This window comes from Ruegeria sp. B10 (assembly GCF_056539825.1).
The window spans coordinates 221470-277815 of sequence record NZ_JBQFVP010000001.1 but is presented as its reverse complement, the minus strand read 5'-3'; the positions used below and the strand labels follow the sequence as shown (position 1 = coordinate 277815).

Annotated in this window: 58 protein-coding genes, 1 tRNA gene and 1 other RNA gene (2 of these 60 cut by a window edge); 37 read left to right on the top strand and 23 right to left on the bottom strand. The window is 58.3% G+C overall.

All coding sequences use genetic code 11. The features are described from left to right. The 4 genes from ACR0J4_RS01445 to fabI form a co-directional block, all read right to left on the bottom strand. Positions 1-905: the beginning of a SurA N-terminal domain-containing protein gene (locus tag ACR0J4_RS01445; protein WP_170641774.1), read on the bottom strand. The gene continues 937 nt to the left of window position 1, outside the view; the window shows 905 of its 1842 coding nt (coding positions 1-905); it begins with the start codon at positions 903-905; its stop codon lies off the left edge, out of view. Between the two features lie 68 nt (positions 906-973). Then, positions 974-2149, bottom strand: a complete 1176-nt coding sequence (locus ACR0J4_RS01440; protein ID WP_170641772.1) for an aminotransferase — start codon at positions 2147-2149, stop codon at positions 974-976. 57 nt (positions 2150-2206) lie between these two features. Next, on the bottom strand, positions 2207-2716 hold the full coding sequence (gene gpt, locus ACR0J4_RS01435) for a xanthine phosphoribosyltransferase (RefSeq protein ID WP_170373804.1): 510 nt from the start codon (positions 2714-2716) through the stop codon (positions 2207-2209). Between the two features lie 6 nt (positions 2717-2722). After that, on the bottom strand, positions 2723-3529 hold the full coding sequence (gene fabI, locus ACR0J4_RS01430) for an enoyl-ACP reductase FabI (RefSeq protein WP_170373803.1): 807 nt from the start codon (positions 3527-3529) through the stop codon (positions 2723-2725). A gap of 136 nt (positions 3530-3665) precedes the next feature. Between fabI and pdxH the strand changes: the two genes are divergently transcribed. From pdxH to ACR0J4_RS01410, 4 genes are all read left to right on the top strand, one after another. Further along, on the top strand, positions 3666-4271 hold the full coding sequence (pdxH, locus tag ACR0J4_RS01425; protein ID WP_170373802.1) for a pyridoxamine 5'-phosphate oxidase: 606 nt from the start codon (positions 3666-3668) through the stop codon (positions 4269-4271). A 121-nt stretch (positions 4272-4392) separates the two neighbouring features. Beyond that, complete coding sequence (locus ACR0J4_RS01420; RefSeq protein ID WP_170638641.1) at positions 4393-4920, top strand: cold shock domain-containing protein; 528 nt, start codon at positions 4393-4395, stop codon at positions 4918-4920. A 4-nt stretch (positions 4921-4924) separates the two neighbouring features. After that, entirely contained in the window at positions 4925-5392 is a 468-nt protein-coding gene (locus tag ACR0J4_RS01415) for a DUF192 domain-containing protein (RefSeq protein WP_170641770.1), read from the top strand. 44 nt (positions 5393-5436) lie between these two features. Continuing rightward, a tRNA-Pro gene (locus ACR0J4_RS01410) sits at positions 5437-5513 on the top strand. A gap of 9 nt (positions 5514-5522) precedes the next feature. Here ACR0J4_RS01410 and ACR0J4_RS01405 read toward each other — a convergent pair. Next, positions 5523-5957 carry a hypothetical protein gene (locus tag ACR0J4_RS01405; RefSeq protein ID WP_170641715.1) on the bottom strand — a complete coding sequence of 145 codons (435 nt, stop codon included), beginning with the start codon at positions 5955-5957 and terminating at the stop codon, positions 5523-5525. Between the two features lie 507 nt (positions 5958-6464). Here ACR0J4_RS01405 and ACR0J4_RS01400 point away from each other — a divergent pair. Together ACR0J4_RS01400 and ACR0J4_RS01395 are read left to right on the top strand one after the other, a co-directional pair. Continuing rightward, positions 6465-10079 carry a vitamin B12-dependent ribonucleotide reductase gene (locus ACR0J4_RS01400; protein ID WP_170641713.1) on the top strand — a complete coding sequence of 1205 codons (3615 nt, stop codon included), beginning with the start codon at positions 6465-6467 and terminating at the stop codon, positions 10077-10079. A 536-nt stretch (positions 10080-10615) separates the two neighbouring features. Next, complete coding sequence (locus ACR0J4_RS01395; RefSeq protein WP_170548525.1) at positions 10616-10861, top strand: EF-hand domain-containing protein; 246 nt, start codon at positions 10616-10618, stop codon at positions 10859-10861. A 51-nt stretch (positions 10862-10912) separates the two neighbouring features. Here the strand turns inward: ACR0J4_RS01395 and ACR0J4_RS01390 are convergent, their stop codons facing one another. Beyond that, entirely contained in the window at positions 10913-12457 is a 1545-nt protein-coding gene (locus ACR0J4_RS01390; RefSeq protein ID WP_170641711.1) for a trimethylamine methyltransferase family protein, read from the bottom strand. Between the two features lie 645 nt (positions 12458-13102). On the opposite strand from ACR0J4_RS01390, the gene ACR0J4_RS01385 reads away from it, so the two are divergent. Continuing rightward, a complete protein-coding gene (locus ACR0J4_RS01385) occupies positions 13103-15952 on the top strand; it encodes a ribonuclease E/G (RefSeq protein ID WP_170641709.1) in 2850 nt (949 codons plus the stop codon). Positions 15953-16055: 103 nt separating this feature from the next. On the opposite strand, the gene ACR0J4_RS01380 is transcribed toward ACR0J4_RS01385, so the two are convergent. After that, the gene (locus tag ACR0J4_RS01380) at positions 16056-16289 is read right to left on the bottom strand and encodes a sulfurtransferase TusA family protein (RefSeq protein WP_170373795.1); all 234 of its coding nucleotides are present in this window, start codon (positions 16287-16289) and stop codon (positions 16056-16058) included. 105 nt (positions 16290-16394) lie between these two features. Between ACR0J4_RS01380 and ACR0J4_RS01375 the strand changes: the two genes are divergently transcribed. The 4 genes from ACR0J4_RS01375 to ACR0J4_RS01360 all read left to right on the top strand — a co-directional run bounded on the left by ACR0J4_RS01375 (position 16395) and on the right by ACR0J4_RS01360 (position 20700). Beyond that, a complete protein-coding gene (locus ACR0J4_RS01375) occupies positions 16395-17147 on the top strand; it encodes a cytochrome c biogenesis protein CcdA (RefSeq protein WP_170458345.1) in 753 nt (250 codons plus the stop codon). Between the two features lie 55 nt (positions 17148-17202). Next, positions 17203-18399, top strand: a complete 1197-nt coding sequence (locus tag ACR0J4_RS01370) for an OTU family ubiquitin thioesterase (protein WP_170641707.1) — start codon at positions 17203-17205, stop codon at positions 18397-18399. Continuing rightward, a complete protein-coding gene (locus ACR0J4_RS01365) occupies positions 18396-19745 on the top strand; it encodes a cytochrome P450 (RefSeq protein ID WP_170641705.1) in 1350 nt (449 codons plus the stop codon). The genes ACR0J4_RS01370 and ACR0J4_RS01365 overlap by 4 nt, the downstream gene beginning before the upstream one ends. Positions 19746-19818: 73 nt before the next feature. After that, entirely contained in the window at positions 19819-20700 is an 882-nt protein-coding gene (locus ACR0J4_RS01360; protein WP_170641703.1) for a fructose bisphosphate aldolase, read from the top strand. A gap of 3 nt (positions 20701-20703) precedes the next feature. Here ACR0J4_RS01360 and ACR0J4_RS01355 read toward each other — a convergent pair whose 3' ends face one another. Genes ACR0J4_RS01355 through fumC form a run of 4 tightly spaced genes read right to left on the bottom strand, consistent with a single transcriptional unit; the run spans position 20704 to position 23153 of the window. Then, complete coding sequence (locus tag ACR0J4_RS01355; RefSeq protein ID WP_170641701.1) at positions 20704-21306, bottom strand: DNA-3-methyladenine glycosylase I; 603 nt, start codon at positions 21304-21306, stop codon at positions 20704-20706. Between the two features lie 58 nt (positions 21307-21364). Continuing rightward, complete coding sequence (locus ACR0J4_RS01350; protein ID WP_170641699.1) at positions 21365-21586, bottom strand: ribbon-helix-helix domain-containing protein; 222 nt, start codon at positions 21584-21586, stop codon at positions 21365-21367. Next, positions 21583-21759, bottom strand: a complete 177-nt coding sequence (locus ACR0J4_RS01345; RefSeq protein WP_170641697.1) for a DUF4169 family protein — start codon at positions 21757-21759, stop codon at positions 21583-21585. Before ACR0J4_RS01345 ends, ACR0J4_RS01350 begins: the two co-directional genes overlap by 4 nt. Then, positions 21759-23153 (bottom strand): class II fumarate hydratase, encoded by a 1395-nt coding sequence (gene fumC / locus ACR0J4_RS01340; protein WP_170548552.1) that lies wholly within the window; start codon positions 23151-23153, stop codon positions 21759-21761. The genes ACR0J4_RS01345 and fumC overlap by 1 nt, the downstream gene beginning before the upstream one ends. A 205-nt stretch (positions 23154-23358) precedes the next feature. On the opposite strand from fumC, the gene ACR0J4_RS01335 reads away from it, so the two are divergent. Then, the gene (locus tag ACR0J4_RS01335) at positions 23359-23910 is read left to right on the top strand and encodes a hypothetical protein (protein ID WP_170641695.1); all 552 of its coding nucleotides are present in this window, start codon (positions 23359-23361) and stop codon (positions 23908-23910) included. A 29-nt stretch (positions 23911-23939) separates the two neighbouring features. Here the strand turns inward: ACR0J4_RS01335 and ACR0J4_RS01330 are convergent, their stop codons facing one another. The 9 genes from ACR0J4_RS01330 to ACR0J4_RS01290 all read right to left on the bottom strand — a co-directional run bounded on the left by ACR0J4_RS01330 (position 23940) and on the right by ACR0J4_RS01290 (position 30817). Then, the gene (locus ACR0J4_RS01330) at positions 23940-24398 is read right to left on the bottom strand and encodes a ClpXP protease specificity-enhancing factor SspB (protein ID WP_170641693.1); all 459 of its coding nucleotides are present in this window, start codon (positions 24396-24398) and stop codon (positions 23940-23942) included. A gap of 76 nt (positions 24399-24474) precedes the next feature. Then, complete coding sequence (gene chrA / locus ACR0J4_RS01325) at positions 24475-25728, bottom strand: chromate efflux transporter (protein WP_170641691.1); 1254 nt, start codon at positions 25726-25728, stop codon at positions 24475-24477. Positions 25729-25887: 159 nt separating this feature from the next. Continuing rightward, complete coding sequence (locus ACR0J4_RS01320) at positions 25888-26319, bottom strand: ester cyclase (protein WP_170641689.1); 432 nt, start codon at positions 26317-26319, stop codon at positions 25888-25890. Positions 26320-26413: 94 nt separating this feature from the next. Further along, positions 26414-26761: a transfer-messenger RNA gene (ssrA, locus tag ACR0J4_RS01315) on the bottom strand. A 25-nt stretch (positions 26762-26786) separates the two neighbouring features. Further along, the gene (locus tag ACR0J4_RS01310) at positions 26787-27149 is read right to left on the bottom strand and encodes a DUF4345 family protein (RefSeq protein ID WP_170458314.1); all 363 of its coding nucleotides are present in this window, start codon (positions 27147-27149) and stop codon (positions 26787-26789) included. Between the two features lie 18 nt (positions 27150-27167). Continuing rightward, complete coding sequence (locus tag ACR0J4_RS01305) at positions 27168-27836, bottom strand: TenA family protein (RefSeq protein ID WP_170641687.1); 669 nt, start codon at positions 27834-27836, stop codon at positions 27168-27170. A 57-nt stretch (positions 27837-27893) separates the two neighbouring features. Beyond that, positions 27894-28544: a hypothetical protein gene (locus ACR0J4_RS01300; protein ID WP_170373782.1), complete on the bottom strand. Its 651-nt coding sequence runs from the start codon at positions 28542-28544 to the stop codon at positions 27894-27896. Positions 28545-28557: 13 nt separating this feature from the next. Then, positions 28558-29958 (bottom strand): selenium-binding protein SBP56-related protein, encoded by a 1401-nt coding sequence (locus ACR0J4_RS01295; protein WP_170548566.1) that lies wholly within the window; start codon positions 29956-29958, stop codon positions 28558-28560. Positions 29959-30085: 127 nt separating this feature from the next. After that, positions 30086-30817 (bottom strand): GntR family transcriptional regulator, encoded by a 732-nt coding sequence (locus tag ACR0J4_RS01290; RefSeq protein ID WP_170641685.1) that lies wholly within the window; start codon positions 30815-30817, stop codon positions 30086-30088. An 83-nt stretch (positions 30818-30900) separates the two neighbouring features. On the opposite strand from ACR0J4_RS01290, the gene ACR0J4_RS01285 reads away from it, so the two are divergent. From ACR0J4_RS01285 to ACR0J4_RS01195, 19 genes are all read left to right on the top strand, one after another. Continuing rightward, complete coding sequence (locus ACR0J4_RS01285; RefSeq protein ID WP_170641683.1) at positions 30901-31692, top strand: DUF2182 domain-containing protein; 792 nt, start codon at positions 30901-30903, stop codon at positions 31690-31692. Positions 31693-31696: 4 nt separating this feature from the next. Beyond that, complete coding sequence (locus tag ACR0J4_RS01280) at positions 31697-32401, top strand: DUF1326 domain-containing protein (protein WP_170641681.1); 705 nt, start codon at positions 31697-31699, stop codon at positions 32399-32401. Further along, on the top strand, positions 32401-32928 hold the full coding sequence (locus ACR0J4_RS01275) for a DinB family protein (RefSeq protein ID WP_170638657.1): 528 nt from the start codon (positions 32401-32403) through the stop codon (positions 32926-32928). Before ACR0J4_RS01280 ends, ACR0J4_RS01275 begins: the two co-directional genes overlap by 1 nt. Then, positions 32929-34032: a dimethylsulfoniopropionate demethylase gene (locus ACR0J4_RS01270; RefSeq protein ID WP_170641679.1), complete on the top strand. Its 1104-nt coding sequence runs from the start codon at positions 32929-32931 to the stop codon at positions 34030-34032. It begins immediately after the preceding gene. A gap of 101 nt (positions 34033-34133) precedes the next feature. Further along, positions 34134-35129, top strand: coding sequence for an acryloyl-CoA reductase (acuI, locus tag ACR0J4_RS01265; RefSeq protein ID WP_170548586.1), 996 nt, complete (start codon positions 34134-34136; stop codon positions 35127-35129). A gap of 168 nt (positions 35130-35297) precedes the next feature. Continuing rightward, a complete protein-coding gene (frr, locus tag ACR0J4_RS01260) occupies positions 35298-35861 on the top strand; it encodes a ribosome recycling factor (protein WP_170373774.1) in 564 nt (187 codons plus the stop codon). Positions 35862-35871: 10 nt separating this feature from the next. Continuing rightward, complete coding sequence (locus ACR0J4_RS01255) at positions 35872-36603, top strand: isoprenyl transferase (RefSeq protein WP_170458293.1); 732 nt, start codon at positions 35872-35874, stop codon at positions 36601-36603. Continuing rightward, the gene (locus tag ACR0J4_RS01250) at positions 36600-37382 is read left to right on the top strand and encodes a phosphatidate cytidylyltransferase (RefSeq protein ID WP_170641677.1); all 783 of its coding nucleotides are present in this window, start codon (positions 36600-36602) and stop codon (positions 37380-37382) included. The genes ACR0J4_RS01255 and ACR0J4_RS01250 overlap by 4 nt, the downstream gene beginning before the upstream one ends. After that, positions 37382-38554 carry a 1-deoxy-D-xylulose-5-phosphate reductoisomerase gene (dxr, locus tag ACR0J4_RS01245; protein ID WP_170747367.1) on the top strand — a complete coding sequence of 391 codons (1173 nt, stop codon included), beginning with the start codon at positions 37382-37384 and terminating at the stop codon, positions 38552-38554. The genes ACR0J4_RS01250 and dxr overlap by 1 nt, the downstream gene beginning before the upstream one ends. A gap of 4 nt (positions 38555-38558) precedes the next feature. Next, complete coding sequence (gene rseP / locus ACR0J4_RS01240) at positions 38559-39911, top strand: RIP metalloprotease RseP (protein WP_170641673.1); 1353 nt, start codon at positions 38559-38561, stop codon at positions 39909-39911. 80 nt (positions 39912-39991) lie between these two features. Continuing rightward, positions 39992-40120, top strand: a complete 129-nt coding sequence (locus ACR0J4_RS01235; protein ID WP_419737989.1) for a hypothetical protein — start codon at positions 39992-39994, stop codon at positions 40118-40120. Positions 40121-40247: 127 nt separating this feature from the next. Continuing rightward, positions 40248-42608, top strand: a complete 2361-nt coding sequence (bamA, locus tag ACR0J4_RS01230; protein WP_170641671.1) for an outer membrane protein assembly factor BamA — start codon at positions 40248-40250, stop codon at positions 42606-42608. 72 nt (positions 42609-42680) lie between these two features. After that, positions 42681-43199, top strand: coding sequence for an OmpH/Skp family outer membrane protein (locus ACR0J4_RS01225; RefSeq protein WP_480668272.1), 519 nt, complete (start codon positions 42681-42683; stop codon positions 43197-43199). Positions 43200-43274: 75 nt separating this feature from the next. After that, positions 43275-43748: a 3-hydroxyacyl-ACP dehydratase FabZ gene (gene fabZ, locus ACR0J4_RS01220; RefSeq protein ID WP_170458279.1), complete on the top strand. Its 474-nt coding sequence runs from the start codon at positions 43275-43277 to the stop codon at positions 43746-43748. Next, entirely contained in the window at positions 43745-44530 is a 786-nt protein-coding gene (gene lpxA / locus ACR0J4_RS01215) for an acyl-ACP--UDP-N-acetylglucosamine O-acyltransferase (RefSeq protein ID WP_170641667.1), read from the top strand. The genes fabZ and lpxA overlap by 4 nt, the downstream gene beginning before the upstream one ends. A gap of 4 nt (positions 44531-44534) precedes the next feature. Continuing rightward, positions 44535-45329: a UDP-2,3-diacylglucosamine diphosphatase LpxI domain-containing protein gene (locus ACR0J4_RS01210; RefSeq protein ID WP_170641665.1), complete on the top strand. Its 795-nt coding sequence runs from the start codon at positions 44535-44537 to the stop codon at positions 45327-45329. After that, the gene (gene lpxB / locus ACR0J4_RS01205; RefSeq protein WP_170641663.1) at positions 45329-46495 is read left to right on the top strand and encodes a lipid-A-disaccharide synthase; all 1167 of its coding nucleotides are present in this window, start codon (positions 45329-45331) and stop codon (positions 46493-46495) included. Before ACR0J4_RS01210 ends, lpxB begins: the two co-directional genes overlap by 1 nt. Next, a complete protein-coding gene (locus ACR0J4_RS01200; RefSeq protein ID WP_170641661.1) occupies positions 46488-47063 on the top strand; it encodes a hypothetical protein in 576 nt (191 codons plus the stop codon). The genes lpxB and ACR0J4_RS01200 overlap by 8 nt, the downstream gene beginning before the upstream one ends. 80 nt (positions 47064-47143) lie before the next feature. Next, positions 47144-47689 carry a carboxymuconolactone decarboxylase family protein gene (locus tag ACR0J4_RS01195; protein ID WP_170641659.1) on the top strand — a complete coding sequence of 182 codons (546 nt, stop codon included), beginning with the start codon at positions 47144-47146 and terminating at the stop codon, positions 47687-47689. Here ACR0J4_RS01195 and mnmA read toward each other — a convergent pair. Continuing rightward, positions 47686-48831 carry a tRNA 2-thiouridine(34) synthase MnmA gene (gene mnmA, locus ACR0J4_RS01190; protein ID WP_170641657.1) on the bottom strand — a complete coding sequence of 382 codons (1146 nt, stop codon included), beginning with the start codon at positions 48829-48831 and terminating at the stop codon, positions 47686-47688. The two genes, ACR0J4_RS01195 and mnmA, sit on opposite strands and share 4 nt — an antisense overlap. Before the next feature lie 129 nt (positions 48832-48960). Between mnmA and sciP the strand changes: the two genes are divergently transcribed. The 5 genes from sciP to ACR0J4_RS01165 all read left to right on the top strand — a co-directional run bounded on the left by sciP (position 48961) and on the right by ACR0J4_RS01165 (position 54756). Beyond that, entirely contained in the window at positions 48961-49254 is a 294-nt protein-coding gene (sciP, locus tag ACR0J4_RS01185; protein ID WP_170641655.1) for a CtrA inhibitor SciP, read from the top strand. Positions 49255-49338: 84 nt separating this feature from the next. Then, positions 49339-50055 carry a response regulator transcription factor CtrA gene (ctrA, locus tag ACR0J4_RS01180; protein WP_170466869.1) on the top strand — a complete coding sequence of 239 codons (717 nt, stop codon included), beginning with the start codon at positions 49339-49341 and terminating at the stop codon, positions 50053-50055. A gap of 125 nt (positions 50056-50180) precedes the next feature. Continuing rightward, positions 50181-52433, top strand: a complete 2253-nt coding sequence (gene ligA / locus ACR0J4_RS01175) for an NAD-dependent DNA ligase LigA (RefSeq protein ID WP_170641652.1) — start codon at positions 50181-50183, stop codon at positions 52431-52433. After that, entirely contained in the window at positions 52430-54520 is a 2091-nt protein-coding gene (recG, locus tag ACR0J4_RS01170; protein WP_170641651.1) for an ATP-dependent DNA helicase RecG, read from the top strand. The genes ligA and recG overlap by 4 nt, the downstream gene beginning before the upstream one ends. A gap of 113 nt (positions 54521-54633) precedes the next feature. Then, positions 54634-54756, top strand: a complete 123-nt coding sequence (locus ACR0J4_RS01165) for a hypothetical protein (protein WP_419737977.1) — start codon at positions 54634-54636, stop codon at positions 54754-54756. Positions 54757-54942: 186 nt separating this feature from the next. Here the strand turns inward: ACR0J4_RS01165 and ACR0J4_RS01160 are convergent, their stop codons facing one another. Both ACR0J4_RS01160 and ACR0J4_RS01155 read right to left on the bottom strand, forming a co-directional pair. Then, positions 54943-55581, bottom strand: coding sequence for a MarC family protein (locus ACR0J4_RS01160; RefSeq protein WP_170458257.1), 639 nt, complete (start codon positions 55579-55581; stop codon positions 54943-54945). A 59-nt stretch (positions 55582-55640) separates the two neighbouring features. After that, positions 55641-56093: an iron-sulfur cluster assembly scaffold protein gene (locus ACR0J4_RS01155; protein ID WP_170641649.1), complete on the bottom strand. Its 453-nt coding sequence runs from the start codon at positions 56091-56093 to the stop codon at positions 55641-55643. Between the two features lie 48 nt (positions 56094-56141). Here ACR0J4_RS01155 and hisI point away from each other — a divergent pair, with 48 nt between their 5' ends. Continuing rightward, positions 56142-56346, top strand: partial view of a phosphoribosyl-AMP cyclohydrolase gene (gene hisI, locus ACR0J4_RS01150; RefSeq protein WP_170641647.1) — the 5' portion only. It continues 185 nt past the right edge of the window; 205 of the gene's 390 nt are visible here — the first part of the coding sequence; its start codon is at positions 56142-56144; its stop codon lies beyond the right edge, outside the window.

Here is a 56346-nt window from a genome sequence, read left to right as displayed (position 1 = left end):
TCGCGTTCGCGCACGAGTTGCTCGAACGTTGTACCGCCGACCTCAAGTTGGGCTTTGGCGTTGTTCGCGGAGTCCTCATCCGGGAAGTTCAGGCGTTCGACCAAGCGGCGCTCGGGCTGCTGGTATTCATCGGCGCGCTCATCATAGAGGCGGCGCAGCGTGTCCTCATCTACCTCGACCGTATCCAGCAGCATTTCTGGCGACAGGATCGCATAGGTCAGACGCTTGGTGCGGGGCAGGGTGAATTGGTCAGTGTTCTCATCATAATAAGCATGGATCTCCGCATCGGTCGGATCGCCGACTGGTGTTTCCAGCGCATCCGTGCCCAAAGTCGCCACGGTAAAGCTACGGCGCGCGCCGATGTAATTTGTCAGAGTGTCGGTTAGCGTCGCAGGCATTTCGACGCCCCCGATGATCGCGCCCTGTACGATAGTGCGCGAGGATTCCTTTCGCAGGTCCGATTCGAACTCGGTATCGGTCATCCCGATCTGTTCCAGTTGGAACCGATAAGCTTCGCGGTCGAACGTGCCGTTCACGCCTTGAAAGGCCGGGATCGAGACGATCTCGTCCTGCAGGTTCTCGTCACCGATAGACAGGCCCAGTTGACCAACCTCGTTATCAAGCGCGGCCAGAGCGGTCAGGCGGGACAGGGCGAGCTGTTCCAGACCCAGTTCGCGCGCCTGAGACATCTGCAGGGCTTGGCCGGTCTGCGCCTCAACCGCGCGGATTTCGCGTTGAAGCTCGCGGACATAGGCGTCGACCGAGATACTCTCATCCCCGACCTGCGCAACCGTGCGGATGGTGCCGGTTAGGCTGGTGGCGCCAAACCCTGCGAGGCCTACGAACAGAAGGCCCATCAGAATCCAGACAAAGGTTTTCGAGATGCTGTTTTTGCCTGCGGCCATGATGCCCTCTTACTGCTTGCCCTGTTGGTTGCGGCCCTGAATACGACGGGCACCGCCGGGGGGCAAGCTTAGAAGGACAGAGCCTGCAACCGGTCGAACAATTGGGCGATCCCGGCGCGGTCGAGATTGGCGAACGCGATGCGCACCTGACGTTTTCCAGCCAGGTCATGATCAGGCATGAACATGGTGCCGGGCAGCAGCAGGATACCGGCCTCGGGCACCAGTCTTTGCGCCAACTCGTCCGACGGGAGGTCGAACGGGTGTTCGAGATAGGCGAAATAGGCACCAAGACCCAGCAGGCGCCAACCTTTGGCCTCGAGCTGTGGCATGCCCTCAGCAATCGCTGCACGGCGGTCGAGGATTTCGTCCCGCTCTCCGGCAAGCCATTGCGTCAGGTTCTGCATACCCCAGAGAGCGGCAAATTGGCCGATCTGACCGGGGCAAATGGCGACGGTGTCGAGAAATTTCTCGGCCTCGGCCAGCAGGCTTGCGCTGGTTGCAACCGCGCCGACGCGATGTCCGGTCAGGCGGTAGGCTTTGGAGAAGGAATAGAGATGCACCAGCGTCTCATCCCAGCCGGGCTTTCGGAACAGGCCATGCGGAGGGCCACTGCGGCTGTCAAAATCGCGGTAGGTTTCATCGACCAGCAAGCGAATGCCTGCCTCGCGCGCGAGATTGTAGAAGGCGCTGACCAGTTCGGCCGGGTATTCTACGCCGCCCGGGTTGTTTGGTGTCACAAGAGAAATGGCGCGGGTTTTATCAGTGATCAACGCGCGCGCCGCGTCTGGGTCGGGGAGCAGATCGTCGCCCGTGGGCAGGTCAACGGCCCGCACTCCGGCCATGTCCAACCACATTTTATGGTTGAAATACCATGGGGTTGGGAGGATGACCTCATCCCCCTCGTCGGTGAGCGATGAAATCACAGCTGAAAATGCCTGATTGCAGCCCGACGTTATGGCGATCTGATCTGCTGAAACCTGCCCCGCATAGTGATTGCTGATTTGCGCGGCCAATTCGGCGCGCAGATCGTGATTGCCGAGCACAGGCCCATAAAGATGGGCGCTGTCTTCGGTCACCGCGAACTCTGCCATGGCCTGCCGCATGGACAGCGGCGGCGGGTCAACCGGCGCGGCCTGGCTAACATTGATCAGGGGCCGGTCATCAGGAAACACTACCCCGTCCAACCAACGCCGCGCCTCCATAACTGGAGGGGGGAAAGTGGACCGAGTGCGTGTTTGGGACATGGCAGCATCTTTGCGAGGCTCTGCCTCGCGCTCCGAGGTATTTTTGAACAGAAGAAGTTAGTCGGTGCCGCGATAAGGCTCGACATATTGCAGGGCCATATCCCAGGGGAAGAATATCCACGTGTCCTGGCTGACTTCGGTGATGAACGTGTCCACCATGGGGCGGCCTTTGGGCTTGGCATAGACGGTGGCGAAATGCGCCTTAGGGTACATCGCGCGCACCAGTTCCAGCGTTTTCCCGCTATCGACCAGATCGTCGATGATCAGAACGCCTTCACCATCGCCCATCAGATTTGCATCTGGTGCCTTCAAAACTTCGGCTTCGCCTTGTTCCTGATGGTGATACGAGCGGACGCTGATTGTGTCGACGGTGCGGATGTCCAACTCGCGGCTGACGATCATGGCAGGGGCCATGCCACCGCGGGTGATCGCAACAACGGCGCGCCATGCGCCATCATCCGGGCCTTGACCATCCAGCCGCCACGCCAAAGCGCGCGAGTCGCGGTGAATTTGGTCCCAGCTGATGTGGAAGCCTTTTTCGTGGGGCAGGCGGTCTTTGGCGCTCATTTTTTCTTAACCCTTTTCAACGTCCGGGGCATCGACGGCTTTCATACCAACGATGTGATAGCCCGAATCCACGTGCAGATTCTCTCCGGTGACGCCGCTGCTGAGGTCGGACAGCAGATACAGGGCCGAGTTGCCCACGTCGTCGATCGTCACGTTGCGGCGCAGGGGGGAGTTGTATTCGTTCCACTTCATGATGTAGCGGAAGTCTCCGATGCCGCTGGCGGCCAGTGTTTTGATCGGGCCGGCGGAAATCGAGTTAACGCGGATACCGTCCTTGCCCAGATCTTCGGCGAGATACTTGACCGACGCTTCGAGCGCGGCTTTAGCGACACCCATCACATTATAATGGGGCATTACCTGCTCGGCGCCGTAATACGTCAGAGTAATGGCGCTGCTGTCCTCGGACATCATCTTTTCGGCCCGCTGCATCACGGCGGTGAAGGAATAGACGGACACATCCATAGTCAGTTTGAAATTTGCTCGGCTGGTGTCGACATAGCGGCCGCGCAGCTCATTCTTGTCTGAGAAGCCGATGGCGTGGACAACGAAATCTAGTTTGCCCCATTTCTCTTCCAGTGAGGTGAACAGAGCGTCGATCGAGGCTTCGTCGCTGACATCACATGGCAGGACGATTTCACTGCCGAGTTGCGCTGCCAGAGGGTCGACACGTTTTTTCAGAGCATCGCCTTGATAAGAAAAAGCCAACTCGGCCCCGGCGTTGGACAAGGCGCGGGCGATTCCCCATGCGATTGATTTGTCATTGGCCAGTCCCATGATGAGGCCGCGTTTTCCGGCCATCAACTGATTTGACATGATTGGTTCTCCGCCTGTCGTCGCGTTATGTTGCGATGGGTTTATGCCATTGACTGCCCTGCTTCAAGGCCGTGTGGTCTTGCCCGCGGCGGGTAATCGCCCTAGGCTTCCGTCAAATACTTTCCAGGGGATGGAAATGACCGAGCGTGATGGCATTTTTGCTGGCTCCGATCCGTTTGAAATAGCGGCGCGGTGGTTGGGTGAGGCCGAACAGAATGAACCGAATGACCCGAACGCGATTGCGCTGGCGACCGTTGACAAAGACGGCATGCCGAACGCGCGCATGGTACTTTTGAAAGACATAGAGCCGGAGGCCTTTGTTTTCTATACCAACTATGAAAGCGCCAAGGCGGCTGAGTTGGATCAGGCTGAAAAAGCCGCTTTTGTCATGCATTGGAAATCTTTGCGGCGTCAGATTCGTGTTCGTGGTATAGTCAGTCGGGAAAGCGGGCCCAAGGCGGATGAATATTATGCGTCACGGTCGCTGAAAAGTCGGCTGGGTGCTTGGGCGTCTAAGCAGTCGCAACCCCTGAGCAGCCGAACGGCCCTGATGGCCGAGGTTGCCAAGGTGACGGCAAAACTTGGATCCAATCCGCCGCGCCCTCCATTTTGGGGAGGATACCGGTTGGTTCCGACTGAAATTGAATTCTGGGCCGACGGCGCATTTCGCCTGCATGATCGGTTCAGGTGGCGGAGGGCTGATCCGGGTTCCGCTTGGGATGTGCAGAGGTTAAATCCATGACGTTCACGTATCGCGAAATGCAACAGACCGAAATCAAAGGTTTTTTTCAGCTTGAATTTGCCTGCCATTGCCATAAAAACCGAAACCTTAACGCACTACTAAATCATTCGATGGGAACACCGTGCCTGAAGACCTGAACAACATGTACCGCGTTCGTGGACACGTAAAATGGTTCGATCCCGCAAAGGGATACGGGTTCGTTGTGTCTGATGAAGGCGGCCCGGATATTCTGTTGCATGTGAACGTGTTGCGGAATTTCGGGCAGAGCTCGGTCGCCGATGGGGCAGGCATCGAGATCATGACCCATCGTACGGATCGCGGTGTTCAGGCTGTCGAAGTTGTTGCCGTTGATCCCCCTGCGCGCGCCGACTCAATGATGTTGGCCGACTTTGCCGAGCTGGATCCGGCGGCGATTGCGGCGGCGCCTTTGGAAGCTGCGCGGGTGAAATGGTTCGACAAGGGCAAGGGATTCGGATTCGCCAATGTGTTCGGTCGGGACGAGGATGTGTTTTTGCATATCGAAGTTCTCCGCCGTTCTGGCCTTGCCGATCTGCAGCCGGGCGAAGCGCTTGCCATGCGGGTGATTGATGGTAAACGGGGCCGCATGGCGGCTCAGGTCTTGGCTTGGGAAGCGGCGCTGGATCACTAACACCATGATGCGGTTTTGGGCCTCTCTGGCAGTATGCGTGACATTTCTGGCAGAAAACGTGGCCGCAGAATGTCGTCCTGACCGGGTAGAGTTGCGCAACGATCAGACTCATGTCCGATTTGATGTTGAACTGGCCGTGACCGGTCCCGAGAAATCGCGCGGGCTGATGTTCCGCGAGCACTTGCCGAACCGGTCTGGCATGCTCTTCGTCTACGATCCACCGCAACAGGTGGCGTTCTGGATGAAGAACACACTGATTCCTCTGGATATGATTTTCGTGGACCAGGCAGGCGTCGTGACTCGCGTGCATGAAGGTGCGATTCCCGGTGATCTGACCCCGATTGAAGGGGGTGGCGACATCTTTGCAGTGCTTGAAATCAACGCCGGTTTGTCCGCGCGTTACGGCATTCAGCCCGGCACCCAGATGCGGCACGAAGTTTTTTCACAAGCGAGTGCGATTTGGCCCTGTTAGGGCTTTTCAAATCAGATCAGCATCGTTAGGAACGGCGCACGGTCCGGGGCGTGGCGCAGTCTGGTAGCGCACCTGTTTTGGGTACAGGGGGTCGTAGGTTCGAATCCTGCCGCCCCGACCACTTCTTCACTTATGTTGGTGAACCACCCATCGCTTGGTAGAGCGCGCTCAGCGCTTTATCCAGCGTTTTGCTTTCAACGGGAACTTCGACGGTCGCGCCGCTTTTCTGCGGCACTTGGAAGAACAGCCGCGCATCGACGCGGTACCCGCCAGAGGTTTTTGTTGAGGTCATGCGCATGATGCTCTGGGGCAGATCATCGGGTAAGCCATCATAGCTGAGAATCAAAAAGGCTGTGGTATCCGGTGGCAGAAACTCGCGACACTCATAAGAATTGGCGTCGATCTTCAGGAACGTCTCGCCGGGGCCTTCGCAACTGGTCTGGAAGGTTTCGAACAACCTGTCGGGGTAGTCGCTGAATTGAGCGCTACGCGACGCCGTTGGCAATTCTTGTGCTGTGCAGGCCGCGATCAGGGCGCCTATTGAGGCGAAGTGAAGCAACTTCATCGTTTTGCCTGCTCTTTGTTCAATGGGTTGACGCCAGGATATGGCCGAGAGGCCACAACGTGATTCCCTGCCAGCTTAGCCAGTACAGGAGTGGATGATCAAACCCGGATAAACATGCTGGTAAAAAAGGCAATTTCATCTGGCCGGTTCTGCGATCGGCGTCGTCTCTCCGTGGATCATTCTGTGGAGGAATCAGATCGCCGAGCACCCGACACACGGGTCAACACAAAAGATTTCAAAAATGACTTAAAAAGGTCGTTGACCTGATATGCAAAGATACGCCAGATTGTATGGGCCGAATATGACGCCACTACATCTGGTATGAAAGCCGGAGAGGGCGCAGGGCAGGGACGGAACGCACACGAGTACATTTGTGCAACCGCAGTGGCGGTATCGCGCTCATACGGGCAGCGGGCGGTCCTTTGCGTCTGTCAGGTTCGGCATCGCTGGTGGCTTTGCATTTCCCAAGCCGCGGCGAGGGTTGACGGACATTAAAAGGCGGCGGACATGAAGATTGAAAGAAAATTTACCAAATCAGGGCAGGATGCGTATGCGGACCTCGATTTCGTCTCGGCAACTTCCGAGATTCGAAACCCTGACGGCACAATTGTTTTTCGTCTGGACAAAATCCAGGTCCCCTCAAGCTGGAGCCAGGTGGCCAGTGATGTCATCGCACAGAAATACTTCCGTAAGGCGGGCGTTCCCAGCAAGCTGAAGAAGGTCAAAGAAAAGGACGTTCCTGAATTCCTGTGGCGCTCGGTCCCGACTGACGATGCCGAGTTCGAAGGTGAGACGTCTTCGAAACAGGTGTTTGACCGTTTGGCAGGCGCTTGGGCCTATTGGGGCTGGAAGGGTGGCTATTTCTCAACCGAGGAAGACGCGCGCGCCTATTTTGACGAAATGCGCTACATGCTGGCGACCCAGCGCGCCGCGCCGAATTCGCCGCAATGGTTCAACACTGGCCTGCATTGGGCGTATGGCATCGATGGTCCCGCGCAGGGGCACCACTATGTCGACTACAGAACCGGCAAACTTACCAAATCGAAATCCGCTTACGAGCATCCGCAACCGCATGCGTGCTTTATCCAGTCCGTCGATGATGATCTGGTGAACGAAGGCGGCATTATGGATCTGTGGGTGCGCGAGGCGCGCCTGTTCAAATACGGCTCGGGCACCGGCACCAACTTCAGCCATCTGCGTGCAGAAGGCGAAGCGCTGTCGGGTGGCGGCAAATCCTCAGGCCTCATGGGCTTTCTCAAGATCGGCGACCGCGCCGCTGGCGCGATCAAATCAGGCGGGACAACCCGTCGAGCAGCAAAGATGGTAATCGTCGATGCGGATCACCCGGACATCGAGCAATTCATCGAGTGGAAGGTGATCGAAGAGCAGAAGGTGGCCTCGATCGTTGCCGGATCGAAGATGCACGAGAAGATGCTGAACGGCATTTTCGAGGCCATCCGCAGCTGGGACGGCACGCAGGACGATGCGTATGATCCCAACAAGAATGACAGTCTGAAGAAAGCGGTGCGTGAGGCGAAAAAGGTCGCGATCCCCGAGACTTACATCAAGCGCGTGCTGGACTACGCGCGGCAGGGTCACGACAGTATCGAATTCCCCACCTATGATACGGACTGGGATTCGGAAGCCTATAGCTCGGTCTCGGGTCAGAACTCGAACAACTCGATCCGCGTAACCAATGCGTTCCTGACCGCTGTTGAGAAAGACGCCGATTGGGAGTTGATCAACCGCACCGACGGCAAGGTCGCCAAGACCGTCAAGGCGCGCGATCTGTGGGAAAAGGTCGGCCACGCAGCTTGGGCCTGCGCCGATCCGGGCATCCAGTTCCATGACACCGTTAACGAATGGCACACATGCCCCGAAGACGGTGAGATTCGCGGCTCGAACCCGTGCTCGGAATACATGTTCCTTGACGACACGGCGTGTAACCTCGCGTCGATGAACCTGCTGACATTCCTGCAGGATGGTGAGTTTCAGGCTGCCGACTACATGCATGCGGCGCGCCTGTGGACCCTGACGCTGGAAATCTCTGTGACCATGGCGCAGTTCCCGTCGAAGGAAATTGCGAAACTCTCCTATGATTTCCGTACCTTGGGTCTGGGTTATGCCAATATCGGCGGGCTGCTGATGAACATGGGCTACAGCTATGACTCTGACGAGGGCCGGGCCATCTGTGGCGCGCTGACCGCGATCATGACGGGCGTGGCCTATGCGACCTCGGCTGAGATCGCCGGAGAGCTTGGGCCGTTCAAGGGCTATGAGCGCAACGCGGACCACATGCTGCGCGTCATACGTAACCACCGCCGTGCTGCGCAGGGTGTGGCTAATGGATATGAGAAACTGGCCGTGAAGCCGGTACCTCTGGATCACGGTAACTGCCCGGACAAGCGTCTGGTCGATCTGGCCATGTCGGCTTGGGACGAGGCGCTGAGCCTCGGTGAACAGAACGGTTATCGCAATGCGCAGGCAACTGTGATCGCGCCCACCGGCACCATCGGTCTGGTGATGGATTGCGACACAACTGGGATCGAGCCGGACTTTGCTCTGGTCAAGTTCAAGAAGCTTGCGGGCGGCGGCTACTTCAAGATCATCAACCGCTCGGTGCCGTCGGCGCTAGAGAAGCTGGGCTATTCCTCGTCTCAGATTGAAGAGATCGTGGGTTATGCAGTTGGTCACGGCACGATCGGCAACGCGCCGGGCATCAACCATACCTCGCTGACCGGCCACGGCTTTGGCCCGAATGAGCTGGCTAAGGTGGATGCCGCACTGGAAAGCGCCTTCGACATCCGGTTTGTCTTCAACCAATGGACACTGGGTGAGGATTTCTGCACCGGCGTTTTGGGCATCCCGGCGACCAAGCTGAACGACCCGACCTTCGATCTGCTGCGCCATTTGGGCTTTACCAAGTCCGATATCGACGCAGCGAACGACCACGTCTGCGGAACCATGACGCTGGAAGGCGCGCCGCATCTGAAGAAAGAGCACTACTCGATCTTCGATTGCGCCAACCCGTGCGGCAAGAAAGGCAAGCGTTTCCTTGGGGTTGACAGCCATATCACTATGATGGCGGCGGCGCAGAGCTTCATCTCGGGCGCGATCTCGAAGACGATCAACATGCCGAATGACGCGACCATTGAGGATTGCCAGAAGGCATACGAACTCAGCTGGTCGCTGGGTGTGAAGGCGAACGCGCTCTATCGTGATGGCTCGAAACTGTCTCAGCCTCTGGCCGCAGCGCTGGTCGAGGATGACGACGAAGCGGCAGAAGTTTTGGAAAGCGGCTCGACGCAGGAAAAAGCCGTCGTTCTGGCCGAAAAGGTGATCGAGAAGGTTGTGGTCAAAGAAATGATCCGCAGCCATCGCGAGAAACTACCCCATCGCCGCAAGGGCTACACCCAGAAGGCGATCGTCGGTGGCCACAAGGTTTACCTGCGGACCGGCGAGTTCGAAGACGGCAAGCTGGGCGAGATCTTCATCGACATGCACAAGGAAGGCGCGGGCTTCCGGGCGATGATGAACAACTTTGCCATCGCGGTCTCGGTCGGCCTGCAATACGGCGTACCGCTCGAGGAATTCGTCGACGCCTTTACGTTCACCAAGTTCGAACCGGCTGGGATGGTACAGGGCAACGACTCGATCAAGAACGCGACGTCGATCCTGGACTACATCTTCCGTGAACTGGCCGTGTCTTATCTGGACCGCACTGATCTGGCCCATGTGAAACCCGAAGGCGCGAGCTTCGATGATCTGGGTCGTGGTGAGGAAGAAGGGGTTTCGAATGTCTCCGAGATCAGTGACGCTGCGGCGTCTAAGTCATTGGAAGTATTGAAGCAAATCAGCTCGACTGGGTATCTGCGGAAACGTCTGCCGCAGGATCTGGCGATGTTCAATCCGCAGGCGGAGCTCAGCGGTATGTCCGAACCGGCAACTGCGTTTGAAGCGTCGGCGGAAACCGCCGTGGCGACCGGCATGGACGCACGGACCAAAGCCAAAATGCAGGGCTATGAAGGGGACCCTTGCGGCGAATGCGGAAACTACACGCTGGTGCGCAACGGCACCTGCATGAAGTGCAACACCTGCGGCGCGACAAGCGGGTGTAGCTGAGTTTAGCGCCCCGGCAACCCGGGGTGCAGGGGTCGGTCGCTGCCTTATGTACCGGCCCCGACGAATACGGAGCATGGCGCTGAGACTTACCATCAAAGCCATGTTCCACTCGGTCGACATGCCCGTGTTGGCCGGGAACAGGGTGGGGCGGAATATTGCTCCCTCCCACTCTTTCACGGGGCGGGTGCGCTCGCCCCATGCGCAGTCCAGGCCGCAGGCAAAAAAATACCGGGCGGTCAACGAAATGAGCCTGGAAGGCGAAACTGACAGGGGGCTTCGGCCCCCTTTCTTTTTGTCCAACGATCGGCCGCTGAGCTGAGTTTTGCCGGATCACCCCAAAACCGTCGGGCAAGTTCTGCCGAGGAGCGATGGGGGATTTTTGCCCGGCAACAAGCCGCAGAGGCGACTCGGTCAAACACGCGGAGATTGGCGCGAAGTGGCCTCGATCTCGCTATACGGGTGACGTTGGCCCAATCCTGAGGTTTCTTGCGCTCGTCCGGACGCAAAATCCAAATATTCACTCAGGAGGCAAACTTATGACACCGAAATATCTGACCGCTCTGGCGGCTATAGCACTCGCACTGCCGACTCTAGCTACTGCCCAATCGGCTGCCGACGCAAATGGAGACGGCGTGCTGACCATTGAAGAGGTTCAAGCCGTCGTGCCCGAAGTTAACGCCGACACGTTCTCGGCCATGGATGCAAATGGGGATGGCGCATTGGATGCGGATGAAATCGCCATCGCGCAAGAAGCCGGTTTGCTGCCCCCAAGCAACGGCTGATTGCTGACATTTTATAGCGGCCCGAGTAAAATCGGGCCGCTTTTCAATTCCTTACAACGGCAAGTGAATGTTGAACTTGGCGCGAATTTCCGCGTCCAGCAGAGGGTCGAAATTCGCTGCAGACGGGCTGGAGAGTATTTCGTTTTTCCGCGCGATTGCCTTTTCGATCAGATCAGGCTTGCCCAATTCGGCCCATTCCTTGGGTGAGGTGCGGTCGCCGAACGTTGGGTACACATAATCCGCCTGCATCCGGCTGAGCGTCGCATCCGTACCGAGATAGTGGCCGGGGCCGCCCATACACACTTCAGCAATCTGATCCAGCGCCAGAGTTTCGTCTGAAACTTCGATCCCACGCACGCAGCGCTGCGCTTGTCCGATGAGGTCATCGCCCAGGATCAGGCTCTCAAGGCAGAACCCCAGAAGGGACGCATGCATGCCAGCGGCCTCGTAGATCATGTTGGCGCCAGACAGGCCGGTCATGACGTTCGAACACATCTGCTCCCACCCAGCCTGCATGTCGGGCAGTTTCGAATCCGACGCCCCGGCGGCGGTTCCGCCCGGAAGGTTGTAGAAGTTATGCATCTGAGCGCACCCCGCGCTCAGCAGCGCCTGTTCGCCAGATCCTACGGACATCGCTCCGGTGCGCAGGTCCAGACCGAAGGGCCATGTGCCAAAGACGGCGGGCGCGCCAGGCACCACGGCGTTTACGTAGACCAGACCGGCCAGACATTCCGCTGTGGCTTGAGTGATGGCCCCTGCGATTGTCGACGGTGCGGTCGCTCCGGCCATGCCAGCAGACAGCAACAGGACCGGCATCCCGGCTTTGATGACCGCTTCCATGACTTCGCAGCTTTCGGTTGCGAATTTCATGGGTGGCACAACAAAGCAGTTCGAGTTCGAGATGAAAGGACGTTCACGCCATTTTTCCTCACCGCCGGCGATCATGTGGATCATCTCCATCGCCGGGGCGACGTGGCTGGGTTCGGTAAAGGAGGTGCCGATATGTTTAAAGGTACCTGCGCATGCCGCGTAGATCGTGTTCAAGTCCATCTCGAGGTTGTCGGCGATGTCGCGGCACACCATGGGGCGCTGAACGAAGTGGATATTGTCCAGCTGCTCGCAGATGCGAGAGGCATCGTGCAGGTCCTGTACGGTCGAGTCGCGGTAGTTTTGCCCATCCACGTCGACCATGCTGACCGCGGCACCTGCCGTGCCGTAATGAACCTTCGTCCCACTCAGCTCCAGATCGGTCTTGCCGTTTCGACTATACAAAGTGACCGAGCGGTTTGCTTTGGCGATGGTGTCTTCGACCAATGCCCGAGGGAAACGAATGCGCCCGTCTTCACCAAGACTGCACCCAGCGCCCACCAGATAGTCGATCCCGCTTTGCGGAGCGTCCGCCAGCCCGATGGTTTCCAGAGCCTGAAGCGCCGCTTCGTGAATACGCTCCATCTGTGCTTGGGTCAGAGGCTTGTAGGTGCCGCCCTCCATCCCCGGGCGGACCGGGCGCAGGTGGTCGGGTAGGGCTGCGGCGCGGGCAGCGCGACGCGCTGCGCGTCCGCCAGTTCTTGCAGAGCTGCGAGTTTGTTCGTTCATTGTGGTTATCCGGTTATTCAGGTGATTGAGATTGCGATCAAAATCAGACCTGTACTGGACGTCCCCGTGCCGCACGCCCACGATCCGCGCCAATCGTGCGGCTGATCAGACGTATTTTCCAAACTTCGTTGTGCATTCAGTTCCTCGGACTTGCTGCACCATCCTGAGCAGCGGTAGATTTAAGTCTGTTCTGTTTGCGACCTCACTGTCAATTATGTTGCTTTCCCGGTCGCATGACGTTTGCCCATTGTCTTTTCCACAGGACTGCTTTTATTGTGTCCGAACGGGCATGGCGATTTTGACGCCCCTAAGTCCCGCTTTTTTGAGTTTCGCTGCTGCGCCGCATGTGATGATCTATCTTTCACGGCACGGCAGACCGATTGTGCCCCTGTCGGGGCAATGGAGTGCCTGAGCCCGGAAAATTCCGGGCGAAAGGAATAAATGGGCAGGCAGCGACCAAGATCGCGCCTGTCGGAGAAGAACCGCGATGACGCGCGCGCAACGTTTGAGAGACCGGGCAGGGGGCCACAGCGCCAGACCCTGCCGCGCGCCGTCCTATATCGCCCGTACAAGACACCTCCCCAAAAGTGCCTGTCCGCCTGGATGGGTCAGGACAACGCGTTTGGCGCGGTGCATCAAGGACACATGGCTAAGAAAATGCTTATCGATGCCACCCACGCCGAGGAAACTCGGGTTGTGGTGGTTGACGGAAACAAGGTCGAGGAGTTCGATTTTGAATCCGAAAACAAACGCCAGCTCGCTGGCAATATCTATCTAGCAAAAGTTACCCGCGTCGAACCGTCTCTGCAGGCGGCGTTCGTGGACTATGGCGGCAATCGCCATGGTTTCCTGGCGTTTTCTGAAATTCACCCCGACTATTATCAGATCCCCGTCGCCGACCGTGAGGCGCTGATGGAGGAAGAGCGCGCCTATGCCGAGGCGATGAAGGCGCGAGATGAGGCCGAGGAAGCCAAGCCCAAAAAACGCCGCTCGCGGTCGCGCAGCAAGGCAGCGGACGTCAAGTCGAACGACCCGGTCGAGACATTGGATATCTCGTCCGAGCCGACGGGTATGGAGACCATTGATCTCGACGACAGCGAAGAGAACGATGATCTGACAGTGCCCGAGGGGACCTCTCCGATGGAGACGGTCGCCGAGACGCCGGTGGAAGAAGCTTCTGAGGATGAAGCGTCTGAGAGCACTGACGCGCCGACCGCAGAAGAAGAGACTGCTGAAGTTGAGGCGGTTGAGGTCGAGACCGTTGAGGCGACCTCTGATGAGCAGGCTGAAACCGACGCGGAAGCGCAGCCCGAAGCTGTTGCTGAAGCGGAAGAATCCGGGGCTGACACCGAGGAAACAGCGCTGGCTGATCCTGAGGCGGAAACCTCTGAGGTAGAGCCTGCCGAAAGTGACGACTCAGACGACGAAGATAAAAAGTCTGATGCGACCGCCAAGGATGATTCGATTGAATCGGTCGCGGACGAAGACGACAGCGACGATATCCGTCCTCCGCGCAAGCCGCGCCCGCGCCGCTACAAGATCCAGGAAGTGATCAAAGTGCGCCAGGTTCTGCTGGTGCAAGTCGTCAAGGAAGAGCGGGGCAACAAGGGCGCCGCGCTGACCACCTATCTGTCGCTGGCCGGTCGGTACTGCGTCCTGATGCCCAACACCGCACGCGGCGGCGGCATCAGCCGCAAGATCACCAATGCGCCCGACCGCAAGAAGCTGAAGGAAATTGCAGCCGACATTGACGTGCCAACTGGCGCGGGCCTGATTATCCGGACCGCGGGTGCCAAACGCACGAAGTCCGAGATCAAGCGCGACTATGAATACCTGCAGCGCATGTGGGAGCAGATTCGCGAGCTGACGCTGAAATCCATCGCGCCCGCGAAGATCTACGAGGAAGGCGATCTGATCAAACGGTCGATCCGCGACCTCTACAACCGTGACATCGACGAGGTTCTGGTCGAGGGCGAAGGCGGCTATCGCATCGCCAAGGACTTCATGAAGATGATCATGCCGTCCCACGCCAAGAACGTGAAGCGGTATGAGGACGCGCTGCCTCTGTTCGCGCGCTATCAGGTGGAAAGCTATCTGGCCGGGATGTTCAACCCGACCGTGCAGCTGAAATCCGGTGGCTATATCGTGATCGGTGTGACCGAAGCGCTGGTGGCGATCGACGTGAACTCGGGTCGGGCGACCAAGGAAGGCTCGATCGAAGAAACAGCACTCAAGACCAACCTTGAGGCCGCCGAGGAAGTGGCACGTCAGTTGCGTCTGCGGGACCTTGCCGGTCTGATCGTCATCGATTTCATCGATATGGATGAGCGTAAGAACAATACTGCGGTCGAAAAACGCCTGAAGGACAAGCTGAAAACCGACCGCGCGCGCATTCAGGTGGGCCGCATCTCGGGCTTTGGCCTGTTGGAGATGAGCCGCCAGCGCCTGCGCCCCGGTATGCTTGAGGCGACGACTCAGCCATGCCCGGCCTGTCATGGCACTGGTCTGATCCGTTCGGACGACAACATGTCGCTGTCGATCCTGCGCCAGATCGAGGAAGAAGGCACCCGCCGCCGCTCACGCGAGGTTCTGGTGCGCTGCCCGGTCAGCATTGCCAACTTCCTGATGAACCAGAAGCGCGAACATATCGCCCAGATCGAGGCGCGCTACGGTCTGTCCGTGCGCGTCGAAGGCGACATGCATCTGGTCAGCCCTGATTTCTCGCTTGAGAAGTTCAAGACCGCCAGCCGGATCGTGCCCGAAGCGACCGCTCCGGTCGTGTCCGTCGATGCGTCACTGATGGATCTGGTTGACGCAACCGAAGAGGAAGAGGCCGAAGAAGAGGCGGTTCAGGCCGAAGAAGAATCCAAGCCCAAGCGCAAGCGTCGTCGTCGTCGCCGCAAGAAGGGCGGTAACGATCAGCAAGAGGCTGAGGCATCGGAAACGGCTGAGGACACGGCTGCCGACGCTCCCTCGGACGAAGCCCAGAAGGAAGACGTTCCTGAGGCATCGGACGAGGACGAAAAGCCGGCCAAGCCCAAGCGCCGCCGTGCGCCGCGTCGCAAGAAGAAAGATGTGGAAGCCGAAGCGCAGGATGCCTCCGAACAGGAGGCTGAGGCCAAGGAAGACGCCCCAGCGGAAGCATCCGATGTGGTTGCCGAGGCTGAGGCTTCTCCGGAACAGGCGGAAGAGGGTCCGGCGGACGTTGCTGAGGTTGCAGAAGCCACACCGGAACCGGCTCAAGACACCGAAGAACCTGCTGCTGAGGCCGTCGAAACGGCAGAACCTAGTGAGGCGGTGGAAGCAGAAGAACCGGTCGACGCTCAACCGGCTGAGGAGCCCGCTCCGGTCGAAGAGGTTGCCGAGGCTGAAGCCGCATCTGCGGTGGAAGAAGCCCCAGCCGAACCCGTTCTGGAAACGGTTTCGGATGAGCCGGAAAAACCGGCTGAGCCACCCAAGCCAAAACGGCGCGGCTGGTGGTCGCTCGGAAGCTAAAATGAGAAGCTAAAATGAGAAGCTAAAATGAGAAGCTAAAATGAGAAGCTAAAATGAAAAGGCGGGCTTGAGGCCCGCCTTTTTCGTTTTGACAGCTTAGGTCTTAACCCGCTTTCTGGATCAGATAGACCTGATGGCCGTTCTCTTCCCCTTGCGACAGCAGGGTGTGGCCGCTCTCCGAGCAGAAATGCGGTACATCAACAATCGCCGCAGGATCATCCGCCAGCACGCGCAACACGGCACCACCGGGCAAAGACTTCAACCTTTTGCGCGCTTTCAACACAGGCAAAGGGCACAACAGGCCGAGGGCATCGAGGGTTTCAGTAGGATTAGACATAAGGCTCAAATATTTCGCCCAAGGCGCAGTGTCCAGCGCGCAACCACGAGGATGTGACTTAATAGCCCCGTGACGAAGCCGTCTTCATACCATATGTGCTGAAACATGTTCGGAATAGATATCATCGACGCGGGTCTGCTGCCTGCTATGTTCATCGCCCTGATCGGCGGTTTGATCAGCTTTCTGTCGCCCTGTGTGCTGCCTATCGTGCCGCCGTACCTGGCGTATATGAGCGGTGTCAGCATCAACGAGATGCAGGATCAGGCCCGCGCTCGGCGCAAGGCGACTTTGACCGCCTTGTTCTTCGTTTTGGGTCTGTCGACCGTGTTCCTGCTGCTTGGCTTTACCGCCTCGGCCTTCGGGGCGTTTGTTCTGAAAAATCAGGTGCTTTTCGCCAAGCTCTCGGGTGCGGTGGTGATCGTCTTTGGTCTGCACTTTCTGAACGTCTTCCGTATCCCTCTGCTGGATCGCGAAGCGCGGGTTGAAACCGGAGACTCCGGCGGTACGGTTTTTGGCGCCTATATTCTGGGTCTCGCGTTTGCCTTTGGCTGGACGCCGTGTATTGGACCTCAGTTGGGAGCCATCCTGTCGCTGGCCGCGTCTGAGGCATCGGTCGCGCGGGGCACTTTGTTGCTCGGCGTCTATGCGGCGGGTCTAGGTATTCCGTTCCTGCTGGCTGCGATGTTCCTGAATCGCTCGATGGGCGTCATGAACCGGATCAAACCCTATATGGGCACGATCGAGAAGGTCATGGGCGGGCTGCTGCTGTTCGTGGGCATCATGCTGATCACCGGTCTGTTTACCGAATTCAGCTGGTGGCTGTTGGAAACCTTCCCGGCACTGGCGGTTCTGGGCTGATCCACCTTACCTTGGCCGCAATGCTGCGCTAACCTGCGCGGCAGAAGGTAAGGCCATGAGCAGTCAGACAAATCAGCCACAGCTGCGCAGGCGGCATGTGTTCTACATTCCCGGCTACGACCCGATCCCTGCGCGGCGCTACCGCGAGCTGTACCGGACCGAGTCGCAAGCGCAGGCTAAGATCTCGGGATATCAGGTTACGCTCGCGCCAAAGACGGGCGATGGCCCATTTGGCTGGCATGTTTCATCTGTTCAGGATGGGGTTGAGGTTCAATCAAATGTCGAGGTTCTGGTCTGGTCCGATATTGTGCAGGACAGCATGTCGGGCTCGATTCTGGCGACCTATCGGCAGCTTGGTCAGACGGCATGGACCTATATCTCAACGGGTACGTTAAGAAGGCTGCGGCAACTCAGGAAGGGCCCGGTGATTGCCGCGCTCTATCCGGTGGGGATGCTGCTGTTGCAACTTCTCGCCGCCGTATTCGTAGTGTTCTTTGCGGTCACTCTGGTCGGATGGTGGGGGCTGCTGCCGGGTTTGGCTTTGGCCTATGGCTTGCTGCGCTGGTTCCGCAAAATCGACAATCGGCTTTTCGCCTACTACCTGATGCATGACTACGCATACTCGGCGCAATTGCGGGGGGAGACGCCGGACAGGCTCCGGCACCGCCTCGAGGAGTTCGCGGATTTGATCGAGGTCGCGCTAAAGACGGATGTTGATGAGGTTCTGGTCGTCGGCCATAGCTCGGGCGCGCATCTTGGCGTTTCTGTTCTGGCGGATGTTTTGCGCAGACAGACCGCAGGGGGGCCAACACTGTCGTTTCTGACACTAGGGCAAGTGGTGCCAATGGTGTCGTTCCTGCCCAAGGCGCAGAAACTCCGGTCGGACCTTCAGCTCCTGTCCACGCAAGCGACTTTGACATGGGTGGATGTCTCAGCGCCCGGTGATGGCTGTTCTTTCGCCCTATGTGATCCGGTCGCCGTTAGCGGAGTCGCGGGTCTCGACAAAAAATGGCCTCTGGTCCTGTCCGCCGCCTTCACCCAGACGCTGTCGCCCGGGCGGTGGAAAACCCTGCGGTGGAGGTTCTTTCGGCTGCATTTTCAATACCTCTGCGCCTTTGATCGACCGGGAACCTATGATTATTTTCGCATCACTGCGGGACCTCTGACACTGGCGGAACGGTTCAAAGACCGCGCGCCGTCGAACAGCCGAATCGAGACGCCGGTTTCCAAATACACGGATACGAGCCGATGAAGCCGCCCAAGCCGCAGTCTCGCCCGGATCGTGTCTCTCTCTGGCGCCATCTGAAATTGTTCCGGCAGGACCTGTTGTCGGCGCAGCCTAAACGCCTCTATCGCGCGTGGATGGCCGAGTTTCGCACGCCGTTTTTCCGGTCCTACATGATCAATCAACCGGATTTGGTGGATGAGGTCCTCAAGAAACGCCCGGATGATTTTCCGAAATCCGATCGTATCAGCGAGGGGTTGCGGCCATTGCTGGGGGAGTCCGTGTTTCTGACCAACGGCGCGGTTTGGAAACGCCAGCGCCGTATCATTGACCCCGCTTTTGAGGGCGGACGTTTGAAGGATACGTTCCCCGCCATGCTCGCCGCCGCTGACGCTTGTGTGGATCGGCTGCGCCCTTTGACGGGAACGCAGGTCGAGTGCGAACAGATCACCAGCCATGCCGCCGCTGACGTGATTTTCCGAACCCTGTTTTCCGTGCCCATCGAACACGACATTGCCGCGCAGGTATTTGACAGGTTCCGAGTGTATCAGCGCGAGCAGCCCTTGTTGAACCTCGCCGCCTTTGTGCCGCTCCCGCGTTGGTTGCCCCGGTTTCATTCGCGAAAGACGCGTGGAACCGCGCGAGAGATCCGCGCCCTGATCGCCAAACTTACGAAAGATCGGGCTGCGGCGATTGCTGCGCATCGCGCGCCAGATGATCTGGCAACCAAGATCATGACGACACCGGACCCGGAAACCGGCAAGTGTTTTGAGCCGGAGGAGATGGTAGATCAGGTCGCAATCTTCTTTCTGGCCGGACACGAAACCAGCGCCTCGGCCCTTGCCTGGACGCTCTACCTGATGGCGCTCTATCCCGAGTGGCAGGAGAGGCTGGCGGAGGAAGCTGATGCGCTTGAGGATCGGTCTTTCGCAGTGATGTCCAAGCTGAAACTCAGCCGGGATGTGTTCCGCGAGGCCCTGAGGCTCTATCCGCCTGTGCCGATGATGGTCCGGCAGGCTAGCTGCCCTGAGAAGTTTCGCAACAGAGACATTCCAAAAGACTCACAGATCGTGATCAGCCCGTGGCATCTGCATAGGCAGGAGCGGCTGTGGGACAACCCGGATGGTTTCGATCCCAATCGTTGGGGCACGGAAAACGGCAAATCCTGTCAGCGCGAAGCCTACATTCCCTTCTCGACAGGCCCTCGCGTCTGTCCCGGGGCCGGGTTTGCGATGGTCGAGGGGCCCTTGATCCTGTCCACATTGCTGCGCCATTTCAGATTCGAAACAATCCCGGAAAAAATGCCTGTTCCGGTGGCTCATCTGACGGTCAGATCGCAGGATGGTATATGGTTGCGCGTGGTTGAGCGCTAACAAACTACCATCACCCATAACTGTGCTGTATGCGGTGAAGGAAATCGGAATCAGTCTTGAACGGGAAAATACTATGTCCAAAGCAGAACAGCGCGCGCAGATGTCAGATGGAGCAGGCTTTATTGCAGCACTGGATCAAAGCGGCGGATCAACCCCGAAGGCTCTGGCGCTCTATGGTGTGGACGCTGCGCAATACGCCTCAGAAGAGGAGATGTTCGGCGAAATCCAGAACATGCGCGCGCGGATCATCCTGGCGGATGACTTCACCAAGGACAAAGTGATCGGCGCGATCCTGTTCGAACGCACCCTTGGCGAAGAGATCGAAGGTCGCAAGGTCGCCGATTACCTATGGTCCGTCAAAGGGATCGTGCCGTTCCTGAAAATCGACAAGGGTCTGGAAGATACTGCAAACGGTGTGCAGATGATGAAGCCCATCCCGGGGCTGGCCGAGACATTGGCCCAAACGGAAGGCGTGTTTGGCACCAAGGAACGCTCGGTCATTCATGAAGCCAACGCCGAAGGTATCGCCGCCGTTGTTGCCCAGCAATTCGACGTGGCCCGCGTCGTGACCGAAGCTGGCATGGTGCCGATTGTCGAGCCCGAGGTGAACATTAACTCGGAAACCAAGGCCGAGGCCGAGGATATTCTAAAAACCGAAATCCTGAAAAACCTCGACCAACTGGCCGAAGGGCAGGAGGTCATGCTGAAGCTGACCATCCCAAACTCTGCGAACCTCTATGACGAAGTGGCCGATCACCCGCGCGTTCTGCGCGTAGTGGCCCTTTCGGGTGGTTACTCGACCGAGCAGGCCTGTGATCTGCTGGGGCAAAACGGCAAAATGATCGCGTCCTTCTCGCGCGCGCTGACCGAGGGGCTTTCGAAACAGCAATCGGATGCGGAATTCAACGCCGCCCTCGGCAGCAATATCGACAAGATTTTCAAAGCGTCGGCCTAACGCCTAAACCGGTTTGACGAAATCGCGGCGCATCTGTTCCGCTTTTTCTCGGCTGACGCAGCCTATCGCGTGATCATTGATCAGCCCCATCGCCTGCATGAAGGCAAAAACGGTGGTGGGGCCGACAAACTTCCATCCCCGCTTCTTCAGGTCCTTCGACATCGCCACTGACTCGGCTGAGGTGCTGGCGGTCTGTGGCTCTGGCGGTGAGGTCGGTTCATACCGCCAGACATACGCCGCGAGGGAACCCTCCTGCGCCACCAACTCCTGCGCGCGGCGGGCGTTGTTGATCACGGCTTCGATCTTGCCGCGATGGCGGATGATACCGGCATCTTGCAGAAGGCGTTCGGTATCTGCCTCAGAAAACGCGGCCATCTTGTTGAAGTCAAAGTTGCAAAAGGCCCGGCGAAAGTTCTCGCGCTTGTTCAGGATCGTTCGCCAGCTGAGGCCGGACTGAAAACTCTCAAGACACAGTTTTTCGAACAATCGTCGATCATCGGACACCGGGTAACCCCATTCCGTGTCATGATAGTCGAAGAACTCAGGCGCCGCTTGGCACCATGCGCATCGGGCGAGGCCATCAGGACCCAAAACGGTTTTGCTCATGAATGTACCTATTTTGTTCTCATTCAGCCTACACTCAAAGCTGAGGCTCTGACAAGCGTCAAAGCTTGTCGCGATACCAGTTCAGAACGAAAACACGTATGGCCGATGCCAGCCCTGTATCAGGGTCGCGTGCAACATCAATATCGGCAGCCAAAGCATTGATGGGCTGCTGTTTTTTTTCGGCAATATCGCGGAACGCACGCCAGAATTCATCCTCAAGCGAGACCGAAGTCCGGTGGCCCTTAAGCGTCAGAGAGCGTTTGATCGGAGGGCCGCTCATTCATCCAGCTCGTGATTGTCCAGATCGCGGTTCTGCTTGTCTTTTTGCAGCTTCACGACCTGTTTTTCGGTCTTGCTGCGCCCGAAGGCGACCGCATTTTGATCCGCGCGGGCCTTTTTTTCGGCCCGCGCTTTCTCTTTCCGATACCGGTTCAAGTTGACCGGCTTACCCATCAGTCTTTCGGGCCGATCATCTGTTCGGGGCGCACAACGGCGTCAAAGGTCTCTTCATCGACAAAGCCCAGCGCGATGGCCTCTTCCTTGAGGGTCGTGCCGTTCTTATGCGCCGTTTTGGCAACCGTGGTGGCGTTGTCATAGCCGATGGTTGGGGCCAGAGCGGTTACCAGCATCAGAGATTCCTTCATCAGCTTGTCGATGCGCGGCTCGTTGGCCTGAATGCCCGACAGCATCCGCTCAGTGAAACTGTCGGTGGCATCGCCCAGCAGTTGGATCGACTGCAGAAGATTGTAGGACATCATTGGGTTATAGACATTCAGCTGGAAATGACCCTGAGAGCCCGCAAACTTGATTGCAGCATCATTGCCCATGACATGGGCGGCCACCTGAGTGAGGGCTTCGGCCTGTGTCGGGTTCACTTTGCCAGGCATAATAGACGATCCTGGCTCGTTTTCCGGTAGAATCAGCTCTCCTAGACCCGAGCGGGGGCCTGAGCCTAGCAAGCGAATATCGTTGGCGATCTTGTAGCAAGACCCGGCGATGGTCGCCAATGCACCGGACAAGAAGACCATGGCGTCATGTGCGGCAAGCGCTTCAAATTTGTTCGGAGCGGTTACAAAGGGCAGGCCGGTGATCTCAGCCATGTTGGCGGCGACGGCTTCGTCCCATCCACCATGGGTGTTCAACCCGGTGCCAACGGCGGTGCCACCCTGCGCCAGCTCGTAGATCCCGGGCATTGCAGCCTCAACGCGGGTAATGCCCTGACGGATCTGATGGGCGTAGGCTCCGAATTCCTGTTCCAGCGTCAGCGGAGTCGCATCCTGCGTATGAGTGCGGCCGATCTTGATGATACCCGCGAATTCAGCCGCCTTTTTCTCAAGCGTTTCGGCAAATTTGGTAAGACCGGGCAGCAGCACGTCGCGCACGCTGACCGCAGTTGCGATATGCATGGCGGTCGGGAATGTGTCGTTCGACGATTGGCCCATGTTGCAGTGATCATTGGGGTGAACTGGGTCTTTCGAGCCGATGACACCGCCCAGAATCTCGATCGCACGGTTTGCGATCACTTCATTCGAGTTCATGTTGGACTGCGTGCCCGAGCCGGTCTGCCATACGACCAGAGGGAAGTTGTCGTCGAACTTGCCCTCAATCACCTCACCAGCGGCCTGAATGATCGCGTCGGCGATCTTAGCGTCCAGCTTGCCGGTCGCTTTGTTCTCCATCGCGCAGGCTTTTTTAATCACGCCCAGAGCGCGTACGATGGCCACGGGTTGCTTCTCCCAGCCGATGGGGAAGTTCATGATCGAGCGCTGCGTCTGCGCCCCCCAGTACTTGTCAGCGGGAACCTCGAGCGGGCCAAAGCTGTCGGATTCGGTGCGGGTCTGAGACATCGGGTACTCCGTCTGGTATGCAGTTGTATGCCGTTTAGCCAAGGCAGCGCCGCAACGCAATTGGCCAGTTGCGCGCAGCTTAAACTCAACAAAACCCAAGGTATAGGCGCAAGGCGGGTGAAATTGTTCCAATCGCGCGCGCAAGCCCCATTGTGCGCGCCTGCCGCTGAGCTACAATATATGTGTGGCCATCGTGGAGGATGAAATGCCAATCTCAGTTCGGATGATCCCGTTGAAAACCATGCTGTTGGTCATGGGACTGATCCTATTGAGCACGCTGGCGAACGCATCCAGTATCACGCCGTTCGTCGGGGATTACACCGGATCCGCCAATGTTGTCGACGTAGATGGCACTGCAACGCCTCGGGATATGAGCGTGTCGATCCATGAGACCCGCCACGGGTTCAATGTCAGCTGGACCACAACGACCTACAAGCTGGACGGGCGGGTTAAGCAACAGAAATTCTCGGTGGATTTTGTGCCCTCGGACCGACCCGATGTGTTTTCGGCTGCCATGCAACGGAATGTATTCGGCCATGAGGTGCCTCTGGATCCGATGAAAGGTGAGCCTTTTGTCTGGGGGCGGATTGAAGGGGACACGATGACCGTGTTTTCCCTGTTTATTGATGCGCAGGGCGGCTACGAACTGCAGCAATATGATCGCACCCTAGCCGAGGGCGGGCTGAACCTGTCTTTCTCGCGTTTTATCAACGGCAACAAATCCCGCGCGGTCGAGACCTTTTTGCAAAAGCAATAAGCCCCGCGTCGGGCGCGGGGCGTGATTGCCTATTTGCGGAAGCTGTCCAATGAGACGACGTCGGCGTCGTGATGAACCTCGGGTTCTTCGACCTCAATTGTCTCTTCTACGAAATCCTCTTCCGTGTCGTCATCCTCGGGACCTTCAAAGCGCAGGCCGAATTCGACGGACGGATCCACGAAGGTTTTAATAGCCGTGTAGGGGATGTATAGCGGTTCCGGCGCATCGCCGAAGTTCAACGTAATTGCAAAGCCGTTTTTGCCGACCTCAAGGTTTTCGAACCAGTGCTGCATCACAATCGTCATCTCTTCGGGATAGCGGTCACGCAGCCAGTCCGCGATGTCGACGCCGTCTTCTCTTGTATCAAACGTGATGAAGAAATGGTGCGCGCCGGGCAGGCCAGTTTCAGACACGCCGGTCAGAACGGTTTTGATCAGCCCGCGCATGGCGGTGTGCATCAGGTTTCCATAGTCGATGTCTTGCGACATGTGTCATCCTCGAAAGTGGTTGCATCCAGCATAGGCGTTTTAGCTGGAAACGAAAGGGCGGGTATCGCCGGATTGATCATAATTGCTGGATAGCGATGCCAGCGACGGACATCAGTGCCAGAACCGTTGCCATCCCTAATTTTGGCTGAAAAATCAATACCCCAGCGGCGATAGTGAGCGCAGCCGCAGTGAGGTTTAGCGATTCCCAAACAGGCAGAGGTATCGAGACAGGTCCCCAACTGTACTGCGGGACCACACCGAATAGAACGTTCAAGGCGAACCACACGGAGAGGTTGAGAATCACACCTACGACGGCTGCCGTGATGCCATGCAAAGCGGCAGAGAGCCGAGGGCGCGTCGCCAGTTTGTCCAAATATGGAGCGGCGAGAAAGATCCAAAGGAAACACGGTACGAACGTCGCCCATAGCGCAACCGCACCTGCGGCGAAGGCCAGTGAGATTCCTCCGTTGATTTGTCCGGTCAGCATCGCGACGAATTGCGTGACCAGAATCAACGGCCCGGGGGTGGTTTCCGCAAGGCCCAGCGCGTCAATCATCTGACCGGTGCTGATCCATTGATATTGATCGACCACTGTTTGTGTCATGTAGGCCAGAACCGCGTAGGCTCCGCCAAAGGTCACCACGGCCAGACGGGCGAAGAACCACCCCAGGTCGCTGAGTAATTGATGATCGGACAGGGACAGAAGGACCAATGGGCCGAGCCAGAGCGGCACCCAAATGGCAATCGTGCGCAGCGTGCTGGCAAAACTAGCGCGCGAGGAGGTGTCTTGCTGCGCAACGGGTCCTTTGAAAGACGCATAGCCCCATAGCGCGGCGGCCAGAATGATCAGTGGAAAGGGCAGGTTGAACAGGAAGATACCCAGGAACCCGATCCCCGCGATGAGGCGGTGTTCCGTGTCGGTTAATGCCTTTCGTGACAACTTCAGAAGCGCTTGAAGGACGATCACGATGACCGTGGCCTTGATCCCCAGAAAACCGGCTTGCACAAGGGGCAGGGTGCCGAAGCTCGCATAGAGCAGAACCAGCGCAGAGATGACTATTGCCCCCGGCAGAACAAACAGGGTGCCAGCAATCAACCCTCCGGTCACGCCCCGAAGACGCCAGCCCGCATAAGTGGCCAGCTGCATCGCCTCTGGCCCCGGCAGCAACATGCATAGGGAAAGAGCGCGCAAATAGGTTTCCTCAGACAGCCAGGCGCGACGGTCTACCAACTCCTGATGCATCAAGGATATCTGCGCCGCAGGGCCGCCGAAGGACAAAAGACCAATTCTGCCGAAGACCAGAACAAGCTCGCGCACCGAAGGCGTCATGTCACACCAGCCCGATGGTCAAAATGCGCTCGTGCAACTGGCTCTTTCGATCACGACGCATGACCCATTTCCCTGCAATAGCATCCGCGCGCGGAATGCGCAGCACGTATGGCTTTAGCTATCGCGTCGGAAACTGGGGGGTCAAGGCGGCTTGGGTGTTCAGCTCCAATCCAGTCGCTGACCGGTCATGCAGACGGGCAGGGTATCCTGCGGAAACTGACCAAGCTGTTCAAAAAACGATATGAAATCGAACTGGTTGTAGGCTTCGACCATCTTGTCGCCTTTGAAGCGGGCCATGACCTGACCTGTCACCTCAAGCGGTGCGCCATTGTCGGCGCGGAAGGTTTTGACGTGCAGAATGCCGGACACCCAATCCCCGTTTTCGATGATCTTTGGCAGCTCGACCGAGATTTCACCCAGAATATGCCGGAAGGCCATCACAAGATCGCGAAAATCATCGGCGTCAACCTGCATTTCGGGGATCAGCCCCTCGGCCATGGTTTCCGGCGCAAAGTACTGATCAATTGCATCGGTATTCCCTTGTTCCCAAACTTCCGAATACCACGCTTTCAAGATATCTGAGTGGGTCATCCCGGCCCTCCTGTCTGTCTGGGATGACTTTGGACAAAAGAGATGAATAAACTCTGAATCTGAGCCGAAATAAACGCAGACATAAGGTGGGGGAAATGCAGGTTTCTGTTGCCAGGTACCTGCGAACCCCGCCTTACGCGGCTAGGCGCAAGGGCTTAAGTTTCGGTCTTGTTACTGCTTACGCAGCAACTGCAACCGGAGCACGATTGTCGTTTGCAATTGTACTAGTTTCGCCGATAACGGTGGCAGACAGCCGAGACAAAGCTAACCCCTTTAGACGTTCGTCGATCCTATTTCGGCCCCAAAATCCTCAAACGAAGGATGGTTGGTGGAGCCGCCGGGTACCGCCCCCGGGTCCGATCCGCTTATTACGAGCGCGTTTATGTCCATAGTCCCGAAGGACAGATCTTATATAGGTGAGGAGATTTCGGGATGCAAACCCGGAAATGCCCTTAGAGCACTGTAAATCACGGGGTGCGGTTCAGATTTGCGGCGATCAGCCAGACGGCCAGGATCAGTTCAATTCCCCCGAAAATCATGGCCTTGGCAAGTGGTGGATTGTCCAGCAGCACCGACACGAACCGCCCCAAAGCCGCCCCGGCATAGGCTACGCCCAGCATGGCGTATGCCATGGGGTGGTTCAGCCAGATCACGGCGATGCCCGTGACAACGAACAACCCTCCGACCGAGGCACGCATCTCGCTCAGACCCATGGTGCTGTTGGTCGGGGCCAGATCCAGCGCCGTCGCGGTGTGCAAAGGCGCGAGAAAGCCGAACAGGCCAAAGCCGATGGTCAGCAGGGCCGCGATGACGTTGAGGATATGTACCATGATCGTGCCTTTATCCGATTACACCGCATAGGCGGCGTCAAAGAAGTCTTTCTCCAGCTCGACCGCCCGGTGGAACAGCCTTGTCACCTCGGCTTGCGCGTCAGGCGTCAAGGTGGGCCACGTCTTGTCGAGCTGCCCGCGCAGATACTCGACCACGCTTTCAAAGCCTTCTCCGGCATGTAGCGTGATCCATTCCGCGAACCAGAAGGGCAGATCGGGTTTCGGCGGATTTTCCGGGCTGGCCCAGCTGAGATAGACCCATTCGGCGACAACCAGCACCGCCAGCATGTTCTCATACCGGCCCGAGGCTGCGGCCTCGGCCATCAAGTCCTGAAAGGCTTTGGTAGCGGGGGCAGGGTCGGTGCTGGGTTGGGTGCCCAACGCTTCGAGCGAGCGCAGGAAGTAGGTATTTTCAGGCCCAGTAATCACCGCAAGAAACTGCGCGGCGGGAACGCTGTCGGCCAGGGTGGGCGCGTGTGCAATGGCGCTGGCCAGCAGGCGGACGAAGCCATCGACGAATTGATAGTCCTGTTGCAGATACCAGCGCATCTTGTCCTCGGGCAGGGTGCCGTCTGACAGCTCGCGCGTGAAGGCATGGGTTGTTGCCGCCTGCCAGTCGGCAGCCTTGCTCTGGCGCAGCATTTCCGTGGGGCGCGTGTTCTGAGACACTTCGAAAACTCCTAACATCTTTCAAAGCAGGACAAAGCGGTTTTTCAGAACATGTGCAAGGTGATCGTGCAGCGACTAGATTGCGGACCAAAGCCCCAGCACGCCGACCAAAATCAGGCTGAGTGCCCAGATGAGTTCAAGGTTGAACCAGGTGCGTGAGAGGAATTGCAGCCCAAGCCAGCGATAGACGCCATAGGCCAGAAGACCGCCTCCTAGGATCATAGCCGCCGTGTGGAGCGCGGCCACGGCCAGAACCAGCAGGGTGTTTGTTGTCATGATCTGAGAGATGGCCTGATGCCCGGCGTCCAGCTCATCCAGGTTGCACAGGCCCAGATAGATCGGGACTAGCATCAAGGCCGCGCCATGGGCGAGCGCGACCAGAAAGGACCACAGCGCGAGTTTGCTGGGCGGCACACGCGACAAGAACCGAGGATGGTTGCGTGTGACGGCAATATACAGCCCCATCGCAATGACAATCAGCGCGGCCCCGATGCGGATTTCACGTTGGTAGTCGATCAACACAGCCATCATCGCAAATGGCAGCAGGACTCCCAGCATCGCCAGGAAATGACCGCCCGCAAGCGCGGCCAAGGCGCGCCAGAGCGCCGATTGGCGCTGCTCCATCAATGCGGATGAGACAGCAAGCGGCCAGCCCATACCGGGATTCAGCCCGTGATAGGCACCGCTGAGAACAACGGCCAGCCAGAGGCCAGCCGTTGATGTCATCAGAAATTCCAACTCAGACCGAGGGGTAGCAGAAACTGTCGGTCGAACAGTCTCCACCCTCCAACCGGATCTGGTGGCTGCGATAGCCTTCGGGGAACTCGACCCAGAACTTGGGATCCAAGGTCAGACCGCCGTTCTCGCCGACGTCGGCTTTGACCATGGCTGCGCCCCGTTCACCCGGATAGAACTGGTCGTCCCAAGTGGAATAGAGCGAGTTTGTCCAGTAGACCCGCTTGCCGTCGCGGCTGATTTCAACCATCTGCGGGCCATAGCCAAAGTCCTGACCGTTTGGATGTTTGGTCTTTTTGACGATCCCGCCAATTTCGACCTTGCCCGCTAGTGTCGGGTTCATCGGGTCCGAGACGTCATATTGGTGCATCTCTCCGGTGCCCCAGCAAGCGACATACAGGTACTTGTCGTCGAGGCTCAGGTCGATATCCGTCACAAGCGGTGGAACGGCCGAGAAGCCTTTCAGCAAGTCTGGCAGGTCATCCGGGTCAGCCGGTTGCGGGTCGATGGTAATTGTCTTCTTGGCCTCAAACGTGCCGTCGTCGTTTCGCCACCATGTGAAGATCGCGCCTTGCAGGTTGGTTGTGTCCACAACGACGCCGCAGAACCCATACTGTTTGACCGGATCATGCGCAGGCCGGATCTCCAACGCCATCTGGTGGTTTTCGCCCAGATCAATGGTTTGGATATTGGTACGGCTGCGCAGGTTCCAGAAATGGATGCTGTGACCATATTTGTTGGACAGCAGATCCTCGGCCACGATTCCGTTCTCGAACTGCGGAGGAAGACCCCATTCGGAACTGACCATGTAGTCACGCGGCAGGTTCCACCAGAAATCATAGTGCTTGTCTTGCACGCCGCGTTCGATCTCATATCGGCCGATGATCTCGAAACTTTCGCAATCCATGATGAAGATACCCGGAGGGCCGTCAGTCCCGTCCTCTCCGCCGCCACCCAAGGTACTGACATAGATGCCCTCAGGCCCGCAATGAATGGTGTGAGGGCGGGAATATCCAGTCTTTGCAAAGACTTCTTCAGGTTCGATGATCTTGTGGATCTTGGCCTCAAGCGGGTTCTTCACATCGATCACATAGATCCGGCTGGAGCGGATGCCCGGGATGATCAAATAGCGCCGCTCCAGAAACGCGTGGCCCGTCAGCGGTGACAGCGCGGAAGAGCAAGCATTCCAGCCAAAGTGATGAAACTCATCGCCTTTTTCCGGCATGATGACCTGATGGACGATTTTTCCATAGTCGTCAGAAGTTGGATCGACATTCACAACCGCCAGCCCGTCAGGTTGCGAAAAATCCGGGCTGAGCATCAGCGTAAAAGCAAGCGTCTCAGTGGGGCCCTCCATCGCCAGCTTGGCAGATGGGTAAAAGGTTGGGTCCGGTCTTGTATTCATAACATCCTCCCGTAAGTCATTGATCTTCAATTCGTTCTGAGAGTTCCGGTCTTGACGCCGGGTGACATCCTGCCTGCTCGTGCTTCCTTTCTGCCTGTTGGTCTGCGTCAGATTTCGGGCCTGAGTGTCAGGCGGTTTTACGTTTGCGCTCGGCCACATCCCGGGCCAGCTGGCGCGTATAGGTTTCAAGTTCGATCAGCGTCGCGTCTACCGATGGGGCATCGCGTTCCTCAAGCGCGTCGGCTATCTTGGTGTGCAGCGCGATTATTTCTTCGCGTGAGCGCGCGGTGAAGGTGATCATGTTCATCAGCGGCTGCATGGCCTCGACCGCACCCGCGAGTTGATAGGACAGCACTGGATTGTCCGCGCCATCAACCAGCGCGCGGTGAAAGGCGACGTCTGAGGCGCAGAATGCCTCATCTGTCAGACCCGGCTGAGCCTGACGGAAAATCTCGGCCCGCATTGTTGCCAGTTGATCCGCGGTGCGGCGTTCGGCCGACAAGGGCGCGCAGGCGCGTTCCAGCGCATACCGCGCCTCGCACGCCGTATCGAAACTGACGGCGTTCATCGACAGCAGCAGGGTCGAGGTGGTTATTTGCTGCGAATAGGCGTCCTCAAAGCTGATCCGGTTCACAAAGGCCCCGCCGGTTGCACCGCGTTGGGTGCGGATCAGGGACTGAGCAGCCAAGCGCTTTAGGGCCTCTCGAACCGTAGGTCGCGACACCTGGAACTGATCCGCAAGTTCTGATTCAGAGGGCAGGCGCTCATCCACGATCAATTCTCCGGACACAATTGCGTTCCGAATGGCCTGTGCGATCTGGGCAGAGAGGTCTGCGGGATTGGCGGGGTCTATCTTCATTTGTGGCCAGTCTGAAAATTTTATTTGTCTGACATTTAAAAGTCTGACATTTGAAAAGCAAGAGAGTTGAGTCGGAGGATCACATGAGTCGCGCATTATTCCGCAGCGGAATGTGGCTGGCGTTCTATGCTGTGATCCTGTGGGCGTGGTGGGTCATGTTCTCGATGAGCCGAGACATGGATCTGGACTTCATTGGCCGGCCAGGGCCGATGGGACAGGCCATGGCGGCGATGGATCCGCGCATGGATATGTATATGCCAATGGCCGAGTTCGGACCTTTGTTCTGGATGTGGGCGATCATGATGGCGGCGATGATGTTGCCGACGCTGGTGCCGACGCTCCGCAGCTATGACGACCTGATCCGCAGCGCCAATGGTACGCGGGCTGGATGGCTGGGCGTTCTGGCCGGGTATTTCATCGTCTGGGTGGGATTTGCGGCGCTTATCGCAGGCGTTCAGCTTGCCCTGCTGTTCGGTGGGTTTGTCGATATGCTGGGCATCGCCAAGTCCAATTGGGTGGCCGGAGGGCTGCTGATCGTGGTCGGCGCCTTCCAGTTCACTCGCGCGAAAGAGGTCTGCCACGGCGTTTGTCACGCCCCAATGACGTATTTCTTGGGTCACTGGAAAACCGGTTTCGCGGGCGGCGTGAGAATGGGGCTGGGGCTCGGCGCGTTCTGCGTCGGTTGCTGCTGGGGCTTCATGGCGCTCGGCTTTGTCGGTGGCGTCATGAGCCTTTTGTGGATGGGTCTGGCAACCCTGTTCATGGTTTTGGAAAAACTCCCCCAGATCGGGCATGCTGTGACCCGACCCCTGGGTTTCATACTGATTGCAGGCGGTATCGTGCTGCTGATCTATCCCTTTGCTTACGGAGGATAAGCTGATGGCAAAAAACAGAAAACCCGAGGCCGACCGGCTTCCGATTAGTCAGCGGATCGACAGCCGTATGCCCAACCCCAAACGGCGTGAGATGAGCCCGACGGATTGGTCCATCAAGGGCGAGCTGATCCTGAACTGCTCATGCGATGTGTTCTGCCCCTGCGTGGTCTCACTGGGCGCGCACCCTCCGACCGAGGGCCACTGCCACGCCTGGATGGGCGTGATCATCGACGAAGGGCATTACGAGGGCGAGGATCTGTCGGGCCTGAATGTTGGTCTTCTGGTCGATATTCCGGGCCGCATGGGCGAGGGGCAGTGGAAAGTCGCCGCCTATGTCGATGAACGCGCCAGCGGCAAGGCCTATAACGGGCTGCTGCAGATTTTCAGCGGTCAGGCCGGCGGCACCACTGGCCTGTTCACGATGCTGGTGAGTGAGATCATCGGGGCCGAGCGGGCTCCGGTCCAGATCGAACGGGACGGCAACAAGCGCAGGATCGCGATCGGTCGTAAAATCCAAGGTGAGATCGAGATGCTGGGCGGTAAAGACCCCGAGCATCCGGTGATGGTGTCGAACTCCAAATACTGGATGGGGCCGGACATCATCGTTGCGCGCGGAATTAAATCGAAAGTGCGCGATTACGGGCGCGTCTGGGATTTTGGTGGTAAATCGGCCGAGATTTGCCCGATCTACTGGCATGGGCCTAAGTGATGATTACTGGAGCCTATGCAAGGGAAATGGCGCGCTACAATCACTGGCAAAACAGCCAGTTGGCGGAATTTCTTCAAGCGCTTTCGCCCGAGGAATTGGTGCAGGAACGCGGCGCTTTTTTCGGCTCGATTATGGGCACGGCGAACCACTTGCTGTGGGGTGACTGGATCTGGATGTCACGCTTTGACAAAGGTCCGGGACCGGAGAGCAACATCCACCGAGCCGGAGGGGGCATCCACGAAAGCGTGCATCTCTGCCCTGATCTCGATAGCTGGCTGGCTCTGCGCGTGGCTATGGATGACCGGATCTCGGATTGGGCGGATACGCTTGGCGATGAGGTCCTTTCGGGGCCTTTCACATGGTACTCAGCCGCAAAAGAGGCTGATGTTACTTTGCCTTACGCGCAATGCGTGATGCATTTCTTCAACCATCAAACTCATCATCGTGGACAACTCCACAAAATGCTGACCGAAGCCGGTTCCGAGGCCCCGGTCAGCGATCTTTGCTTCATGCCAAAGGAGGGCTGAATGCCGCAAATATCCCTGTCTCGTCGCCTGCGTCGCACGCCGTTTTCCGAAGGCGTCGAAGCCGCTGGTGTCAAAGGCTACACGGTTTACAACCGGATGTTGTTGCCGACGGTCTTTGAAAGTGTCGAGGCCGACTACCATCACCTGAAAAAGAACGTTCAGGTCTGGGACGTCTCCTGTGAGCGTCAGGTTGAGCTGCGCGGGCCGGATGCTGCCCGTCTGATGCAGATGCTGACACCGCGTGACCTGCGTGGCATGCTTCCCGGGCAGTGTTTCTACGTGCCGATTGTGGACGAAACTGGTGGTATGCTGAACGATCCCGTGGCGGTGAAGCTGTCGGAGGACCGCTGGTGGATCTCCATCGCCGACAGCGATTTGTTGCTATGGGTGAAAGGGTTGGCCAACGGATATCGTCTGGATGTGCTGGTTGATGAGCCGGACGTGTCGCCCTTGGGCGTTCAGGGGCCAAAAGCAGATGAACTGATGGCCCGCGTTTTCGGAGATCGTGTACGTGATATTCGTTTCTTCAAGTTCGACATGTTCGAATTCGAAGGGCGCGATCTTGCGGTTGCCCGCTCGGGCTACTCCAAGCAAGGTGGGTTCGAGATTTATGTCGAGGGCAGCGACATCGGTATGCCTTTGTGGAACGCTCTGTTCGCGGCGGGCGAAGACTTGGACGTGCGGGCCGGGTGCCCCAACCTTATCGAGCGCATTGAAGGTGGGTTGCTGTCCTACGGCAATGACATGACCGACGACAACACACCGCATGAATGCGGGCTGGGCAAGTTCTGCAATACGCATACCGCCATTGGCTGTGTAGGCCGGGATGCGTTGTTGCGTGTGGCCAAAGAAGGTCCGGTGCAACAGATACGTCCGATCGCGATTGACGGAGATGCGGTGCCGCCTTGTGTTCAGCCGTGGCCTGTCTTTGCGGACGGAAAGCAGGTGGGTCAGGTGACGTCTTCTGCCTGGTCTCCGGATTTCTCGACCAATGTTTCGATAGGTATGGTCAAATTGAGCCATTGGGACGCCGGAACCAAGGTCGAAGTTGAAACGCCTGACGGTATGCGAGGCGCGACAGTGCAGGGGCAGTTTTGGATCTAGCGGAGGCAGGGGGCTCTGCCCCCGTCGCTGCGCGACTCCTCCGGGATATTTTGGGCCAGGTGAAGGATTGGGCTGGCCGCCAAAAATGAAAGGATAGCAATATGTTCAATGCTTTGGTTATGGAAAAGGATGAAGAAAGCGGTCTGGCAAGCCCCTCGGTCAAGAAGCTCTCGCTGGAGGATCTGCCTGACGGAGAGGTGACGGTTGCTGTTGAGTATTCGACTGTGAACTACAAGGACGGTCTGTGTTTGTCGGCCAAGGGCGGCGGTCTGGTGCGGAACTACCCGCACATTCCCGGTATCGACTATGCCGGAACAGTCGAGGCGTCCTCGGACGAACGTTACAAGCCCGGTGACAAGGTGGTTCTAACCGGCTGGCGTGTGGGTGAGGCCCATTGGGGTGGCTATTCGCAGAAGGCCAACGCTCGGGCCGATTGGTTGGTGCCGTTGCCGGATGGGCTGGACGCGCGGCAGGCGATGGCCGTTGGAACGGCTGGGTTCACGGCCATGTTGGCGGTCATGGCTCTGGAGGATCACGGGTTGACGCCGGATCGTGGGCCTGTGCTGGTGACTGGTGCTGCAGGCGGCGTTGGTTCAGTGGCGACGGCCATTCTGGGCAAGCTGGGCTATGAGGTCGCGGCTGTGACCGGTCGCCCTGAGACCGGAGACTACCTGAAATCGCTTGGCGCCACGACCATCGTGCCGCGTGAAGAGCTGAACGAGACTACGAAGCGCCCGCTGGAAAGCGAAACCTGGGCGGGCTGTGTCGATGCCGTTGGCGGTGACATGCTGGCGCGCGTTTTGGGGCAGATGAAGTATGGCTGCTCGGTCGCCGCAGTCGGTCTTGCTGGCGGAGCGGGGTTGCCTGCAACAGTGATTCCCTTCCTGCTGCGCGGTGTGAACCTTCTGGGGATCGATAGCGTGATGCAGCCTTATGACAACCGCCTGCGGGCTTGGCAGCGCATCGCGACCGACCTGCCAATGGACAAGCTGGAGGCCATGGTGCATCCGGCAGCTCTGTCCGATTTGCCGCAACTGGGTGCGGATATTCTGAAAGGTCAGGTCAAGGGCCGCGTTGTCGTCGACGTAAACGCCTGATCCAAGAAAATAGCCGGGGCAGAACTGCCCTGGCTTAACCTTCTGGGCGGCAAAAGGACCGAAACAGTTCTGGTCATTGCCACAATTCATGCTCATGATTGCTATACATCCCAAATGTGATGGCTTAAGACCCATCCAAACAGCACTTGAAGACGGGGAGTGAGCAGCATGTCTGACGACTTCGAACTGGACACCGACGATCTGAAACGCCGCATGGACGGCGCAATGTCCAATCTCAAAACTGAATTTGCCTCTCTGCGCACCGGGCGGGCCTCGGCCTCGATGCTGGAGCCGGTGATGGTGGATGCCTATGGCTCGATGACACCGATCAACCAGGTTGGCACGGTCAATGTGCCTGAACCTCGGATGGTGACGGTGAATGTCTGGGATAAGGGCCTTGTGGGCAAGGTGGAAAAGGCGATCCGTGAAAGCGGGCTGGGTATCAATCCACAGCTGAACGGCACAATCATCATGCTGCCGATCCCGGAACTGAACGAAGAGCGCCGCCGCGAGTTGGGCAAAGTTGCCGGGCAATATGCCGAAAGCGCGCGGGTTTCGATCCGCAACGTGCGCCGGGACGGTATGGATCAGATCAAGAAAGCGAAATCGGACGGAATGTCCGAAGATGATCAGAAGTTCTGGGAGAGCGAAGTTCAGGATCTGACCGACACGATGATCAAAGCTGTTGATGCCGCGCTTGAGACCAAGCAGTCGGAAATCATGCAGGTCTGAGCCGGTACTGATGCCCAAAGATCCCCATACGGACGTGCAGGCTGGCCCAAAGCATGTCGCAATTATCATGGATGGCAATGGTCGGTGGGCGCAGGCGCGTGGCCGTCCTCGGCTTTTTGGTCACCACGCAGGTGCGCGGCGCGTGCGTGAGGTGGTCGAGGCCTGTCCGGGGTTGGGCATTAAATACCTAACTGTCTTTGCGTTTTCGACGGAAAACTGGAAGCGGACTCAGGTCGAAGTTGCTGGCCTCATGAGCCTGTTTCGGCGCTACATCATCAAGGAAACCCGCACTCTGGCCGAGAACGGCATTCGCGTGCGCTTTATCGGTGATCGGGTCCGCTTGGATGCCAAGCTGATCGACCTGATGGATTCGCTGGAAGAGGCAACGAAGGACAACGATTTGGTCCATTTGACCGTCGCGTTGAACTATGGCGGCCGGGATGAGGTGGCGCGGGCCACAAAACGTCTTGCACGGGATGTGGCCGAAGGGCGGCTGAAGCCCGAGGATGTGGATGAAGAAACCCTGCCCAAGTATCTGGATACACGCGTTCTTCCCGATCCCGATCTGGTCATTCGCACCAGCGGAGAGGCGCGGATCTCAAATTTTCTCCTCTGGCAGTCGGCCTATTCCGAATACGAATTTATTGACACGCTCTGGCCGGATTTCACCGCCGCCGAGTTGGAGCGTCTGTGCCGCAACTACGGCTCGCGCGAGCGGCGTTTCGGAGCGGTTCTGGCATGAGCGAAGGCCGATGGTCTGATCTGACCGCACGGATTCTGTCCGCAGTCGTTTTGGTCGCAATTGGCGCGGTTGAGGTCTGGCTGGGCGGGTTGTGGTTTGAAAGCTTCATCGCAGTTGCCTGCGGTTTGATGACCTGGGAACTCGTGCGGATGATTGAACCGCAGCGCAGTGGCATGGCCGTGCAGCTCGGTATCCTGACCGGGGTTGCGGTGATCATCAGCTATCACGTGCCGCCGCTCTATAAATTGCCGTTTCTGGTGGCTCCGGCGCTGGTCGGGGCAGGGCAAGTCACCCGTTCGCGAGGGTTGTACTTTCTGTTTGCCTTGTGGATCGCAGGCGCGGGTCTGGGCTTCATTTCCATACGTGAAAACATGGGCTTCGGCTGGATGGTCTGGCTGATCGCGGTCGTCGTAGCTACGGATGTTGCCGGGTATTTCGTGGGCAAGGCTTTTGGTGGCCCGAAATTCTGGCCCAAGGTCAGCCCCAAGAAGACGTGGTCAGGAACAGCAGGTGGCTGGGTCGCGGCGGGCCTGGTTGGCGCGGGCTTCGCATTGTATGGCGGGTTTGGGGTGCCGTTCGTTCTGGTCTCGATTCTGGCATCAATGGCCAGCCAGGCGGGTGATATCGTTGAAAGCGCGGTCAAACGGAAATTCGGCGTCAAGGACAGCTCGAACCTCATACCGGGGCATGGCGGGTTTCTCGACCGGTTTGACGGCATGATGGGCGCGGCGTTGTTTGTGCTGATCGCGGGGCTGGTTTACGCACCCGGAGAGATGTGATGCGCAAAGTCTCGATCCTTGGGGCGACCGGATCAGTTGGTCAGAATGCGATTGACCTCATTGCGCGCGATATCGAAGCCTATGACGTGGTCGCCCTGACAGGTGGCGCAAATATCCGGCAACTGGCCGAGGATGCCCGGCGGCTTGGCGCGCAACTCGCCGTCACCGCGTTTGAGGACCGATTGCAGGACCTACGCGATGCATTGCAGGGCAGCGGGATCGAGGTGGCAGCGGGTCAGAGCGCGATCGTTGAGGCCGCCGCGCGCCCCGCGCACTGGGTGCTATCCGCGATCGTTGGTGCTGCGGGCCTGGCTCCCGGAATTGAGGCTTTGAAGCACGGCGCAACGCTGGCGCTTGCCAATAAAGAGACTCTGGTCTGTGCGGGCGCCCTGGTTTTGCAGACGGCCCGCGAGAACGATGCGCGTGTGCTGCCCGTCGACAGTGAGCATTCGGCGGTATTTCAGGCATTGGTCGGTGAGGATATTGACGCGGTCGAACGCGTTATCATCACTGCAAGCGGCGGGGCGTTCCGGGATTGGCCGCTCGAGGATTTGACGTCCGCGACCGTTACCCAGGCCTCAAGCCATCCGAACTGGGACATGGGGCAGCGGATCACGATTGATAGCGCATCCATGTTCAATAAAGCGCTTGAAGTCATTGAAACCCGAGAGTTCTTTGGCGTCGATCCGAACCAGATCGAGGTTTTGATACATCCCGAATCCATTGTCCATGCGATGGTCGGTTTTCGGGATGGGGCGCTGATGGCGCACTTGGGCCCGCCGGATATGCGGCATGCAATCGGTTATGCTCTGCATTGGCCTGAACGGCGTAATCTGCCGGTTGAGCGGTTGGATCTCGCGCAGCTCAGCCAGTTGCGCTTTTCCCATCCCGACTTGAACCGCTATCCCGCTTTGAATCTGGCCCGAGACGTGATGGCCCGAGGCGGCCTTTCGGGGGCGGTTTTCAACGCCGCGAAAGAGCGCGCGCTGGATCACTTCATCGCGGGCCGGGTCGGTTTCACGACCATGGCGGAGGTCGTCTCACGTGTTCTGGACCGATTTGATGCCGAAGATGGCCTTATTAACGCCCCTTTGACCCTTGATAACGTACAGCAAACGGACCATCTCGCACGGCAGTGGGCGGATGAAGCCGTGATCAAACGAGCAGGATAGAGTTTTGGACGTACTTTCGCTGATCCCTCAGTTCGGAAATTTGCTCTGGACGATTTTGGCCTTTGTGATTGCCCTGTCCGTGATCGTCGCGGTTCACGAATACGGGCACTACATCGTCGGCCGCTGGTCCGGCATTCATGCGGAGGTGTTCTCGATTGGGTTCGGCCCTGTTCTGTGGAGCCGCGTGGATAAACGCGGCACGCAATGGCAGATCGCGCTGTTGCCGTTTGGTGGATATGTGAAGTTCCTTGGCGATGCCAATGCTGCCTCGGGCAAGGATGAAGACGCGATGGATGACATCGCGCAGCAACAGCCGGAATATCTGCGCCATACAATGCACGGCGCACCCTTGTGGGCGCGAACGGCCACTGTGGCGGCGGGGCCGGTGTTCAATTTCGTCATGTCCATTCTGGTCTTTGGCCTGGTCTTCTGGTCTCAGGGCGTCACGCGTGAACCGCTGACGGTTGGCGAACTAAAGCCGCTGCCGGGAACAGAGCAGGGGCTACGCGAAGGAGATGAGATTCTGGCCATTGCCGGGATTGAAGTCCCTGATTTCGATGAAGAAGGCGCGTGGAGCGACTTCACGGACGCGCTACCGGTCGAGCCAGTGCTGGACTATACAGTCCTGCGCGATGGCGAAACGCTGGATGTCTCAGCCCCTTGGCTGTTCCCGCCGCTGATTCAACAGGTCACGCCGCGCAGTGCGGCGTTTGATATCCAGCTGGAAGGGGGCGACGTCATCACCTCGGTTGATGGAGATCCGATCTTTGCCTTCGAGCAGCTGAAAGAACATGTCGAAGGCTCGGACGGTCGGGTGTTGTTGCTGAACGTCTGGCGTGACGGGGCCGAGCTTGAATTCGCGCTTGCTCCGCGTCGGACCGATGAACCAAAGCCAGATGGCGGGTTTGTCACCCATTGGCGGATCGGGATCGTTGGCGGCATGATGCTGCAACCCGCGACCGAGCCTGCGGGGCTTTGGGATTCGCTGGTTGGCGGAGTGGGTCAGACCGGGCGCATCATCGAAGGGTCTCTGTCCGGCATTTGGCACATGATTACCGGCGCGATCAGCACTTGTAACATCTCCGGTCCGATCGGAATTGCCGAGACCTCGGGCGCTATGGCCAGCCAGGGCGCTCAGAACTTCATCTTCTTTATCGCGGTGCTGTCAACGGCTGTGGGTCTTCTGAACCTTTTCCCGATCCCGGCGTTGGACGGAGGGCACCTTGTGTTCTACGCCTATGAGGCGGTCTCGGGCAAACCGCCCAGCGACAAAGCGCTGCGGATTTTGATGACACTCGGGATTGCGGTGGTTCTCAGCCTCATGGTTTTCTCGGTCAGTAACGATCTGTTCTGCTGATTGTGGCGCAAGCGGCGCAATCGCGCCGCATTGCTGCCTCATTTCAGGGGTAAAAAATAGCCGCTGAAAATGAGGCGGCCATGACCAAAGCTATTCAAAAATCCTATCAGAGTGTCAGCGTCCTGTTTGTTCTGAACTGGGATGTGCTTTTGTGCTTTGGTCTGACGGCGCTGGCGCTTGCTGGCGGCGCGTATCTCGCCGGTCTCTGATTCCCCAAAAACCTTAGAAGAATGCGTGTCAGGTGACCTATCGTCGCCCCGATGGTTTTGGAGTTTTGACAAGCGCATTCAATCTCGTTACTCAGCATTAAGTCCTAAATTTTTGGGTAGAGAAAAAATGGCTGACGGGCGAGGCGCGGGTATATCCTGCGGAGGGCAGATGACAACAAACAAGATTTTGTGGCGCACACGATCATTTCTTTTTCTTACTGCGGCAATGGGTTTACTGGCTTTGCCGCATGCAGCGCAGGCGCAAAACTTTACCATCAACTCCTTCGAGGTTGAGGGGAACCGGCGCATCGAGACAGGTACAATCATCCAACGGACGGGAATCGAACCCGGGCAGACGGTTTCGGCCGGTCAGTTGAACGACGCCTATCAGCGTGTGCTTGACAGTGGTGTTTTTGAAACAGTCGAATTGACACCTCGAGGCACGACTCTGGTGATCGAGGTGCAGGAATACCCGACGATCAACCAGATCAGCATCGAAGGGAATCGCCGCGTCAAAGATGACCTTTTGCTGGATGTGATCTCGTCCGAGCCGCGCCGTGTTTTCACTCCGCAGGCAGCCGAGGCGGACGCCGATCTGATTGCCGAAGTCTATTCCGCCCAAGGCCGGGTATCGGCAACTGTGATCCCACGCGTCATCCGCCGAAACGACAACCGCGTCGATCTGGTGTTTGAAGTCGCAGAAGGCACCACGATCGAGGTTGAACGTGTCAGCTTTGTCGGCAACCGTGCCTTCTCGGACCGCCGCCTTCGTCGCGTGCTTGAGACCAAACAGGCTACCTTCCTGCGGACGTTCTTCCGCAACGATACGTTCATTGGAGACCGGATCGAATTCGACAAACAGGTCATTAGGGATTTCTACCTGTCACGCGGCTATGTCGATTTTCGTGTGAACAGTGCCAATGTTGAATTCACCCGCGAGCGGGACGCTTTTTTCCTAGTCATGAACATCACCGAAGGGCAGAAGTTCTCGTTCGGCAAAATCACGACCGTAAGCGAGATCCCAGGTGTCGATCCTTCGATCTATCAGGATGCTCTGAAGATCAAGCCGGGCGTGACCTATTCGCCGACCCTGATAGAGAACTCGATTGCGCGTCAGGAACGGCTGGGTGTGAAGCAGGGCGTGGATTTCCTGAGGGTCGAGCCGCGAGTCACGCGGAACCCGCGCGATCTGACGCTAGACGTGGAATTCGTCCTCAGCCGCGGGCCGCGGATTTTCGTGGAACGAATAGATATCGAGGGCAACACAACCACGCTGGATCGGGTGATTCGTCGTCAGTTCGACACCGTGGAAGGCGACCCGTTCAACCCACGCGAAATTCGCCAAGCGGCTGAGCGGATCAACGCACTAGGCTTCTTTGCCAACGCCGAGGTCGAGCCGCGCGAAGGATCCTCGCCCAGCCAGGTGATCCTGGATGTGGATGTCGAAGAACAACCTACCGGCTCGCTGAGCCTCGGTGGTAGCTACTCGGTCTCGGATGGTTTCGGTGTCGCCATCGGCTTGAATGAATCGAACTTCTTGGGCAGGGGCCAGAACCTTGGTCTGACCATCTCAACCGCTCAGGACTCCGAGCAATACTCGCTGAGCTTCACCGAGCCGTACCTTCTGGGCCGCAAACTGCGCTTTGATCTGGGCCTGGGTATCGCGACCACGAACTCCAGCTTTGCCAGCTATGATACGGACCGCGTGTTCTTTAACCCACAGCTAACCTATTCGATCGGCGAGCTGTCGGCGCTACGCGTGCGTTATGGCTGGGAACGCTCGGAAATGACCCAGCAGGACAACGAGGCTAACGGTGCGGTCATCACATCGGAGATCGCGCAGGGTGAGCGGGTCAACAGCAGCTTTGGCCTGACCTATGTCTATGACAGCCGTATCGGCGGCCTGAACCCGAATGCGGGTGTCCTTTTCGAACTTGGCTTTGATGCCGCTGGTCTGGGTGGCGACAACAAATTCTTCAAGACCACTGCGCGCACGATCGCGCAGACCCGTGTTTGGAACGAAGAAGTCGTTTTGCGCGCAACGCTCGAGGCCGGTGCGCTGCATTGGTCGGGGAATGACTTCAGCCGTACCATCGACCGTTTCGTTCTGGGGCCGAACACCTTCCGCGGATTTGAGCCGGCCGGTATTGGCCCGCGTGATCTGTCCAACGGGCAAGACGACGCCATCGGCGGCAACTACTACTGGGTGGCGCGGTTCGAAAGCGACTTCCCATTAGGGCTGCCGGAAGAGCTGGGCCTGCGGGGCGGTTTGTTCTACGACGTCGGCAACCTTTACAACATCAATGACGTAAATACCGCAGGTGCAAATATTGTGGGTGCGGATGGTTCCATTCGTCACGTCATCGGTGTGTCGGTTCTGTGGGAAACTCCGTTCGGCCCGCTGCGCTTCAACTTCTCGAAAGCGTTGAAGAAAGAAGACTTCGACAAGGAACAGAATTTCGACCTGACCGTTCAGGCGCGGTTCTGATCCGGCATGCGGTTGCGAATATCTAGACGCGCATGGGGCCCGGTTCGGGCCCTTTGCCTTTTGCTGGGCCTTGTGCTCGCGTCCCAAACAGCGGCGCAGCAATTGGGCGTGCGAGATCCGCTGGTCCTGACCATTTCAAGCGACCGGTTGTTTGCGGATTCGGCGTTCGGCCAGCGCGTGCTGCGCGAGATCGAATCCGAGGGCGCGCAGCTCGCGGAAGAGAATGAGCGGATCGTCGCGGAACTCAGCAGCGAAGAGAAAGACCTAACTCAAAAACGCGCGGAGCTGGCCCCAGAGGATTTCCGCCCTCTTGCGCAGGCCTTCGACGAAAAGGTGCAATCGCATCGCGACGGCCAGCGCGCCAAACTGGACGCCTTGGCCCGGCGCAGCGAAGAAAGCCGCCAGACGTTTTATGCCCTGGCGCAGCCCGTTCTGATCGAACTGATGCGCGAGACGGGGGCCGCCGTGGTGCTGGAACGCGCGAATGTATTCCTCAGCGCTGACACTTCCGACATCACTGATGAAGCGATTGCCCGCATCAATGCCGCAATCGGCGATGGAACCGGCCTTCAGGACGGCTCAGGCGAATAGGTTCGCTTGCCCTCAGGGGCCGGTATTGCTAACCACGCGGAAACTGACACATCCAAATAACGGGACGAGTGAACGATGACGACGGAAACCAAAAGCGCCGACATTCAGCTGATTCAGCGGATATTGCCGCATCGCTATCCGTTTCTGCTGGTCGACAAGGTGGTCGACATCGACGGCTATCAATCGGCCCGTGGCATCAAGAATGTCACCATGAACGAGCCTCATTTCCAGGGCCACTTCCCCGGAACTCCGATCATGCCGGGTGTCACCATTGTCGAGGCGATGGCCCAGACGTCGGGCGTGATGCTGGGCGTCGGCATGGATGTCATTGATACCGAGCTGCTGATCTATTTTATGAGCATCGACAAATGCAAATTCCGCCGCAAAGTGGTGCCGGGTGACGTGCTGGAGATGCATGTCGAAACCCTGCGCGGCAAGAAGGGCGGCAAGCTGTTCAAGTTCCACGGACGCGCAACCGTTGACGGTGAGGTCGCAGCCGAAGCCGAATTCTCGGCCTATGTCGACTGGGACATGGAAAAAACGACATGAGCGGCATTCACCCAAGCGCAATCATCGAAGAGGGTGCGCAGATCGGTCAGGACTGTGTGATTGGTCCGTTCTGCTACGTGGGTCCTCAGGTCAAACTGGGCGACCGGGTCGAGCTGAAGACGCATGTGGTCGTCACAGGTGATACCACGGTCGGCGACGATACGGTGATCTTCAACTTCTCGGTGATCGGTGAGATTCCGCAGGATCTGAAATTCGGCGGCGAGAATACGCGGCTTGAGATCGGCCAGCGCAACCGCATCCGCGAGCATGTGACCATTAACACGGGCACCGAAGGCGGTGGTGGTGTGACTCGGATCGGTGACGATTGCCTGTTCATGGCCGGAGTTCACGTGGCCCATGACGTTCAGATCGGCAACCGTGTGATCATGGTGAACCACGCAGGCGCGGCGGGGCATTGTATCGTCGAAGATGACGTAATCGTTGGCGGAATCTCGGGCCTGCACCAATGGGTCCGCGTCGGTCGCGGCGCTATCATAGGCGCGCTGACCATGGTGCCCAACGACGTCATCCCTTACGGTCTGGTGCAAGCGCCACGCGGCGAGTTGGACGGGCTGAACCTTGTTGGCCTGAAACGGCGCGGTGTATCGCGTGAGGATATCTCGGCTCTGCGGGCTGCGTTCAAGGAACTGTCCGGCGGCGAGGGGACTTTTCAGGAACGCGCCCATCGCGCAGGCAAGTACACCGACAGCGAATATGTTCAACGCATTGTCGAGTTCGTCACCGGTCAATCAGATCGCTCGTTCCTGACGCCGAGGAAATAACCAAATGCTGGCTTTGATCGCAGGAACGGGTGTTCTGCCGGACGCTGTCGTGGACGCTCTGCCAGACCGTCCGTTGGTCTGCGCGATGGAGGGGTTCGAACCTGAGAGCCTGAAAGTAGACGTCGTTTTCCGTCTGGAACAGCTCGGCAGCTTTCTTGCGGATCTCAAGGCGCGCGGCGTGACACAGATCTGCATGGCGGGTGCGGTGCAGCGGCCCAAAGTCGATCCCGCGCGGATTGATGCCGCAACGATGCCTTTGGTGCCGATCATTCAAAAGGCGATGATGTCGGGTGATGATGGCGCTTTACGCGCTGTGATCGGTATCTTTGAGGATGCGGGCCTGGCCGTCAAAGCCGCGCATGAGATCGCACCTGATCTGCTACCAACGCTGGGATGCCTAACCGAGACACACCCGTCCGAGGCCGATCTGGCCGATGCCGACCGTGCCGCAGGTATTCTGCGCGCGATGGGCAGTGCCGATATCGGTCAGGCCTGTGCCGTCTCCAAAGGGCAGGCTCTGGCGGTTGAGAGCAATTTTGGCACTGCGTGGATGTTGCAATCGCTGACCCAGCGCCCGGATGCGGGCGGCGGGGTTCTGTTCAAAGGTCCGAAACCCGATCAGGATCGCCGCGTGGATCTGCCTGCTATCGGTCCGGAGACCGTCACTGATGCGGTGGCCGCCGGTCTGACGGGCATCGTCATCGAAAAAGGCGGTGTGATAGTGCTGCGGCGGGATCATGTTGTCGCCGAGTGCAACCGTCTTGGCCTGTTCCTATACGTGCGCGAGCGGGCCGTTTGATGCGCGTTTATCTGGTCGCCGGGGAACCTTCGGGCGATCGGCTGGGCGGCGCGTTGATGGAGGGCCTAAAGGCGCTGGTCCCTGACGTCGCGTTTGACGGGGTTGGCGGGCCGCTGATGCAGGCTCAGGGCCTGAACAGCCGCTTTCCCATGTCCGAACTCAGCGTCATGGGGTTGGTCGAAGTTCTGCCCAAGTTCTTCCACCTCAAACGCCGGATTGCCGAGACTGCGCAGGCTGTGCTGGAGACACAGCCGGATGTTTTGATCACCATCGACAGTCCGGATTTCTCGTTGCGTGTGGCCAAACTGGTCAAGGCGAGCAGCGACATTCGCACTGTTCACTATGTCGCCCCCAGCGTCTGGGCCTGGCGTCCGGGTCGTGCCGACAAGATGGCCAAGGTGATCGATCACGTTCTGGCTCTGCTTCCTTTCGAGCCGCCCTACATGGAGCGCGCCGGAATGGAGTGCGATTTTGTCGGACACCCGGTGGCAAGCGAATCGCAGGCGACGGAGGTGGAGATCAAGGCCTTCCGAGACACCTATGATCTGGGGGATGCGCCGCTGTTGCTGGCCCTGCCGGGGTCGCGTCGGGGCGAGGTCGACCGGCTTGCTCCTGTTTTTGGTGAGGCGCTCTCGCTCTACCTTAAGAACCGCCCAGAAACGCGGGTTGTTGTGCCAACGGTGGCCCATATGGTCGACACCGTGACCGAGCATTTGCGCAGCTGGCCCAGATCTCCCGTGGTGGTTGACCCACGTGATCTGCCCTCGGATCAGGCGGTGGCGCAAAAGCGGGCGGCCTTGGCGGCAGCCGATCTGGCCTTGGCCGCGTCAGGGACTGTGTCATTGGAGTTGGCGGCGCAGGCCACGCCGATGGTGATTGCATATAACCTCAACTGGCTAACAACTCTGATCGCCAAGCGGATGGTGCATCTGGACACGGCGACGCTGGTCAATCTGGTCTCGGACACGCGGACAGTGCCAGAGTGTCTTCTGGACGATTGCCAGCCCGACCAGATCGCCGAAGCCCTGGAACGTGTTGCAGCGCAGCCGGAGGCCCAGCGTGAGGCCATGACGCTCACGATGGATCGTCTGGGCCGCGGCGGAGAGGCGCCGGGCCTGCGCGCCGCCAAGGCCGTGCTGGCCCGGATGGCCAAAGCTGATGCTTGAGTATCTGCTCTTTTCGATTTCGGCCGGGGTTGTGATGGTGTCGACCAATCTCGACAACCTGGCCGTGTTGTTGGGGCTGATGCTGGTGATGGATCACCGCCGCTCGTTGATGGGGTTTGCCGTCGCGCATGGGCTTGTGCTGTGCCTGTCCTTGGCCGTCGCAACGGGTCTGAGCCAGAGCGGACTGCCAGAGTGGATCGGGTATCTTGGAATCGTTCCGCTGGCACTTGGCATGCGCGGTATCTGGCACCAGATTTCAGGAGTTGAGCAGACAGACGACACGCCAAAGGGCGCAGTGACCTCGGTCGTGACTCTGTTTCTCAGCCTGTCGGTCGATACATTCGCCGTGATGACGCCCTTGCTGGCAGATTCCAGTCCCGCATACCGGCTAGCAGCACTGATTGGCGCGGCTTGTGCTTCGGCAAGTTTGGCAGCCGTCGCTGCCTGGGGTGCACCTCATGCGCAGAAACTAGGCCCGCGCGTCAACCGGCTAGAGAAGATCGCACCCTATATCATGGTCTGCGTCGGGCTCTACATTCTGCTGAACTCGCCGACCGATATTCTCTGATCTGTGTCGGTGTTGTGAACGAAGCGGCGTTGCAGTTGGACCTGCAGCTTGCGATACCCTGCAGCAGAAGGAGAGCCTTGATGACCCGTATTCCTGCCTTGACCGACGACGACATGACACCGGCCGCGCGTGCGGCACATGCGGAATTGGGCGCATATGGGCCGTTCGACAATTGGGCGCGGGTGGCAGCGCATTGCCCTCCGGTTCTGGAACATGTCAGCGGGATGCTTACCACCTTGCGCGCGCAGGCAACCCTTCCGCGCCGCGCGTTGGAGCTGGCGATGGTCACGGTTTCCAAACTGAATGCCTGTGACTATTGCGTGTCGCATCACACGCCCTTGCTGACTGTGGCGGGTCTCAGCGCGGAAGGCGTAGCGCGGTTACCGAAGGTCGAAGATCACCCCGAGTTGGACGCCTGTGACAAGGGAGTGGTCCGCTATGCCGAAGCAGTGACCACCCGTTCAGGCCGTATGCGCGACGTGGAGGTCTCGGACCTGAAAGAGTGGTTCACTGACGCGCAGATCGTTGAGTTGACATGGCGCATTGCCCTGTGCGGAGCATTCAATCGGTTCAACGACGCCCTTCAAATTCAGATCGAACCCGAGGTTACACCGGTCTCGGCCTAGTAGCCGCGCCAAATCCAGCCGCCACCAAAAATGCGGCTGCTGTTTGGGTCGTAGAACACGCAGGCCTGACCGGGCGAGATGCCTTCCTCGGGTGTCAGCAATTCGACCTCGGCCGTGGTTTCAGACAATGGTCGAATGATCGCCTCGCGCGGGGGGCGGGTTGATCGCACTTTGACCGACACATGCCATTCGTCGCGCGAGGTGAAGGGGTCATCGCCCAGCCAGTTGATCTCGCGCACGGGGACGGTTCGCGTGGCCAACATCTCTTTCGGGCCGACGACGACCTGTTTCTTGTCGACATCCAATTTCACCACGTAAAGCGGCTCGCTGAGGCCTCCGATACCCAGCCCACGGCGCTGTCCGATCGTGTAGTGGATCACGCCGTTATGCTGCGCCAGAACGCGGCCATCGGCATGGACAATCTCACCCGGTTCAGCTGCACCGGGGCGTAGCTTTTCGATGACGCTGGCATAGTTGCCGTTAGGAACAAAGCAGATGTCCTGACTGTCGGGCTTGTCCGCCACCGCCAGCCCGTATTGCGCTGCCATTTCGCGGGTCGCATCCTTCGAGGGCAGGTGGCCCAGAGGGAAGCGTAGGAAATCCAGCTGCTCGGGCGTGGTCGAGAACAGGAAGTAGGACTGATCTCGGTTCGCATCCTCGGCGCTGTGCAGCTCAGGCCCTTTGGGTCCCATCTTCCGCTGGATATAGTGGCCGGTCGCCATGCAATCAGCTTCTAGGTCTTTGGCCGTTTCCAGCAGGTCTTTGAACTTTACCCGCTCATTGCAGCGGATGCAGGGCACAGGTGTCGCGCCCGCCAGATAGCTGTCGGCGAATTCGTCAATCACAGCGTCCTTGAAGATGTTTTCATAATCCAGAACGTAATGCGGGAAACCACGCTCTTCGGCCACGCGACGCGCGTCGTGGATATCGATCCCAGCACAGCACGCGCCTTTTTTGGCCAGCGCCGCACCGTGGTCATATAGCTGCAACGTGACGCCCACGACATCATAGCCCAGATCCGCCAGATATGCGGCCACGACGGAGCTGTCGACACCGCCCGACATAGCAACCACCACCCGCGTTTCCGAGGGCGGTTTGGCAAAGCCAAGCGAATTGAGTTGGGTCTCGGCGGCGAGGGCCATGGCGATTCCAGTCCGGGTTAAGAAAGACCGGCAGAATATAAGAAAATTCTAGACACTCTCAAGGGGCGGTTTCACGCAGCATTAAGTAGACTGGTGTCAACTTTGTCGCAGCAGAAAAAGGGTTGAGAGATGTATTTGCACAAAGTTGAAGGTCCGCGGTCTGTAACCCTTCCGGATGGCACGATTTTGTCGCAGGCCGACCTGCCGCCGCCGGACACGCGGCGCTGGGTGGCGTCGCGCAAGATCCTTGTCGTGCGCGGGGTACTATATGGTCTGATCACCTTGTCCGAGGCCAAGAAACGCTACGGCATCAGCGATGAGGAATTCAACATCTGGGTCTCTGCCGTGGCAGAGCATGGCGTTGATGCTCTGAAAGTTACCGCGCTAAAATATTATCGACAACCTAAAGGCGAAAGTGAATAAATGATTCAACGGTAACGCAAGATTAACCATTCTTGGTCAGGTGTATTTTTAATTGGAAGTTTTGACCCGAATTGGAGCAGTGAAATGAGAATACTTCTTGTCGAGGATGATCCTACCACGTCCAAAAGCATTGAACTGATGCTGACGCATGCCAATCTGAATGTGTATGCGACGGACCTTGGGGAAGAAGGGATCGACCTAGCGAAACTCTATGATTACGATCTCATTCTCTTGGACCTGAACCTGCCGGATATGAACGGCCATGAGGTTTTGCGCCAACTGCGTATCGCTCGGGTGGAAACGCCGATTTTGATCCTGTCCGGTGCCGATGACACTGAAAGCAAAATTAAGGGCTTCGGGTTTGGAGCAGACGATTATCTGACCAAACCGTTCCATCGCGAAGAACTGGTGGCCCGTATCCACGCTATCATCCGCCGCTCTAAAGGCCATTCGCAATCGGTGATTCACACCGGTCGTGTTGCGGTCAATCTGGACGCGAAAACCGTCGAGGTTGATGGTCAGACGGTGCATTTGACGGGTAAGGAATACCAGATGCTCGAGCTGTTGAGCTTGCGAAAGGGCACAACTCTGACGAAAGAGATGTTCCTCAACCACCTTTATGGCGGCATGGATGAACCCGAGTTGAAGATCATCGACGTGTTTATTTGCAAGCTGCGCAAGAAGCTCAGCAACGCGACGGGCGGTGACAACTACATCGAAACCGTATGGGGGCGCGGCTACGTTTTGCGTGACCCGCAAAGCAACTCGCTTGATGAGACGCGGATGGCAGTCAACGCCTGACGTTCGAAGACACTTGCCACCCATGGTCCAGAGGGTGGCATTTCCACTCACGGCTCAGGACGTCTGGACCTAGCCATGACCTCGCCCTATCACTGAGGTCCAGAATAAAGTGACAGGGCGAGGCCATGAGCAATTCTATCTCGATAGCAGACCTGAAAGAGGATGAGGCACGCGCCGAACTCGCGCGCCTTGCAGACCTGCTGTTGCGGGCCAACAGGCTGTATCACGGGGAAGACGCGCCCGAGATTTCGGATGCAGAATACGATGCGCTGAAACGGCGAAATATCGAAATAGAGGAGAAATTTCCGCATCTAAAACGCTCTGATAGTCCAAGTGATCAAGTCGGCGCGCGCCCGGCGGACGGGTTCTCCAAAGTCACGCATGCACAGCGCATGATGTCATTGGGCAATGCGTTTGATGATGAGGATGTCGCGGATTTCGACCGCTCGATTCGCAAATATCTCGGCCTTTCTGCGGACGCGCCTTTGGCCTATACGGCTGAGCCCAAGATCGATGGGCTTTCATTATCCCTGCGGTATGAGCAGGGAAAACTAGTCCAAGCCGCCACGCGGGGCGATGGAGAAGTGGGAGAGAATGTGATGGCGAATGCCCGGACGATCACTGATATTCCGCACACGATCCAAGGCGCTCCCGATATTCTGGAAGTGCGCGGTGAGGTCTACATGTCTCACGCGGATTTCGAAGCGCTTAATGAACGTCAGGCCCAGGCTGGCGGCAAGCCCTTTGCCAACCCCAGAAACGCTGCGGCCGGTTCGTTGCGACAGCTGGATTCCGAAATCACCCGGGCGCGACCGCTGAAGTTCTTTGCCTACGCGTGGGGAGAGCTGTCGGCCCCTCTGGCGAAGACACAAGATGGGGCGATTGAGCGCCTGAAAAGCTATGGGTTCTCGACCAATCCGCTGACACATTTGTGCAAATCAACTCAGGAGATGTTGGCGCACTACCGGTCGATCGAAGAACAGCGCGCGACGCTGGGTTATGATATCGACGGTGTGGTTTACAAGGTGGATGACCTTGACCTGCAAGCCCGCCTCGGGTTTCGATCGACGACACCCAGATGGGCCATCGCGCATAAATTCCCTGCCGAGCTGGCCTGGACCCGGCTTGAAGCGATTGACATTCAGGTCGGTCGCACCGGCGCGCTCAGCCCTGTTGCGCGTTTGCATCCGGTCACAGTTGGCGGAGTTGTCGTATCGAATGCAACGCTGCACAACGAAGACTATATCGCCGGGCGCGACGCCAAGGGTGGCACCATCCGGGACGGCAAGGACATCCGCAAGGGGGACTGGGTACAGGTCTACCGCGCCGGGGATGTGATCCCCAAAATCGCCGATGTCGACCTTTCGAAACGACGCGAAGATGCGGTTCCTTATGAGTTCCCGCATAGGTGCGGGAAATGTGGTAGTGCGGCGGTGCGCGAAGAAGGGGACGCGGTGCGGCGCTGTACGGGCGGCATGATCTGCCCGGCCCAAGCCGTTGAGAAGTTGAAGCATTTCGTGTCTCGTAAGGCCTTCGATATCGAAGGCTTGGGCGCAAAACAGATTGAGATGTTCTATGAAGATCCTGTCCTGCCGATCAAAACGCCTGCCGATATCTTTGATCTGCAAGACAGGGACTCAGGTGCTCTGTCCCGTTTGAAAAATCGCGAAGGATGGGGGGACACCTCAGCCAGCAATCTGTTTGCGGCCATTGATGAGAAACGGACTATTCCCTTTGCGCGATTGCTGTTTGGCCTTGGCATCCGCCATGTAGGTGAGGTCGTCGCGCGTGATCTTGCGCTGCATTACCGCGACTGGGAGGCAATGTCCCAAGCGGTAGATGCCGCGCGCCCTGCGGCGCTTGCATATCGCGCTGCGGATCAAGCGGAAGAGGCTGAACGGTTCGCCGCTGCCTCTGACGGGCGTCGGCCGCGGATTAAGGAAAGCCGCACCGCCGCCATCGCGGAATTGTCCGTGCCCGAGGAGGCTTCGGCCGCGTGGTCGGATTTGATTGCGGTTGACGGGATCGGCGCGACTGTTGGTTTGGCTTTGTCCGACGCCTTCGCCAATGTTGAGGAACGACAGGCCTTTGATACGCTCAAGGCGCATTTGACTGTCGTGCCACCTGATGCACCAGCCTCAGAAAGCCCGGTGGCGGGCAAGACCGTGGTTTTCACAGGCACGCTGGAAAAGATGACACGCGCCGAAGCCAAGGCGCGGGCCGAGGCGTTGGGGGCCAAAGTCTCAGGGTCGGTCAGTAAGAAGACCGATATTCTTGTTGCAGGGCCGGGTGCTGGTTCCAAGGCCAAAAAGGCGGCAGAGCTGGGGATCGAAACCCTGGATGAGGATGGCTGGTTGCAGCTGATCGACGGCGCATGAGCGGACGGCCAGAATCCTTGTTTCCCCTGTTCGCAGGGGTTGAAACCTTGGAGGGGGTCGGCCCGAAGACCGCTCAGGCGATGGCGCAGGCCGGGATGGAAAGCCCGCGAGACGTTCTGTTTGGCTTGCCCTATGCCGTGATTGATCGACGCAGGCGCGACACGATCCAAGGGGTTGATCTGCCGTCGACGTTGACGGTTGAGGTGACGGTCGGACCGCATCGCCCATCTCGGAATAGGGGCGGCGCGTATCGGGTCCATGTCGAGGACAGTCAGGCCGATTTCCAATTAGTGTTCTTTCACGCGCGTGGCGATTACCTGAAGAAAGTCCTGCCGGAAGGATCGCGCCGTGTGATCTCGGGCAAGTTGGAGCTGTTCGACGGTATGGCGCAGATGGTGCATCCCGATCACATGCTGCCGGTGGATCAGGCTTCGGATATTCCTGAGTTCGAGCCGGTCTATCATCTGACGCAGGGGATCACGCAGAAGACCATGTTCAAGGCTGTCCGCAGCGCTTTGACGCGCGCACCGGTCTTGGCCGAATGGGCTGATCCGGCGCAGATCAGCAGTCAAAACTGGCCCTCATGGCACGCGGCAATTCAGGCCGCACACAACCCTCAAGGCGCGGATGACGTAGCTTCATTCGCCCCGGCGCGCGAGCGTTTGGCCTATGATGAGCTGCTGGCGCATCAGTTGACGCTGGCTCTGGCGCGGCAACGGGAACGCAAAGCACGCGGGATTGTCAGCGTTGGCACGGGCGCGTTGCAATCAAAGGTTCTGGCGAGCCTGCCGTACCGGCCAACTGGTGCGCAGACACGGGCGATAGATGAAATCGCGGGCGATATGGCCTCGGAATCGCGCATGAACCGGCTGCTTCAGGGTGACGTGGGCGCAGGCAAAACTCTGGTGGCGTTTATGGCTCTGCTAGTCGCGGTCGAGGCCGGAGGGCAGGGGGTCATGATGGCTCCGACGGAGATTCTGGCGCGCCAGCATCTCGAGGGGTTACGCCCTTTGGCGGAAGAGGCTGGCGTTGTGTTGGAAATCCTGACCGGACGCGACAAGGGGGCAGAGCGGCGGACCAAGCTTGCCGCTTTGGAGGCTGGCGATATCCAGATACTCGTGGGCACCCATGCGGTGTTCCAAAGTGATGTGGTGTTTAAGGCTTTGTGTCTGGCGATTGTCGACGAACAGCATCGCTTTGGCGTGCGCCAGCGGATGGAGCTGTCGGAAAAAGGGCAGGGTGCCGATGTTCTGGTCATGACGGCCACGCCGATCCCGCGCAGTCTCGCTCTGGCGCAATATGGCGATATGGATGTTTCGGTTTTGGACGAAAAGCCGCCGGGGCGAAAACCGATCAAGACAGCGATTGTCAGCACGGGGCGGATGGAAGAAGTCGTCGCCCATCTGCGCCGCGCCATTGAGGAAGGGCGACAGTGCTACTGGGTCTGTCCGCTGGTCGACGAATCGGAGGTCTCCGACCTGACAGCGGCGGAAGAGCGGTTCAAACGGCTGCGCGCTATCTTGGGCGAGGGCACTGTTGGTTTGGTCCACGGGCAAATGCCACCTGCCGAAAAAGATGCCGCCATGACCGCGTTTCAGACGGGTGAAACCAAGGTCCTGGTGGCGACGACAGTGATCGAAGTGGGCGTGAACGTCCCCAATGCCTCGATCATGGTGATCGAACGGGCCGAGATTTTTGGTCTGGCTCAACTACACCAGTTGCGTGGACGCGTTGGCCGAGGGGACGCGGATTCGACCTGTCTGCTGATGTATCAGGCGCCTCTCAGTGAGGGTGGTCGCAAACGGTTGGAGGTCCTGCGTGAGACCGAGGACGGCTTTCGCATTTCCGAGACCGATCTACAGATGCGCGGTGCGGGAGATCTGATTGGAACCGCCCAATCCGGGTTGCCGAAGTTTCGTATTGCGGATCTGGAACGGCAGGCCGGATTGATGGCCGTGGCCCAGACTGACGCACGAGCTTTGCTGAATACTGATCCCAAACTGACCTCGGACCGGGGAAAGGCCGCGCGTGTTCTGCTTTGGCTGATGAAACAGGATCAGGCGATCCGTTTGATTTCAGTAGGTTAGTAACGAAGTATCCATAAAGTTCGCAAATGTTCTCAAAAAGTTCTTTACCGACTCGGAGAAATATGAGAACAAAAGGTCAACAAAGGATTAAATCCCTGACCCGGAGGTGACCCATGCTGACCCAGATCAAGACCGTATTCACGCGCTCGCACTCGACCATCCTGCAAGATGCAGCGGGTGTTGCGTCTCTGGTCGTTATGCTGATGGTGGCTCTTCACCTTCCGGTTGGTTTCTAACCCTTTTTTGCCTGCGATCTCGTGCCGAATAGCCCGCGCCTGTCATCCCCAGTGAATTCAAGGGTGACCTGCCTGTCCCAAACCCCTTGAGGGGCCATGCCTCGGCCCCGCGCGGTGTCCCGGACCCCACACGAGAAACGCATTGCCTGCCGCCGCCCTTCCCGCCCGGAAGGAGCGGCGGTTTTTTTATAGCTGGCCGGTTTTGATGATTTCCAACATGGCCGACAGAACGGAATTCACCGCGACCGAGGCTAGGATCATTCCCATCACACGGCTGATGATTGCCGCGCCGGAGTGACCGATCAGGCGTATGATCGGCTCGGCCAGAAGCATCAGAACAAAGGCGATGAGCACGACCGATAGCATGACCAGCGCAGTAATCCCCTGGTCGGCGGCGCTGTAGCGGTGGTTGTCCGTTAGGATCACGATCGCCAGCATCGCACCGGGTGAGGCCAGGGACGGCACCGCCAGAGGGAAGATCGCCGGGTTGTGTTTATGGACCTTATCTTCCTTGTCGTCTTCGGCGGCGCGTTGTTCGATCTCCTGCTTGCTTTCGCCAAAGATCATTGTCAGCGCGAACAGGAACAGGATGATCCCTCCGGCGACTTGGAACGAGTTCAACCCGATATCTAACGCCTCGATCAGCAATTGTCCGAAGACGAGGAAGAACAGCAGCACGCCGGCACTGATCAACGACGCGAGCATCGCCGTTTTGCGCCGTGCAGCGGCTTCGAGCCCCGCGGTGACGGCGATGAAAACGGGGATTGTGCCGATCGGGTCAATGACAACCCACAACGTAACGAAGTGTTCGAGCAGGTTGTTCAAGCCCATTCCTCCACCGAAGTTTGGGTGAAATTAAACAGGTTTAGGCCAAAACACCAAGCTTAGGCGCAGTTCGACTGTTCGGCCTGTTCCATTGCCTCGGCCGTTGCCTCAAGCGCCAGCATGATTGAGGCATGGCGGTTTTTGTATTCACGGGCGGGGATCAGAACCTCAAGCCCGTCAAACGGGGCATCCGGGGCAGGGCCGTCCTTTTTCAGCATGGCCTTCAGCTGATCTCGGGCGGTTTCAACTTGCGCACGCGTGGCACCAACCACCGCGTCGCCAACTACCGAAGCGGCCGCTTGACCGAGGGCGCAGGCTTTGACGTCTTGTCCGAAATCGCTGACGCGCCCATCTTTCATCGTCACGTCGACAGTTACGGTCGACCCGCAAAGGGGCGAGCGTTTCTTGACCGTCGCATCGGGTTGATCCAGCCGATCCAGATGCGGGATATCAGCCGCCAGCGCCAGAATGCGCCCGGAGTACAGCTTTATCAGGTCGTTCTCGCCGCTCATGGCTTTCCCTCGTTCCGTGTTCCCCATACATAGTGGTCAGTCCTCGGGATGCAAAAGGTTTTTGTCATGTCTGACATAGTCACGTTCGATCCATCTGATCTGAAATATAACGAAGCCGGGTTGATCCCCGCAATTGCGCAGGATCACGCCTCGGGTGAGGTGTTGATGATGGCCTGGATGAACCAGCAAGCGGTTGAGCGCACGTTGGAGACGCGGCGCGTAACCTACTGGTCGCGCTCGCGCCAGGCGTTCT

Coding starts and splice junctions, on each gene's coding strand:
- gpt (WP_170373804.1), bottom strand. CDS start 2,716: ATGAGCGCCAAAGACCGCCTGCCCCACGAAAAAGGCTTCCACATCAGC.
- ACR0J4_RS01385 (WP_170641709.1), top strand. CDS start 13,103: ATGGCTAAGAAAATGCTTATCGATGCCACCCACGCCGAGGAAACTCGG.
- recG (WP_170641651.1), top strand. CDS start 52,430: ATGAGCGGACGGCCAGAATCCTTGTTTCCCCTGTTCGCAGGGGTTGAA.
- ACR0J4_RS01285 (WP_170641683.1), top strand. CDS start 30,901: ATGAGTCGCGCATTATTCCGCAGCGGAATGTGGCTGGCGTTCTATGCT.
- ACR0J4_RS01400 (WP_170641713.1), top strand. CDS start 6,465: ATGAAGATTGAAAGAAAATTTACCAAATCAGGGCAGGATGCGTATGCG.
- ACR0J4_RS01355 (WP_170641701.1), bottom strand. CDS start 21,306: ATGAGCAAAACCGTTTTGGGTCCTGATGGCCTCGCCCGATGCGCATGG.
- ACR0J4_RS01210 (WP_170641665.1), top strand. CDS start 44,535: ATGCTGGCTTTGATCGCAGGAACGGGTGTTCTGCCGGACGCTGTCGTG.
- ACR0J4_RS01200 (WP_170641661.1), top strand. CDS start 46,488: ATGCTTGAGTATCTGCTCTTTTCGATTTCGGCCGGGGTTGTGATGGTG.
- ACR0J4_RS01390 (WP_170641711.1), bottom strand. CDS start 12,457: ATGAACGAACAAACTCGCAGCTCTGCAAGAACTGGCGGACGCGCAGCG.
- chrA (WP_170641691.1), bottom strand. CDS start 25,728: ATGACGCCTTCGGTGCGCGAGCTTGTTCTGGTCTTCGGCAGAATTGGT.
- ACR0J4_RS01345 (WP_170641697.1), bottom strand. CDS start 21,759: ATGGGTAAGCCGGTCAACTTGAACCGGTATCGGAAAGAGAAAGCGCGG.
- ACR0J4_RS01155 (WP_170641649.1), bottom strand. CDS start 56,093: ATGAGCGGCGAGAACGACCTGATAAAGCTGTACTCCGGGCGCATTCTG.
- ACR0J4_RS01275 (WP_170638657.1), top strand. CDS start 32,401: ATGATTACTGGAGCCTATGCAAGGGAAATGGCGCGCTACAATCACTGG.
- pdxH (WP_170373802.1), top strand. CDS start 3,666: ATGACCGAGCGTGATGGCATTTTTGCTGGCTCCGATCCGTTTGAAATA.
- ACR0J4_RS01330 (WP_170641693.1), bottom strand. CDS start 24,398: ATGTCGCAAGACATCGACTATGGAAACCTGATGCACACCGCCATGCGC.
- ACR0J4_RS01415 (WP_170641770.1), top strand. CDS start 4,925: ATGATGCGGTTTTGGGCCTCTCTGGCAGTATGCGTGACATTTCTGGCA.
- fabI (WP_170373803.1), bottom strand. CDS start 3,529: ATGTCAAATCAGTTGATGGCCGGAAAACGCGGCCTCATCATGGGACTG.
- ACR0J4_RS01310 (WP_170458314.1), bottom strand. CDS start 27,149: ATGGTACATATCCTCAACGTCATCGCGGCCCTGCTGACCATCGGCTTT.
- ACR0J4_RS01195 (WP_170641659.1), top strand. CDS start 47,144: ATGACCCGTATTCCTGCCTTGACCGACGACGACATGACACCGGCCGCG.
- ACR0J4_RS01380 (WP_170373795.1), bottom strand. CDS start 16,289: ATGTCTAATCCTACTGAAACCCTCGATGCCCTCGGCCTGTTGTGCCCT.
- dxr (WP_170747367.1), top strand. CDS start 37,382: ATGCGCAAAGTCTCGATCCTTGGGGCGACCGGATCAGTTGGTCAGAAT.
- ACR0J4_RS01375 (WP_170458345.1), top strand. CDS start 16,395: ATGTTCGGAATAGATATCATCGACGCGGGTCTGCTGCCTGCTATGTTC.
- sciP (WP_170641655.1), top strand. CDS start 48,961: ATGTATTTGCACAAAGTTGAAGGTCCGCGGTCTGTAACCCTTCCGGAT.
- lpxB (WP_170641663.1), top strand. CDS start 45,329: ATGCGCGTTTATCTGGTCGCCGGGGAACCTTCGGGCGATCGGCTGGGC.
- bamA (WP_170641671.1), top strand. CDS start 40,248: ATGGCTGACGGGCGAGGCGCGGGTATATCCTGCGGAGGGCAGATGACA.
- mnmA (WP_170641657.1), bottom strand. CDS start 48,831: ATGGCCCTCGCCGCCGAGACCCAACTCAATTCGCTTGGCTTTGCCAAA.
- ACR0J4_RS01365 (WP_170641705.1), top strand. CDS start 18,396: ATGAAGCCGCCCAAGCCGCAGTCTCGCCCGGATCGTGTCTCTCTCTGG.
- frr (WP_170373774.1), top strand. CDS start 35,298: ATGTCTGACGACTTCGAACTGGACACCGACGATCTGAAACGCCGCATG.
- ACR0J4_RS01305 (WP_170641687.1), bottom strand. CDS start 27,836: ATGTTAGGAGTTTTCGAAGTGTCTCAGAACACGCGCCCCACGGAAATG.
- ACR0J4_RS01255 (WP_170458293.1), top strand. CDS start 35,872: ATGCCCAAAGATCCCCATACGGACGTGCAGGCTGGCCCAAAGCATGTC.
- ACR0J4_RS01370 (WP_170641707.1), top strand. CDS start 17,203: ATGAGCAGTCAGACAAATCAGCCACAGCTGCGCAGGCGGCATGTGTTC.
- ACR0J4_RS01290 (WP_170641685.1), bottom strand. CDS start 30,817: ATGAAGATAGACCCCGCCAATCCCGCAGACCTCTCTGCCCAGATCGCA.
- lpxA (WP_170641667.1), top strand. CDS start 43,745: ATGAGCGGCATTCACCCAAGCGCAATCATCGAAGAGGGTGCGCAGATC.
- acuI (WP_170548586.1), top strand. CDS start 34,134: ATGTTCAATGCTTTGGTTATGGAAAAGGATGAAGAAAGCGGTCTGGCA.
- ACR0J4_RS01405 (WP_170641715.1), bottom strand. CDS start 5,957: ATGAAGTTGCTTCACTTCGCCTCAATAGGCGCCCTGATCGCGGCCTGC.
- ACR0J4_RS01300 (WP_170373782.1), bottom strand. CDS start 28,544: ATGACATCAACGGCTGGCCTCTGGCTGGCCGTTGTTCTCAGCGGTGCC.
- ACR0J4_RS01350 (WP_170641699.1), bottom strand. CDS start 21,586: ATGAGCGGCCCTCCGATCAAACGCTCTCTGACGCTTAAGGGCCACCGG.
- ACR0J4_RS01295 (WP_170548566.1), bottom strand. CDS start 29,958: ATGAATACAAGACCGGACCCAACCTTTTACCCATCTGCCAAGCTGGCG.
- ACR0J4_RS01280 (WP_170641681.1), top strand. CDS start 31,697: ATGGCAAAAAACAGAAAACCCGAGGCCGACCGGCTTCCGATTAGTCAG.
- fumC (WP_170548552.1), bottom strand. CDS start 23,153: ATGTCTCAGACCCGCACCGAATCCGACAGCTTTGGCCCGCTCGAGGTT.
- ligA (WP_170641652.1), top strand. CDS start 50,181: ATGAGCAATTCTATCTCGATAGCAGACCTGAAAGAGGATGAGGCACGC.
- ACR0J4_RS01440 (WP_170641772.1), bottom strand. CDS start 2,149: ATGTCCCAAACACGCACTCGGTCCACTTTCCCCCCTCCAGTTATGGAG.
- ACR0J4_RS01395 (WP_170548525.1), top strand. CDS start 10,616: ATGACACCGAAATATCTGACCGCTCTGGCGGCTATAGCACTCGCACTG.
- ACR0J4_RS01270 (WP_170641679.1), top strand. CDS start 32,929: ATGCCGCAAATATCCCTGTCTCGTCGCCTGCGTCGCACGCCGTTTTCC.
- ACR0J4_RS01235 (WP_419737989.1), top strand. CDS start 39,992: ATGACCAAAGCTATTCAAAAATCCTATCAGAGTGTCAGCGTCCTGTTT.
- ACR0J4_RS01165 (WP_419737977.1), top strand. CDS start 54,634: ATGCTGACCCAGATCAAGACCGTATTCACGCGCTCGCACTCGACCATC.
- fabZ (WP_170458279.1), top strand. CDS start 43,275: ATGACGACGGAAACCAAAAGCGCCGACATTCAGCTGATTCAGCGGATA.
- ctrA (WP_170466869.1), top strand. CDS start 49,339: ATGAGAATACTTCTTGTCGAGGATGATCCTACCACGTCCAAAAGCATT.
- ACR0J4_RS01250 (WP_170641677.1), top strand. CDS start 36,600: ATGAGCGAAGGCCGATGGTCTGATCTGACCGCACGGATTCTGTCCGCA.
- ACR0J4_RS01320 (WP_170641689.1), bottom strand. CDS start 26,319: ATGACCCACTCAGATATCTTGAAAGCGTGGTATTCGGAAGTTTGGGAA.
- ACR0J4_RS01335 (WP_170641695.1), top strand. CDS start 23,359: ATGCCAATCTCAGTTCGGATGATCCCGTTGAAAACCATGCTGTTGGTC.
- ACR0J4_RS01360 (WP_170641703.1), top strand. CDS start 19,819: ATGTCCAAAGCAGAACAGCGCGCGCAGATGTCAGATGGAGCAGGCTTT.